The organism is Bradyrhizobium sp. 40, assembly GCF_023100925.1.
Lineage (GTDB): Bacteria > Pseudomonadota > Alphaproteobacteria > Rhizobiales > Xanthobacteraceae > Bradyrhizobium.
Window position 1 is genome coordinate 4,232,515 of sequence record NZ_CP064688.1, and the last position, 53,560, is coordinate 4,286,074.

A 53,560-nucleotide genomic window follows, 5' to 3' on the forward strand; every position below is an offset into this window, starting at 1 on the left:
GGACCGAGACCGGCAAGTTCTACGACTACAAGACCCGGACCTTGATGAGCTTCCGCTCCCCGGCCTGATTGACTTGACGGCCTCCCCGCGATTGACTGCCCGCGCTCAAGCGGCAGCAAGCTGCAGGCCAATAAAGGGAGGTTGCCATGGCGCCATGGCGAAATCGCGCAGGCTCCACGCATGCGCTCGCAAATGTCTCTCGCGTCCTCTCCGTCCTGATCGCGGCCGTCGCGTTTGCGCTTCCGGGCGCGGCGACCGCCGGCGATGTCCCGACCTTCGTGGTCGATGCGTCCTGGCCAAAGCCGTTGCCGAACAACTGGATCCTCGGCCAGGTCGGCGGCATCACTGTTGACTGGCAAGGCCACATCTGGGTGATCCATCGTCCCCGCTCGCTCACCGACGACGAGAAAGGCGCGAGCCTGACCCCGCCGCGCTCGAAATGCTGCGTCTCGGCGCCGCCCGTGCTCGAATTCGACAGCGACGGCAACCTGCTACGATCGTGGGGCGGCGCGGGCGAAGGCTATGAATGGGTCGGCCGCGAGCACGGCATCGAGGTCGACGAACGCGGCTTCGTCTGGGTCGGCGGCAATGCCGACAACGACAACGCCATCCTGAAATTCACGCTCGACGGCAAGTTCGTCGCCCAGATCGGCAAGATCGCGCCGAGCCTCGGCAGCAACGACACGACGCAGCTCGGCAAGCCCGCCGAGACCGCGATCGACAAGGCCGCCAATGAAATCTACGTCGCCGATGGCTACGGCAATCGCCGCGTCATCGTGTTCGACGCAACCACCCTCGCCTACAAGCGGCACTGGGGCGCCTACGGCAACAAGCCCGATGACACCAAGCAGGCGGCGTACGATCCCAAGGCGCCGGTGTCCCAGCAGTTCGGCAATCCCGTCCATTGCGTAAAACTCGCCAATGACGGTCTCGTCTACGTCTGCGACCGCATCAACAACCGCATCCAGGTGTTCAAGAAGGACGGCACCTTCGTGAAGGAGTTCTTCTTCGAGAAGAACACGCTCGGCAACGGCGCGGTGTGGGACATCGCGATCTGGCCCGATCCGAAGCAGACCTGGCTGCTCAGCGCCGACGGCGAAAACAACGAGATCAGGGTGATCAGGCGCGAGGACGGCAGCGTGGTCGGCAGCTTCGGCCACAACGGCCGCAATGCCGGACAATTCCACTGGGTGCATGCCATGGCGATCGACGCCAAGGGTAACGTCTATACCGCCGAGGTCGACACCGGAAAGCGCGTCCAGAAATTCAAGCTGACATCGGACGCGCTGAAATAGCGTCTCGACGCATTTTGCCCAAAAGTTAACGGAGGGATGACGCTGCGACGCAGCGTCATCCGGCTTTAGGCGCATTGCCGCCGGCCGTGGGACACGGTAGAGCCATCAGCCGGAACAAGGCTCCGTTCAAGAGAGCCGTCCGCATGTTTGACAATGGAGGAAATCTTTTATGACGACGACGTTCGCGCGCCGCTCTGCGGCCCTTCTGGCCTGTGCCGCCTTCGGTTTTGCCACATCCGCCTTCGCCCAGGACAAGACCGTCAAGATCGGCGTGCTCAACGACATGTCCAGCCTCTACGCCGACATCGGCGGCCCGAACTCCGTGGTCGCGATCAAGATGGCGGTCGAGGATTCCGGCCTGCTCAAGAAGGGCTGGAAGATCGACGTCATCAGCGGCGACCATCAGAACAAGCCGGACGTCGGCGTCAACATTGCCCGGCAATGGATCGACAACGACAAGATCGACGCGATTGCAGACACGCCGAATTCCGGTGTCGCCCTGGCGGTCAGCAATCTGGTCAAGGAAAAGAATGCGGTGCTGCTCAATTCCGGCGCGGCCTCGGCCGACCTGACCGGCAAGGCCTGCACGCCGAACACGGTCTCGTATACCTACGACACCTACATGTTGGCCAACGGCACCGGCAAAGCGCTGACCAAGGCCGGCGGCGACAGTTGGTTCTTCCTGACTGCAGATTATGCCTTCGGCCATGCGCTCGAACGCGACACCACCGCGGTCGTGACCGCGAACGGCGGCAAGGTGCTCGGCAGCGTCAAGCATCCGATCAATACCGCGGACTTCTCGTCCTTCCTGCTGCAGGCGCAATCGTCCAAGGCCAAGGTCGTGGGCCTTGCCAATGCCGGCGGCGACACCACGAACTCGATCAAGCAGGCCGCCGAGTTCGGCATTGTGCAGGGCGGGCAGAAGCTCGCGGCGCTGCTGCTGTTCATCAACGACGTGCATTCGCTGGGTCTGAAGACCGCGCAGGGCCTGACCTTCACCGAATCTTTCTACTGGGACATGAACGACCAGACCCGCGCCTGGTCGAAGCGCTTCTCGGCGCTGGCCAACAAGAATGCGATGCCCTCGATGACGCAGGCCGGCAATTACGCGATGGTGCTGCATTATCTCAAGGCGATGGACGCGCTCGGCAGCAATCCGCATGACGGCGCCAAGGTCGTCGCCAAGATGAAGGAGCTTCCGACCGACGATCCGCTGTTCGGCAAGGGCCCGCTGCGCGAGGACGGGCGTCGTCTCATCCCGGCCTATCTGTTCGAGGTGAAGAAGCCCGAAGAATCCAAGGGACCGTGGGATTACTACAAGCAGATCGCCACGATCGCGGCGGAAGACGCGGCCAAGCCGCTCAAGGACAGCGAGTGCCCGCTGGTGAAGAAGTAAACGAGGCTTTGTAGGGTGGGTTAGCCGAAGGCGTAACCCACCCTACGATTCTGATGTTGCCGCGCCCAGCGCCCGCACAGCAATCGCCACGCACGCCACCATCAGCACCGCCGCGAGCAGGAACGGCGCGCCGGGCAGCTGCCACGGCGCGCTGGCGCCGATGAAGTATGAAAACGTCAGCGTGAACAGGAACGGGCCGACGAGCTGCGACACGCTCTGCACGCTCGCGGTCGCGCCCTGCAACTGGCCCTGCTGATCAGGCGCGACCAGCCGCGTCATCAGCGATTGCATGGCAGCGCCCGAAATGCCCCACAGCGACATCACGGGAATGCCGATCCAGAACAGCGGCCCGGTCGGCGCCGCGCCGAAGATCACGAAGCCGATCGCGCCACAGCACAGGCCCATCAACAACGCATTGCGCTCGCCGAGCACACGCACGATCGGGCCGATCGCGAGCCCCTGCACCACCATGGCGCAGACGCCGACCATCGCCAGCGTCAATCCCACGGTCTTCGAATCCCAGCCGTAGCGATAGGTCGCGTAGAGCACGAAGGTCGAGGGCAGCACGACATGCGCGACCTGCGCGATGAAGTTGACGACTGACAACGCAGCGAGCACCGCGTTGGAACGCAGCAGGCGGAGCGCGCCGAGCGGATTGGCGCTCCTCCAGCGGAACGGTGCGCGCTTGTCCGGCGCCAGCGATTCCGGCAGGACGAAGAGCCCATAGAGCGCATTGGCAAAGCTCAGGGCGGCCGAGGCCCAGAACGGCAGGCGCGGATCGATATCGCCGAGCAGGCCGCCCAACGCCGGGCCCAGCACGAATCCGGCGCCGAACGCAGCGCCAATCCTGCCGAACACCGCAGCGCGCCGCTCCGGCGGCGTGATGTCTGCAATATAGGCAAAGGCGGTCGAGATGCTGGCCGAGGTGATGCCCGAGATGACGCGGCCGACGAACAACCAGACCAGCGACGGCGCCAGCGCCATCAGCACATAATCGGCCGCGAGCCCGAAATTCGACAGCAGCACCACCGGCCGCCGCCCGAAGCGATCCGACAGCGCGCCAAGCACCGGCGAGAACACGAACTGCATCAGCGCCCAGGCGGTGCCGAACAGCCCGAAGATGCGGGCCGCATGCGCCGTGTCGTTATCGACGAAGCTCTCGATCAGTTTCGGCAGGATCGGCATGATCACGCCGAGCGCGAGCATGTCGAGCAGGATCGTGACGAAGATGAAGGCGACCGCACCGCGCCGGACTGGCGCTGCGCCCTGCGCCATCGCCTCGCCGGCGTCGTTGCTCACGACGGCCGCTTGCGCTTGTGGGCGAACGGATTGGCCTTCTCGCGCAAGGTGATGCGCACCGGAGTGCCCGGCAGCTCGAAGGCCTCACGCAGCGAATTGGTGAGGTAGCGCAGATAGGACTGCGGCACCGCATCCGCACGCGAGCAGAACAGCACGAAGCTCGGCGGGCGGGCCTTGGTCTGCGTGATGTAGTTCAGCTTGAGTCGTCGTCCGGACACGGCCGGCGGCGGATTGGCCTGGACCGCCTCCTCGAACCAGCGGTTCAGCGCCGCGGTCGACACACGCCTGTTCCAAAGCGCATAGGCATCCTGGATCGCCTGCATCAATCGATCGATGCCCTCGCCCATCAAGCCGGAGACGGCGACGATCGGCACGCCCTTGATCTGCGGCAGCAAGTGATCGGCATCGCGGCGCAGGTTCGAGATCGCGCCGCCGCCCTTGCTCTCCATCAGGTCCCATTTGTTGACGGCGAGCACGACGGCGCGACCCTCGCGCTCGATCAGGTCGGCGATGCGAAGATCCTGCTCCTCGAAACGGTTCTGCGCGTCCATCATCATCACGACGACTTCGGCAAAGCGCACCGCGCGCAGTGCGTCGGCGACCGAGAGCTTTTCGAGCTTCTCCTCGATCCGGGAGCGCCGGCGCAGACCTGCGGTGTCGAACACGCGAAACTCGCGGCCCTTCCAGTTGATCTCGACCGCGATGGAATCGCGCGTGGTGCCGGCCTCCGGGCTCGTCAGCAGACGCTCCTCGCCGAGCAGATGATTGATCATCGTCGACTTGCCGGCGTTGGGCCGGCCGACGATCGCGACCCGGATCGGGCGCGTGGCGGCCTCTTCCTCCGTCAGCGGTTCGTCGTCTTCGAACTCATCCTCCTCCACCGGCTCCGGCATCAGCGGTCGCAGAGCGTCGTAGAGCTCACCCATGCCCTCGCCGTGCTCGGCCGAGATCTGGATGGGATCGCCGAGGCCGAGCGCGAAAGCCTCCATCGCGCCGGCATCGCCATGCTTGCCTTCGCTCTTGTTGGCGACGAGCAGCACCGGCTTGTTGGCCTTGCGGGCGAAATCGGCGAAGGCGCGATCGTTGGGCGTGAGGCCCATGCGGGCATCGATCACGAAGAACAGCGCGTCGGCCTGTGCGATCGCGGCCTCCGTCTGCTCCTGCATGCGGGCGGTCAGCGAGCCCTTGGCGCCTTCATCGAGGCCGGCGGTGTCGATGATCGTGAAGTCGAGATCGCCGAGCCTGGCCTCGCCCTCGCGGCGATCGCGGGTGACGCCCGGCAGATCATCGACAAGCGCGAGCTTCTGCCCGACCAAGCGGTTGAACAGCGTCGACTTGCCGACATTCGGCCGGCCGATAATGGCAATCTTAAAGGACATGGGTCATTCGTGCGCTGCCGGAGCCGCGCCTGTCAATGAAATGAAAAATTAGCGCGAGAAGCTGCCGCTCGGCATCGGTGCCGGGAAGGCGCCCTGCGTTTGCTGCTGGGTGGTCTGGGTCGGTTGCGCCTGCTGGACGGGCTGATCGGGCGGCGGCGCGGTGGTGCGCTTGCGCACGATCTTCTGCCTGGGCGGCGGAGTGGCCGCGGGCGGCGCGGCCTCGGGCTGGGCCTCGCCATCGACTTCGCCGGCGGGCGCCCCAGCCGGCGCGACGGCCGCACTGGCCGGCTGCCTGGTCTTTTTCGCCTTGGCACCCTTCGCCGGCTTCGGCTCGGGCGCAGGCTCGGTGGGCAGAGCCGCGACGGCGGGGCCGTTCGGATCGGGCTGTTGCTGCGCGCCCTTGTACATATCCTTGGGCACACCCTGCTCGAGGCCGGGCACGCCTTCCGGGAACACCGGCTTGCGGTCGCCCGGCAGCTTCTTCTTGGTATCGAGGAAGTCGAGCATGTCGCTCGGATCGAAGCTGGAGCAACCGCCCAGCACGCCCGTGAAGGCGATCAGGACGGCGGCTGCGATCAAGCGTGGCGTGCGGCGCATATCGGGATCTCGTCTCAGCTCTCGGCTCAGCTCTTCGCTACGGGCGGCAGCAGGGCCTGCAGCGCCTCGGCGCGTGAGCGCAGGCCGGGCGGCGTTTCGCCGTCCTCGGCAATCGCGTCCAGCCATTTGCGGGCCGCAGTCATGTCGTTGTTGCGCCAGGCCGACAGCGCCAGCATCTCGCGGGCGGTATGACGGAAGGTCGATTTGGGCGCGGTGGAGGCTTCCAGCCGCTGCTGCATGTCCGCATAGCCGGCGCTGTCGAGCAGGAGACCGGCCGCGCGGATCTTCGCCAGATCCTGCCACTCGCCGCCTACGCTGCGGTCGGCGGCGATGTCGTCATAGAGCTTGGCGCCCGCCTTGGGATCGCGGGCCGCCGCCTCGGCCGCAGCACGCAGCCGCGCCAGGGTGCGATAGCCCGATGGAGCCTTCGCTGCGAGCTCGGTGAAGGCCGCCTCGGCCTCCGCATGCTTGTCCTGCTCGGACAGCTCTGCAGCCTTCTCGAAGGCAGCACCGGCCTCGGCGGCTTTCTTGGCCTCCACATACTGGTAAGCGCGCCAGCCGCCCACGGCGGCGACGATCAGCACCATCAGGGCGATGAACAAAATCGAATACTTGTCCCACAGCTTCTTGAGCTGTTCGCGACGTACTTCCTCGTCGACTTCGTCAAATAATTCAGACACTTATGCTAATCCCATGCCCGTCCGGGTGCGCGCGCCAATGCGTTCGCGTCAGGAATCCCGTCCCCCACGTGGCGGCGGGGTACCCTAACGATATGGCGGTGGCAAGGCAAAGCGAGCCCGATCAAGGCGTTAACCACCCGAGACAGCCCGGAGAGATCATCTCCCGGGGTTAGGTTCCCAACAGCTCCCGCAGCTGCCGCTTCAGCACCTTGCCATTGGCATTGCGCGGCAGCGGCTCCGCGGTGATCACCATGGTCTCCGGGACCTTGTAGTCGGACAGCCGTTCCGCGCACCAGGCGCGCAAGGCTTCGCTGTCCACTGGTGCGCGCGTGACCACCACGGCGTGAACGCGTTCGCCCAGCACCGGGCAGGCCTTGGCGACGATCGCGCTCTCGACCACGGCGGGATGGCCGGCCAGCACGGATTCGACCTCGGCCGAATAGATCTTGAGGCCGCCGCGGTTGATCATGTCCTTCTGCCGGTCGAACACCCGGACAAATCCCTCCGCGTCAACCGAGCCGAGATCGCCGGAATGCCAGAACCCGCTGGTGAAGCTTTCGGCCGTGGCTTTTGGATTGTTCCAGTAGCCCTTGATCACGGAGGCACTCTGGATCCAGAGCTCGCCGATCTCCCCGGGCGGCAGCTCACGCCCGTCCGCGTCCATCGCCAGGATGCGCGCACCCGGACACGGCAGGCCGACGCTGTCGATATGGCTTGCGGTCAACCTGCCCGGCATGATCGTGGACGGCGACGTGGTCTCGGTCGCGCCATAGCAATTCGCCAGCTCGAGGCCGGGAATGATCGCCTTGAGCTTTTCGATGGTGGCAACCGGCATCGGTGCGCCGCCAAAGCCGCCGATGCGCCAGCTCGACAGATCGTAACTGGCGAAATCAGGCTGGAGCAGGCAGAGATTGTACATCGCCGGCACCATCACCGTGTAGGTGACGCGCTCGCGCGCGGCGAGCTTGAGATATTCGCCGGCCTTGAACTCCGGCATGATGATCAGCGCGCCACCGCAGCAGATCATCGTCGTGATGTTGGCGACGACGCCGGTGACGTGGCCGAGCGGCACTGCCGCAATCGAACGTTCGGCAGCCGTCAATTGCAGGCAGGACACGAAGATCATCGAGGAATGGACGATGTTGCAATGGGCCAGCATCGCGCCCTTCGGCTTGCCTGTCGTGCCGGAGGTGTAGAGGATCATCGCGGTGTCCTCCTCGCTGGTCTCGACCGGCGCCGCGGCCGGCGCGTTGTCTGCCAGCACCGCGAAACGCGACAAAGCCGGATCGTCGTCGACGGCGATGCGATGGACCAGTTCGGGCACATCCCGCGCGTCCGGCAGACGCGCCGCGAGCGCCGCCTCGTGGATCAGGATTTTGGCACCACAGTCGGCGAGCACATAGGCGATTTCCGGCTTCTGCTGGCGCGTGCTGAGCAGCACCGTGACGAGCCCTTCATGCGCGGCAGCAAACAGCAGCAGCGGGAATTCGACGCGGTTGCCGAGCAGGATCGCGACACGATCGCCGCGCTGCAATCCGAGCTTGCGAAATCCCGCCGCAATCCGCGCAGCCTGCTCGACGGCCTGCCGCCAGTTCAGCCGGACATGGCCTGAGATCAGCGCTTCGCCGTCGGGATTGCGGGCGCAGGCGTCCGCGATCATCGCCCACAGGCTCGACGGCCGATCGCAAAATGCCGGCACGATCCGATCGCCGAAGCGCGCCTCGAACCGCATTGGCGGGATCTGAGAATGCGACCAGTCCATCGAAATGCCTTGGCTTGTTGCTCTCGTTATCTTCCGCGCATGGCATGCGGTCCTGTCTTGTGCTGATCGGCTAGCCGCCCATCACGGGAACGCCGATGACGACAGGATGGAACGCAAACGCCAGCGCCAGATAAGCGACGATTCCAACCACGACCGCGATCAGATCGTTGGTGACGCCGCCGACCGGAATCGGCGGACCGCCACCATCGGTCCGACGCTTCAGCGTGATGCGATCATACACCGCCCAGCCCAGGAAGGAGCCGAACAGGATGATGGAGCCGAGATCGCCATTGGCCAAAAGATGCGCCGCCGCCCACAGCTTGATGCCGGCCAGCATCGGATGCTTCAGCGTCGCATAGATGCGGCCGCGCAAGTAGGATGCGACCACCAGGATGACCGCGGGCAACATCAGCGCGAGCGTGATGTGCTGCAGCGCCTTCGGCGGATACCAGACGTCGATCCAGCCGGTCGCGCGATAATGCGCGAAGCCCCAGATGATCAGTGCGAGCCCCGCGAGCGAGGCAAGCGAATAGAGGATCTTGTAGGTCCCCTCACCCAGTCTCGCGATGGCCTGCGCGCGCGCCTCGCGTTTCGTCGTGAACACATGCGCCGCGAAAAACAGCGCAAGCCCAAGGATCATAACCAGCAGACCCACGAGATTCTCCCCTCAACCAACGCCCCAGCCCATGGCGTATCATCGATTGGCGGCGGGTCGCAACTAATGCGCTACTTGTGGATCTCGCGATTGTCGACATACCGGATCGCGATCGGCCGCCCGGCGATGGCACCGCCAAGACCGCCGGTGAATTTCAGCGGCAGGCAGGCGTTCAACGATGAATTGATCGCATTGAGATAGGTGATTCTCGTCTCGGCGGGCACGCCCGCCGTCGCAAAGGTCAGGCGCGGCGGGCCGATCAGGCCGCCCGATTTGTTGAAGCTGAAACGCACGGCGATCTGCATGCCCGCGCGCGCATTGTCCGTTGGCGGCGACCAGCAGCTGCGCAGCTCGGCGAAGAGATCGCCGATCGTATCGAGATCGTGATCCGGCTTTTGGTATTTGGCGCGATCGGCCTCTGACGGCACGCTTTGGATCGTGAGCTGGAGGTTCTGGCCGTAGGGATAGTCGATCTCGGGAATACAGGGACCAGGCTCGAGCGGGCTGCAATAGGACGGCGTGCAGGGCCTGCCATCGAGCACGCTGCACGGCTCGTGCGAAAACGGAATTGGGTTGATTTGCCGGGGCCGCGCATCGGCGGCGATCGTCGAGATCGCCAGCAGGAGGAAAACAAGGATGCCGCGCCACATGAAGTGAACTCGCAAGGCCACATGGGTGAACGTGGCATTGCCGCCGGCAACGTCAAGCCTGCGGCTGTTCACATGCGCGCGTCCAAGGACGGTGTCGTCGCCCGGCTTGAACGGGCGACCCAGTACTCCGAGGCGTTTGTGATTGAGCCGAGAGGCTGCGGCGTACTGGATGGCCCGCTTTCGCGGGGCATGACAGCGGAAGGGGGGAGTGGCTGCAGAGCGACGGAGCTGCGCCCTACCCCTTCTTCTTGACGTCCTTGACGTTGGTGAACTCGATGCCCTCGGCCCGTTCCCTTGTGTAGCCGAGATAGAACTCGTTCCGCGCCAGATAGACGGGATCACCGTCGACATCGTCGGCGATGCTCGAGGTATTGGCAGCGATGAAGGTATCGAGCTTCTTGCGGTCCTCCGAGGAGACCCAGCGTGCAAGCTGGAACTCGCTGACCTCGAATTCGACCGGCAGCGAATATTCCGCATCCAGCCGGGCCTTGAGCACGTCGAGCTGCAGTGCGCCGACGACGCCAACCAACGCAGGCGCGCCGTCGCGGGGACGGAACACCTGCACCACGCCCTCTTCCGACATCTGCTGAAGCGCTTCCTTCAGCTTCTTCGCTTTCATCGCATCCGTAAGGCGCACGCGGCGAACGATTTCCGGCGCGAAGCTCGGCACGCCGACGAAGTTGAAATCCTCACCGTCGGTCAGCGTATCGCCGATGCGCAGCGTGCCGTGATTGGGAATGCCGACGACGTCGCCGGCATAGGCCTCGTCCGCAACCGAACGGTCCTGCGCGAAGAAAAATTGTGGGCTCGACAGCGGCATGCTCTTGCCGGTGCGCACGAGCTTCGCCTTCATGCCGCGGCTCAGCTTGCCGGAGCACAGCCGCGCGAAGGCGATGCGGTCGCGGTGGTTGGGATCCATATTGGCCTGGATCTTGAACACGAAGGCGCTCATGCGCGGGTCGGTGGCTTCGACCTTGCGCTGGTCGCTCTCCTGCGCGCGCGGCTCGGGCGCGAACTTGCCGAGCCCTTGCAGCAGGTCGCCGACGCCGAAATTGCGGAGCGCGCTGCCGAAATAAACCGGCGTCAGATGGCCCTCGCGAAACGCTTCGAGCTCGAACGGTTTTGAAGCCGCGGTGACGAGCTCGAGCTCGTCCTTGACCGCCGACACGTCGAGATTGGCGTTGAGCTTGGCGAGCTCGGCGATCTCGATCTGCTGCGCCGCGCCGGTCTTGGCGCCGCCGCCTTCGAGCAGACGCACGCCGCCATTGACGACGTCATAGGTGCCGAGGAACTCACGGCCGCGGCCGACAGGCCAGGTCATCGGCGTGGTATCGAGCGCCAGCGTCTTCTCGATCTCGTCCAGGAGCTCGAAGACGTCGCGACTCTCGCGGTCCATCTTGTTGATGAAGGTGATGATCGGGATGTCGCGAAGACGACAGACCTCGAACAGCTTTCGGGTGCGCGCCTCGATGCCCTTGGCGGCGTCGATCACCATGACGGCGGAATCGACCGCCGTGAGCGTGCGATAGGTGTCTTCCGAAAAGTCCTCGTGGCCCGGAGTGTCCAGCAGGTTGAACACCAGACCTTCGAACTCGAAGGTCATAACCGATGTCACGACCGAGATGCCGCGCTCGCGCTCGATCTTCATCCAGTCCGAACGCGTGTTGCGCCGCTCGCCCTTGGCCTTGACCTGGCCGGCCAGATTGATGGCGCCGCCGAACAGCAGCAGCTTTTCGGTCAGCGTGGTCTTGCCGGCGTCCGGATGCGAGATGATGGCAAAAGTCCGCCGCCGCGACACTTCAGCGGCAAGCGAGGAACGGGCCGTCGATTCGGCTGTGGTGGCGATGTCGGACATTGCGGCAGCGTTTGGCAGGGAAAATGAGCCTGATCAAGCCTCATCTGGTGATTGCGGAGCCTTCCGGCCAGCCCCATATCGGGCTTGAGTTGGGAGGGACGACCTTCCCTTTCCATCAGCACACCAGTCGCGGGGACGACCCTGCCTTGAATGGAGGGTCGTCATGGCCTGGAGCATCCTGTTCGTCGCCGGTCTGCTGGAGATCTCCTGGGCGATCGGCCTCAAATATACCGAGGGGTTCACCAAGCTCGTTCCGTCGGTTCTCACGCTCGGCGCCATGGCCGGCAGCATCATCCTGCTCGGGCTCGCCCTCAAATCGCTGCCGATTGGAACCGCTTATGCCGTCTGGACCGGTATCGGCGCGGTCGGTACCGCGACACTCGGGATCATCCTGTTCGGCGAGCCGGCCACCGCGTTCCGCCTCGCCAGCATCGGGCTGATCGTCGCCGGGATTGTCGGGCTGAAGCTGGTTACCTGACGAAGATCTTGACCGCCCACCAGGAGAGCGCGGCGACGATGGCCGAGGCCGGCATCGTGATCACCCAAGCATAGACGATCGAGCTGGCAACGTTCCAGCGCACCGCCGAGAGGCGCCGGGCGGCGCCGACACCGACGATGGCGCCGGTGATGGTGTGGGTGGTCGAGACGGGAACGCCGAGGAAGGTCGCCATGAACAGGGTCGCGGCACCGCCGGTCTCGGCGCAAAAGCCCTGCATCGGGGTCAGCTTGGTGATGCGCAGGCCCATGGTCCGAACGATGCGCCAGCCGCCCATCAGCGTCCCCATCGCCATTGCGGCCTGGCACGAAAGCACCACCCAGAAAGGGACGAAGAATTCGCCGCCGAGCTGGCCCTGCGAATAGAGCAGCACGGCGATGATGCCCATGGTCTTCTGCGCGTCGTTGCCGCCGTGGCCGAGCGAATAGAGCGAGGCGGAGGCGAATTGCAGGATGCGGAAGGCGCGATCCACGGCAAAGGGCGTGGAGCGCACGGAGGCCCAGGAGACGATCGCAACCAGCACCATCGCGAGCAGAAAGCCGACGAGCGGAGACAGCACGATGGCGATCACCGTCTTGGACAATCCGCTCCAGACCACCGCCGAAAGGCCCGCTTTGGCCACGCCGGCACCAAACAAGCCCCCGATCAATGCGTGCGACGAGGACGATGGGATGCCGAGCGCCCATGTCACCAGGTTCCAGACGATGGCGCCGACCAGCGCAGCGAAGATCACCTGGGCATCCACGATCGCGGGATCGATGATGCCGGTGCCGATGGTCTGGGCGACGTGCAGCCCGAACACCATGAAGGCGACGAAATTGAAGAAGGCGGCCCAGAACACCGCGTATTGCGGCCGCAGCACGCGGGTCGAGACGATGGTCGCGATCGAATTGGCGGCGTCGTGCAGGCCGTTCAGGAAGTCGAACAGCAGCGCGACGGCGATCAGTCCGACCAGGACGGGAAGACCCAACGCAACATCCACGGCGCGGTCCCCTGCCCTAAACTTGCTCGATGACGATGCTGTTGATCTCGTTCGCGACGTCGTCGAAGCGGTCGGCCACCTTCTCGAGATGGTCGTAGATCTCTGCGCCGACGATGAAATCCATCGCGTTGCCGTTGCGATGCTTGAGGAACAGTTCCTTCAGCCCGATATCATGGAGATCGTCGACGCGGCCTTCCAGCTTGCCCAGCTCTTCCGTGATCGCGGTCAGCATGGCCACGTTCTGGCCGATCTTCTGCATCAACGGCAGCGCACGGCCGACCAGATTGGCGCATTCGATCAGAAGCCCGCCGATCTCCCGCATGGGCGGCTCGAAGCTGCGGACCTCGAACAGCATCACGGCCTTGGCGGTCTGCTGCATCTGGTCGATGGCGTCGTCCATCGAGGTGATCAGGTTCTTGATGTCGCCGCGGTCGAACGGGGTGATGAAGGTACGGCGCACCGCCGTCAGCACCTCACGGGTGATGTTGTCGGCATCGTTCTCGAACTGGTTGACGCGCTGGCAATAGACCGGCGTCTCCTCGCCCCCGTTGAGCATGCTCTGGAGCGCGATCGAGCCCTGGATCACGGTCTGGGCGTGGCGGTCGAACAGGTCGAAGAACCGTTCTTCCTTGGGCAGGAAAGCGCGAAACAATCGCATCATGGGAGAGAGACTACCGGTTGGATAATGGCCTGGCCCGAGCGGGCCGTCATGAAACTGTCATAGACCATTTTCGATCCACGCGCGTGCCACCTCACGCCCGTGGAGCCGGATCATCCACCGCTTTCGCGCGTCAACACATCTTCCATTATATCAATGACTTACAGCGACCGCCGGAAGTAATGCGCGATTTCTCCGATGACGCCGCGGCGGAAGGTGAGCACGCAGATCACGAAGATCGAGCCCTGGATCACGGTCACCCACTGGCCGAACCCCGCCAGATATTGCTGCATGGCGATGATCACGAAGGCACCGACCACGGGACCGAACACGGTTCCGAGTCCGCCGACCAGCGTCATCAGCACGACTTCGCCCGACATCGACCAGTGCACGTCGGTGAGCGAGGCGTTCTGCGCCACGAAGACTTTCAACGCACCGGCAAAGCCGGCCAGCGTGCCCGACAGGACGAAAGCCAGGAACTTGTACTGATCGGTGCGGTAACCCAGCGAGATCGCGCGCGGCTCGTTCTCGCGGATCGCCTTGAGGACTTCGCCGAACGGCGAGTTGATGATGCGGAAGATCAGCAGGAAGCCGGCGAGGAAGCCTACCAGAACCACGTAGTAGAGCACGGTCGGCTTGGTCAGATCGAAGACGCCGAACATGCGTCCCTGCGGAATGCCCTGGATGCCGTCTTCACCATGTGTGAACGGGGCCTGGAGGTAGATGAAGTACAGAAGCTGCGACAGCGCCAGCGTGATCATCGAGAAATAGATGCCCTGGCGGCGGATCGAGATATAGCCCGTGATGAGCGAGAGCACGAAGGCACCGGCGACGCCGACGAGGATGCCGAGCTCCGGCGGCAACGCCCACACCTTCAGCGCATGCGCGCTGCAATAGCCGGCCGTGCCCAGGAACATCGCATGGCCGAAGGACAGCAAACCGCCATAGCCGATCAGCAGGTTGAAGGCGCAGGCGAGCAGCGCGAAGCACAGCGCCTGCATCACGAAGAACGGGTAGACCCCCGTGAATGGCACCGAAGCCAGCAGCAGCGCCATCACCACGAAGACGATCATCTCGTCGCGGATCGCGCGCGGGGTTACCGGCAGCGTGTCGTCCGTCAAGGCTGTCATGTCAGGCCGCCCTTCCCGTCAATCCCGTTGGCTTCACCAAGAGCACCAGCACCATCAGCACGAACACGACGGTGTTGGAGGCCTCGGGGTAGAAATATTTGGTCAGGCCCTCGATCACACCGAGCGCGAAGCCGGTGATGATGGAGCCCATGATCGATCCCATGCCGCCGATCACCACCACCGCGAACACCACGATGATGAGGTCGGCGCCCATCAGCGGTCGCACCTGGTTGATTGGCGCCGACAGCACGCCGGCGAGCGCGGCAAGGCCGACACCGAGGCCGTAGGTCAACGTGATCATGCGCGGAACGTTGACGCCGAAGGCGCGCACCAGCGTCGGGTTTTCGGTGGCGGCGCGCAAATAGGCGCCGAGCCGGGTCTTCTCGATCAGGAACCAGGTCGCGATGCAGACCACCAGCGAGAAGATGACGACCCAGCCGCGATAGACCGGCAGGAACATGAAGCCGAGATTCATGCCGCCCTTGAGCTGGTCCGGAATGGCGTAAGGCAGGCCGGAGGAGCCGAAATAGTTCTGGAACACGCCCTGCACGATCAGCGCAATGCCGAAGGTCAGAAGCAGGCCGTAGAGATGATCCAGCCCGGTCAGCCATTGCAGCATGGTCCGTTCCAGGATCATGCCGAAGATGCCGACAATGATCGGTGCAAACAGCAACGCCCACCAATAGTTGATGCCGCCGAGGTTCAGCAGGAAGTAGGCGACGAACGCGCCCATCATATAGAGCGCGCCATGGGCGAAATTGATGATGTTGAGCATGCCGAAGATCACGGCAAGCCCGAGACTGAGCAGCGCGTAGAACGAGCCGTTGATCAGTCCCACCAGTAGCTGAGCGTAAAGAGCCTGCATCGATCCCGCACCCGGTCCCTTCGGCGTTCCCTGAAAGTCGCCCGCAGGCCTGATGGCCTGCGGGCGGTTATCTTACTTCTTCAACAGAGCGCATTTGCTCTCGGACAGCGGCGTGAAGGCCTGGTCGCCCGGCACCGTGCCGACCAGCTTGTAGAAATCCCACGGTCCCTTGGACTCGGAGGGCTTCTTCACCTCGAACAGATAGGCATTGTGGATGGTGCGGCCGTTGGGCTGGATCTCGCCCTTGCCGAACAGATCGTCTTCCGTCGGCATCGACTTCATCTTCTCGACGACCTTGGCGCCGTCATGCGGGTTGCCGCCGAGCGCTTCGAGTGCCTTGAAATAGTGACGCACGCCCGCATAGACGCCGGCCTGCACCATGGTGGGCGGCGCGTTGTTCTTCATCTTGTCGGCGAAGCGCTTCGAGAACGCCCGGGTCTGGTCGTTCATGTCCCAGTAGAAGGTCTCGGTGAAGTTGAGGCCCTGTGCGGTCTCGAGCCCGATCGCCTTGACGTCGGTGAGGAACAGCAGCAGCGCCGCGAGCTTCTGGCCGCCCTTGACGATGCCGAACTCGGCCGCCTGCTTGATCGTGTTGGTGGTGTCGCCGCCGGCATTGGCAAGGCCGATGATCTTGGCCTTGGAGGCCTGCGCCTGCAGCAGGAAGGACGAGAAGTCCGGCGTGTTGAGCGGGTGCTTGACGCCGCCGACCACCTTGCCGCCATTTGCGGTAACGACAGCGGTGGTGTCGCGCTCCAGCGCCGCGCCGAAGGCGTAGTCCGCGGTCAGGAAGAACCAGGTGTCGCCGCCGGCCTTCACCAGCGCCTGGCCGGTGGTGTGAGCCAGCATGTAGGTGTCGTAGGTCCAGTGCACCGTGTTGGGCGAGCACTGCGCGTTGGTCAAATCCGAGGTCGCCGCGCCCGAGTTGATATAGACCCCGTTCTTTTCCTTGATGACGTTGTTGACCGCGAGCGCAACGCCGGAATTCGGCACGTCGACGATGACGTCGACCTTGTCGACGTCGAACCATTGCCGCGCGATCGCGGTGCCGATGTCGGGCTTGTTCTGGTGATCACCCGAGATGATGTCGATCTTCCAGCCCTTCGCAGCCAGACCGGAATCTTCAATGGCCATCTGCGCGGCGAGCGTCGAGCCCGGTCCGCCGAGGTCGGCATAGAGCCCGGACTGATCGGACAGCGCGCCGATCTTGACGGTCTTGTCCTGCGCGAAGGCTACGCCCGCGGTGGTCACGGCCAGTGCCGTGCCGAGCAGAAACGACGCAATCGACTTTGTCATCATGCTACTTCCCTATGAATCTTCTTGTTGGCCGTTCTAGACGCCGAGATAGGTGTGGAGCTTGTCCATGTTGGCGGCAAGCTCCGCATTGGAAAATCCGTCAATGATCTTGCCGTGCTCGACCACGTAATAGCGGTCGGCGACGGTGGATGCGAACCGGAAGTTCTGCTCGACCAGGAGGATCGTAAAACCCTCCTTCTTGAGCCGCGCAATGGTGTGGCCGATCTGCTGGATGATGACGGGCGCGAGACCCTCGGTCGGCTCGTCCAGCATCAGGAAGTTCGCGCCGGTGCGCAGGATGCGCGCGATCGCAAGCATCTGCTGCTCGCCGCCGGAGAGCTTGGTTCCCTGGCTGTTGAGCCGTTCCTTCAGGTTCGGAAACAGATCGAAGATCTGCTCGAGCGGCAATCCGCCGGGACGCACCACCGGCGGCAGCAGCAGGTTCTCCCGGACATCGAGGCTGGCGAAAATTCCACGCTCCTCCGGGCAGAACGCGATTCCCATCCGCGCGATCTTGTCCGAGGTCGTGCGGATGATGTCCTGGTTGTTGAACTTCACCGAGCCGGTGCGCTTGCCGATGATGCCCATGATCGACTTCAGCGTGGTGGTCTTGCCGGCGCCGTTGCGCCCGAGCAGGGTGACGACCTCGCCCGCGTTCACGTCGAAGTTGATCCCGTGCAGGATGTGAGACTCGCCGTACCATGCTTCCAGGTTGCGGACCTGGAGGAGGTTGCCGCCGCTCGCGGCCTTTGCGGGAGCTTCCGCCGTTGCAGTCTCAGCCATGACCGGCTCCCAGATAGGCTTCCTTGACGCGTTCGTCCTTGGTGAGCTCGCTGTAATGGCCCTGCGCGAGCACCTGTCCGCGCGTCAACACGGTGATGATGTCGGAGAGATTGGCCACGACGCTCAGATTATGCTCAACCATCAGGATGGTGTATTTCGCGGAGATGCGCTTGATCAGCGCCGCGATCTTATCGATGTCCTCGTGGCCCATGCCGGCCATCGGCTCGTCCAGCAGCATCATCTCGGGGTCGAGCGCGAGCGTGGTTGCGATCTCCAGTGCACGCTTGCGCCCGTAGGGCATCTCGACCGCGGGCGTATTGGAAAACTCGCTGAGGCCGACATCGTTCAACAGCTCGCGCGCGCGATCGTTGAACTGGTTGAGCACGGACTTGGAGCGCCAGAAATCGAAGGAGCTGCCGTGCTGGCGCTGAAGCGCGACGCGGACGTTTTCCAGCGCGGTGAGATGGGGAAATACCGCCGAAATCTGGAACGAGCGAACCAGTCCCAGGCGGGCCACATCGGCGGGCGCCATCGCGGTGATGTCCTGCCCCTTGTACAGGATTTTTCCGGCAGACGGTTTGAGGAACTTGGTCAAAAGATTGAAACACGTCGTCTTGCCGGCGCCGTTCGGGCCGATCAACGCGTGAATGCTCCCACGGCGAACCTTGAGCGCAACGTCGCGGACGGCGAAGAAGCCCGCGAACTCCTTGGTCAAGCCTTCCGTTTCGAGAATGAACTCATCGGCCAAACAGTTTTCCCCCTGCCCGCACAACGCGCGTGGCTATCCTTGTTGCTTCGGCTTTCCGGAGGCCTTGGAGCCACTCCCTGGAGCCCATCCGGAACGCCGCCTCCGGGCGCGGAATATGCCGGAGGTGACGGGGGTTAGGCAAGGCGGAAAGCTGAGCAGGTCAGGCCTCCGGCCGGGAGACTTATGCTCCCTTAGTCGGACGTGTTTTGATGTCGCGCCTGCCCGGCTTCCCGGTTCGCAAAGCGCCGGTCATCAAGCCGTCGTTAACGGTCTTTCGTTCCATGCGCCAGCCTTCATGGAAAATTTTCCCGCAGTGAGGATCATGCGCGGGTTTCAAGCGTCCGGAATTTCTTTTCGTCGGGAATATTGCCTTGGATTTTGCAAGCGCGGCTCCTTCCGTGGTCAAGTCGATCAGGCAGCGTGATCTCCTGAACACGTGGCTGCGGCTTTATGCGCGCCAGCAGACGGCTCCGGCGATCTGGGAGTACCAGCCTGCGCGGCTCGAGGAAGAGCTCTCCGATCTGATCTATTATACGGTGGACATGTCGACGCCGACGCCGCGTCTGACCATTCAGAGCGAAGGTACGCGCATCTCGCGGGCCTATGGACACACCGGCAAGGGCGCTCTGCTCGACGACTATATCGGGCCGCGTCTCGCGCCCCTGGTGATGCCGGTCTATCATGAATGCGTGGCGCGCGGGCTGCCTGTCTACAGCGTTGCCGACGTCGATGACATCTACGGCCGTATCGTCGCCTATGAGCGCCTGCTGCTGCCGTTCCAGACTGACGGCAAGGTCTGTCACATCATCGCGTCGCTCAAGACCTTCTGCGAGGACGGCGGCTTCGAGATCAAGAATCTGATGCGCGGAAATGACGCGCTGCCGCGCTCGAGATTGCGCACGGTGATCGATCGGGACCTGTTCCATCGCACCCCCGGCCGCATCGCGCCGGCCGAGTTGGTCGAGTTCGCGGACCAGCAGGGCTCCGGTGTTCCCACCGAGATCATCGAGCTGAACTAGCGGTCAGCGCGATTTGGCGGCGGCTTCCTTGGTCGTGACTTACTTGGTCGTGACTTCCTTGGCATAGACGTCCGGCTTGAAGCCGACCAGCAGCTTGCCGGCAACTTCAAGCACCGGCCGCTTGATCATCGATGGTTGCGCTAGCATCAACGCCAGCGCCTTTTTCTCCGAGAGGCCTTCCTTGTCGGCATCGGGCAGCTTCTTGAAGGTCGTTCCGGCGCGATTGAGCAGCGTCTCCCAACCGACCTTGTCGCTCCACTGCTTGAGCTTGTCCTTCTCCACCCCCGTCGCCTTGTAGTCGTGGAACGTGTAGGCGACGCCATGGGTGTCGAGCCAGGCGCGCGCCTTCTTCATGGTGTCGCAGTTCTTGATGCCGTAGATGATGTTGGGCAAGACAGTCCTCGCGCATGCGTCGCAGCGTAATGCTCCGGCGTTGTACGCAACTCCAGTTCGCACGACAATATTGCGAATGATGCCAGCTCTTCGGACGGACACTCCATGCACGTCACCCACGATCCAGCCGCGACCGCATCGCCGACCATCGACTTCGACACCTTCCTCGCGGTCGATATCCGCGTCGGCACCATCATCGATGCAAAGCCGTTCCCGGAGGCGCGCAAGCCGGCCTGGCGGCTGTGGATCGACTTCGGTCCCGCGATCGGCGTGCGCAAGAGCTCTGCGCAGATCACCGAAAACCATCCGCTTGAAACGCTGGTGGGCCAACAGGTGGCTGCGGTCGTGAATTTCCCGTCGCGCCAGATCGGCCCTGTTGTCTCGGAAGTGCTGACCCTCGGTTTCCCTGATGCCAGCGGCAAGGTCGTGCTGGTGCAGCCGAGCAAGCCCGTCCCGAACGGCGGACGGCTGTTCTAGCCCCGCGCGATCGAGGGCGGTCTTCAGGCCGCCGGCGACGCTCCTTAACGATTCGCTCCGCCTGTGTCCCGGTCCGGGTTGTCGGGGTTGACCGGGATCCAGTTTGGTAATAAAAATGACTGACTGATCGTTTTTTATATTGATTAACGTTCTTTGGTCTTTAGCCCGCAGAGCAACTAAAACGATCGAGCTGTCAGTTATTTATGGATGGCCGGATGCCCAAGATCAGCGACAAGCAACGTGAAGGCCGCCGGCAGCAGATTCTCGAAGCCGCCCTCGCCTGCTTCGCCGAGGACGGTTTTCACCAGACCGGGATGGCCGACATCGTCAAACGGTCGGGGCTGAGCCATGGTGCGGTCTATCTCTACTTCCAGAGCAAGGACGATCTGATCGAGGCACTCGCCGACGACCGGCACCGGCGCGAGGCCGTGCTCAACTCGGTCGCGCAAGGATCGGGCGATCCGATCGAAGGACTTCACGCGCTGGTCGGCGTCTATGCGCAATGGCTCACCGACCCCGCCGGCGAAGCGCGCCGCCGTGTCGGCATCCACGGCTGGGCCGAGGCTCTGCGCAACCGCCGCGTCCGCACCAGCATCGTAGAAGGCATCGACATGCCGCGCGCCCTGATTGTCGCGCTGGTCGAGCGCGGCCAGCATGACGGCCTCATCAAGCGCGATCTCGATGCGGAGGCGATCGCGCGCGTGCTGATCGCGATCTTCCAGGGCTTTGTGCTGCAAAAATGCTGGGGCCAGGATTTTGACATCGAGGCCTGCATGGCAGCCGTGACCGGCGTGATCGATGGATTTCGCACCACGAAGGCCGACGTCAAGCGACGGATCAAGAGCTGAGCGATGTCGTGGATCCATGACTTGCTCGCAGGCATTGGGGTCGGCCTCATCGGCGGACTGACATCGGGCTTCATGGGCACGAGTCCCGGAGGCGGTCTCGTGATCTTCAGCGTGCTGCTGCTCGGCGCCGAGCAACACGTCGCCCAGGGGACGTCGCTGATCACGCAGGTTCCACCGACCGGACTCGCGGACGTTCGCCGCTATTGGCAGAGCGGCAATCGCAGCCCGTTGCTATGGATCGTCTGGATCGGCATCGGCTTTCTCTTCGGCGGCGCCGGCGGCGGCTACGCTGCGGCGGCGGTCTCCGACTCGGTGTTGCAATGGACTTACGTCGTCTATCTCGTCGCGCTGATCGCTCTCCTGATCCTGCGTCGCGACCGCGAGGACAAAAGCAGCGAGACCGGCGACCGAGACAAGCTGCCCTGGCTGCCGTTGCTCCTCATCGGCATGCTTGCCGGATTTTCCTCCGGCTTCATGGGCATCGGCGGCGGGCTGGCGATCACCGTCGGGCTCGCGGCGGGCCTGCGGGTGCCGCAGCACCAGGCGCAGCTCGTCAGCCTCGTCTTCTCGGTCATCCCGACCAATATTCCGGCCGCCGGGATCTACTGGAGCAAGGGACTCATGGTCGGTTGGCCCGCCATCATCGGCATTCTTGCCGGCCTCTGGGTCGGCACTGATCTCGGTGCGCGCGCAGCCAATCGCGTCAGCAAATCGGTGCTGCGCCGGGTCATGATCGCCGTCATCCTGCTGATGGCGCTCTACATGACCCACAAGGCGCTAACCTGATCTTACGGCCGCTTCGGAATGTTGAGCCCGCGCTCGACCGCCGGACGCGCCAGCCCGCGTTCGAGCCAGGCGGCGACGGATTTGAACTGGCTGAACTCGACGAGATCGCCGGCGCCGTAGAAACCGATGAGATTGCGCACCCAGCCGAGCATGGAGATGTCGGCGATGGTGTAGTCGTCGTCCATGAACCATTGCCGACCGGCAAGATGCATCTCCATCACCCCGAGCAGCCGCTTGGCCTCGCCCACATAGCGCTCGAGCGGCCGCTTGTCCTCGAAGTCCTTGCCGGCGAATTTGTGGAAAAAGCCGACCTGGCCGAACATCGGCCCGATGCCGCCCATCTGGAAATGCAGCCACTGGATGGTTTGGTAACGGCGCGAGGCATCCTGCGGCAGCAGCTTGCCGGTCTTCTCCGCGAGGTATTGCAGGATCGCTCCGGATTCGAATAGCGGCAGCGGCCTGCCGCCGGGACCATCGGGATCGAGGATCGCCGGAATCTTGCCGTTCGGATTGAGCGAGAGGAACTCCGGCGTCTTCTGGTCGTCCTTGCCGAAATCGACGAGATGGACTTCGTAGGGAAGCCCGATCTCTTCCAGCATGATCGAGACCTTGACGCCGTTCGGCGTCGGCAGCGAATAGAGCTGGAGCAGCTCCGGGTGCTTGGCCGGCCAGCGCTTGGTGATGGGAAAGGCGGACAGATCGGACATCAGGACCCCGGCTTCGTTCATGAGATGCCGCCTAGTCTAGGCCAGCGGACGAACGACACAAGGTCGAGTGGTCAGATCATTTTCCCGCACAGGTCACAACGGCCGCAGCAAATGGTTGGTGGCGTGCATCACATCGCGCTGTGCGCGTTGCTCGATGAAGAGCTGGCCGGTGACGAGCAGTGCTCCGGTGAAGACGAGCGCAAGCATCGCGGTCGCGAATTGACTGGCATCCCTCATCGGACGAGCTTCTCCGTGTTCGGTTCGCACGAGGAACGCGGGCCGGCCATCGTCTGTTCCTGCAAGCTTCAAATAAATTGCAGCTTTTTCCCGATCCCTCGCACCCCGACGACCTCAATAATTGATCTCCATCCGCAAGCCCCGCGAATCGGTCTCCTCCCCGCCGAACCGCTGCGTGCTGTCACGCGCCGCGACCGCGCAGGCACAGGCGTCGATGAGATCGTCGCGGCCGATGCCGGTGCCATGTCGTTGAGACAGCCATGTCGGCAAGCGCACGAAGCCGCGCTGCTGCACGAGTGCGATGCGCTGCTCCCGGCCCTCTGCAGAGGTCTTCTTTGCAAGCCGGGCCCGCCCAGCGAGATTCCAGAAAATCAATTCCGGATGCGCTTCGCCGATCGTTGTCTGCCGCGTCGGCGTCATGATCTCGTCGGCGTCCCTGATCTTGTCCCTGATGTTCCAGAGCTGCGCTGACACGCCCCTGCCCTTGCCCTCGCACTCCCAGTAGTGACGGTTAGCTGCGGCCATGTCGGCAAATTTCCAGAGGTCGCGGCGTGCGCCGAGAAACACGGCAGGACCGACCAGCTCGCGCGCGCGCAAATCGCAGATGCGATATCCGTTCCATTTCAATCCGATCGGCATGTCGATCATCGCCCGGGCATGCGGCAGCGCAAGCAGCCGCACGAGACCCGGCGAATAATCGAACGCGTGATTGCCACGGTCGTCGATCCAGGCGGCGACCCAGCCGAAGCGAAATCCGTCAAGGCCGAGATAGTTTGGCAATTTCCTGATCCCTGACGGACATCCGCCCGCTCCTCTATCCCGGTTCCTCGCCCCGGTGCTGCTCGAACAGGCGTTGCGCCAGCAACCCGTGGCCGAGCGTGCCGCCGGCGCGAACCGCCGCCGCAATCAGCGCGGCTTCCGCGATTTCTTCGCGCGTTACACCGGCCTTCGCCGCCTGCGCCGTGTGCACATCGAGGCAATAGGCGCATTGCGTGGTGAGCGCGACCGCGAGCGAGATCAGTTCGCGATATTTTGGCGGAATCAATCCGTCCTTGCGCTCGACCGCGTGGTTGAAGGCAAGGAACGCGTTGGCCTCGACCGGCGCGAGCGCCACCAAGGCCGGGACGGATTTCAGATCGTCAGGGCTTTGATAACAGGTCATGGCTCACCTCGTCAGATATTCGCGCAGCAGGGCGCGGGCGCGATGCAGGCGTGCTTTCACGGCCTGCCGGGTCGCGCCGAGTGCGTCGGCGATTTCGTCGATGGTCATTTCCTTGACGTCGCGCATCAGCGCGACATCGCGGTAGTGCGGCGGCAGCGCCTCGAAGGCCGCCGCGACGTCGAGCCGCAAATCGGCTTCAGGACGCGACAGCAGCAGCGCCTCCGCCTCTCCGTCGTCGATCGCCGACGCGAGGCCTGCCTTACGGGCGAGCCGCAGGCATTCGCGGCGGACCACACTGAACAGCCAGGCCGAAAACGCCAGCCACGAGCGGATCGTGCCGACATGGCGATACAGGATCCATAGCGCCTCCTGCGTCGCATCCTCGGCATCCGCCGAGCTGCGACAGGTGGCGCGGGCATAGCGGCGGATGTTCGGCTGCGCCGTCTCGAGCAGAGACGCGATCGCCCGGGAATCGCCGAGGCGCGCGGCCTCGAACAGGTCCGGCGAGATCCCAGTGGCGCTCACGACACGCCTCCTCTTCCGATGCCGGCCATCGCGCACATCGGACAATAGCCGACGAGGCCGGTCAGTGCGAAGCCGGCGCCGCCGAGCGCAACCAGCCAGGCCGCGGCGCCGGTAAGGTACGCGAATGCCGCGACGGCCACCGCGACGCCCAGGGCGATCCGCACGGCCTGATGCAGGCCGCCGATGTTCTTCCTGTAAAATGCCATCACATCCTCCGAGACGAGCCGAAGCAAAATGCCTCGACCGTCAAGAGAGGGCGCGACGACCAGAAAGGATTCGCGGCAACATGCAGTTATTTTCGCGATCAGCCTCCGACGGCCTGATAGGCCAGACGCTTGAATTCGAAGAAGAACGGATTCCAGAAGCCCATGTAGCGCTGCGCCATCAGCACACCGGCGGTATTGGCCTGCGGGCAGATCCACCAATGGGTGCCGGCAAGGCCGCCCCACTGGAATTCGCCGGTCGAATTCGGAGGATCGAACGGCATCGGCGCGAAGGTGACGGCGCCGCCGAGGCCAAAGCCCTTGCCGGGGATCGGGCCGAGATTGGCGAAGCGGATGTTCTCGCCGGCGGGCAACTGGTTCGTCATCATCTGCCGCAGCGTCTCCGGCTTCAGCAGAGCATCCGAGCCCGGGAGCAGCGCCCGTATCAAAGCGAGCATGTCGGGCAAGGTCGAGACCAGTCCGCCGCCGCCCGACAGCCGCGGGAATTGCCGCCGATAGGCTTGCGGATAAGGCAGGTCGTCGGCCCGGGTGAGGCCGGGCTTCATGGGATCGAGCACATCCGTGCCGTTGTAGAGCGCGACCAGCCTGCCCTGCTGCGCGTCCGGCACGTGGAAGCCGGTATCGGTCATGCCGAGCGGCTCGAAGATGCGCGCCTTGAGCACGGCGTCGAGCGGCTTGCCGGAGACGACCTCCACGACACGCCCGAGCACGTCAGTCGCAACCGAATATTCCCAGGACGCGCCGGGATGAAAGGACAGCGGCAGGTCGGCGAGCTGGTCGATCATGTCGGTCAGCGGCGTCAACGGATTGAGAACGCGCGCCTCGTTATAGCCTTTGAACAGCACCGTACCGGGATCGAAGATGCCGTAGCTGAGGCCGGAGGTATGGGTCAAAAGCTGCCGGATCGTGATCGGGCTTTTCGCTGGCTCGACCTCGGCAAGGCTCAAAGCGCCCGGCTTGAGAACCTTGCGATTGCCGAGTTGCGGCAGGAATTTCTCGACAACGTCATCGAGCCCGATGCGGCCATCCTCGACCAACAGCATGATCGCGCAGGTGACGAAGATCTTGGTGTTGGAGAAGGCTCGAAATATGTGATCGGGCCGCAGCGCGGTGCCCTCCTCGCGATCGGCGAAACCGACGCATTGCTGATCGACGACCTCGCGGCCCCGCAGCACCGCCCAGGATGCACCCGGAATGATCTCCTGATCGACGTAACGCTGCATTGCCGTCCGCGTGGCGGAAAAATCAGGTGTTCTGGCGTCCATGTGTTTCCCCAATGATGGCAGGGATCGGTATAGCGTGAATTCGCCGGATATGAAGCCTGACCGGACGGCGCAGCTCATTCCTGCTTCATGAACGCGGTGACGTGCAGGCGGCGCCGAGTCCGCATCCCCTGCCGCTGGTACAGCGCGATGGCCGACGAGTTGCTCGAAAACACGTGCAAGAACGGAATTTCGCTGCGCGCCTCGATCTGGCGTGCGACAGCCGCCAGCAGCGCCTGCGCGTAGCCCCGCCCCCGATGATCAGGCTGGACGCAGACGGCCGTCATCTCGACGAAATTGCCCGGCTTCATGCGCTCGCCGGCCATCGCCACCAATTCGCCGCCGGCACGGATGCCGAGGAACGTCCCGAGTTCGTGGGTGCGCCGCGCGAATGGACCGGGCTTGGTCAGCTCCGTCAGCGCCATCATGGCGGGAACGTCGGCCGCCCCCAGCCGAACGATCTCGGCATCACGAAGCGGACTGTCGACCGGAGAGCCGATCATCTGCTCGCAGGGTCCGGCCAGCACGACTTTGAAACCTGCGGGAACGTCGACGGCGTCCGGTGTGAACAGCGCGGCGACCTGCGAGCCCGACAGGAGATCACGAAGCGCGGCGAAGCTCGCCTCGGACATGTCGACCATGTCGGCAAAGGGCGTCACGTCCACCGGATAGCGCAGCGCGCGAGGGCCACCTTCGGCCAGATGTTTGTGGCTGGTCGTCAGCGCGCTCCAGATCGGGCGATCCAGCAGCCGCTCATCATGATCGGACACCGGCCTAGTCCTTGTCGAAGCTGACGATGACGGCGGCATTGGCGATCAGGATCGGGTCGTTGCCCTGTTCCGGGGCCGACGGAATCTCCAGCCCGCCCTTCACCGCGTTGACGGTGACAGTGCCGTAAGGCAGTTCCTTCGCGACCGCGTCCTTGTCGACGCTTTCCGGATTCGGCACCGCGATCGTGACGTCCACGAACATGTCGTTCGCAGTCTTGTCGATCATCCGGAAGAAGCCGAGGCTCGAATGCCTGATGGCATCAGAGACGGCACGTTTCGCCGCCTTGGTGGCGTCCCTGCCATGGACGTCGACGCCCATCCCCATCTCGGTGATACAGCGAATGCGAGCCATGTTCTTATTCCTGTGACTGATTGAGTGGTGGGGAGTGTGGGGGATCGAACGGCACGATACAAGTAGGGTCGTTCCTCTCGTGTCCCGGATGCGGTGCGGCACGCCGTGGCGCTCCGAGGTTGCGGCATTGCAAGCCGCGGGCGCTGTGCTATCGCTCGGGCGATGACTCCCAAAACTTTCGAAACCCGCTGCCTGCGCCTGCCCGCCGTCACCAAGGTGGTGCAGTGGGAGGGCACCTCGGTGTTCAAGGTCGGCGGCAAGATGTTCGCACTCGGCGGCGGCTTTGCCGCGCGCTCCGGCGGCTACATGTTCAAGGTCTCGAACATGGCCTATGCCATGTTGATCGAGCACGGCCTTGCGCGGCCGGCACCGTATCTGGCGCGCGCTAAATGGGTGCAGCTCGTCGGCAACAACGCGCTGCCGGACGCCGAGCTCACGGCCTATCTGGCGCAGGCGCACGCGATGGTCGCGACGAAACTCACGCGGAAATCCCGCAAGGCACTGGGCCTGGATTGAAGCGCAGTTCGCTGGTGGAGCGAAAGCCTGCGCTGATTGACATCGATGATATGCCTGACTAAAGTCAGACATCATGCTCGAGCCTGTTTCACGCGTCCGCCGCTTCAATCGCGCCGTCACGTCCGCTGTCGGCGCGCTCGACACGTCATTCCTGGGACGCGGGCGGCCGCTGGGTGCGGCGCGCGTGCTCAACGCGATCGGGCACGGACGTTCGGACGTGGCCGAGATTCGCGACTATCTCGGCCTCGATTCCGGACTGATGAGCCGCCTGCTCCGCAGCCTCGAGGACGAAGGGCTGGTCGAGACCATTGCGCATGAAGATGATGCGCGCCGCCGCGTGGCGACGTTGACGCGTGCGGGCCGGCGCGAGTTCGCGGCCTATGAGGCGCTGTCGAACACGCAGGCCGAGGGCTTCCTCGCCCAGCACTCGCAATGCGAAGCGCTGCTGGCGGCGATGGATTTGATTGCTTGCGCATTGACGCGCGAGCGCGTCACGCTGGACGAGATGGACCCGCGGAGCGAACAGGCCCGTTATTGCCTCGGCGAATATTATGGCGAGCTCGGCCGCCGCTTCAAGCAGGGGTTTGACGTCTCGCTGTCGCGCGATCCTGACGCCAAGGATATGCGCCGCCCGCGCGGCACATTCATCGTCGCAATGTCGGACACGCTGCCGATCGGCTGCGTCGGGCTCAAGGGCACGGATCACGGCTATGCCGAGATCAAGCGTCTTTGGGTCGCACCGGCGGCGCGCGGATTGCGGCTCGGCAGGCGCCTGATGGACGCGACCGAGGATGCCGCGCGCGGGCTCGGCATCAAGCTGCTGCGGCTCGACACCAACAGCGCGCTGGCGGAGGCCGGCCAGCTCTACCGACGAAGCGGCTGGAGCGAGATCCCCCGCTTCAATGACGACCCCTACCCGGACCTGTTCTTCGAAAAACGTCTGTGAGCGCCGGCGCCTTTTCTCCCGCTGCCGCGTTATGGCCGGAGCCGCAGGAGCACGCCATGACCGGGTCCGACCTCGCCGACATCTACCGCGACTACATCGCCTGCCTGAACCGGCAGGATTGGCCCGCCCTCGGACAGTTCGTCCACGATGACGTCGCCCACAATGCGCGACCATTCGGATTGTCCGGCTATCGCGCCATGCTGGAGCAGGATTTTCGCTCAATCCCAGATCTGCATTTCAAGATCGAGCTGGTGGTCTGCGAGCCGCCCCACATCGCCTCCCGGCTGAAGTTCGATTGCACGCCGGCTGGAAAGTTTCTGGGGCTGGATGTGAACGGCAGGCGCGTGTCCTTCTGCGAACACGTGTTCTATCAATTTCGCGACGGAAAAATACGACACGTGTGGTCCATCATCGACAAGCCCGCGATCGAGGCGCAGCTCTAGCGCTGCGCCTCGACGAACCTGCTTACGCTGCTGCCGGCGCCAACTCCGCTTGCGGCTTCGGGAACGGCTTGAAATTCATCGCCATCAGGAAGGCGCCGAGGCCCATCGCCCAGGAGGCGATATAGAGCCAGGCGTAGCTCGAGAACGCATCGTAGATCAGGCCGCCGGCGAGCGGGCCCGTGGCCATGCCGAGACTGCCGGCCATGGCGGTGCCGCCGATCACCGTGCCCATCATCTTGAGCGGAAAATTTTCGCGGATCAGCACCGCGTAGAGCGGCATGGTGCCGGCATAGATGAAGCCGAAGACAGCCCCGACCGCGTAGAACGTCGCAAGCTGGTGCGCGAAGACATAGGCGAGTGCGCCGAAGGCCTGCAGCAGCAGGCCCGAGACGAGCACGCGCTTGGCGCCGAAGCGGTCACCCATCAGGCCGAAGGCGATGCGGCCGCCGAGGCCGGCAAAACCCTCGATGCTGTAGATCGTCACCGCCGCGACCAGCGGGATGCCGCAGCTCACCGCATAGGAGACGGTGTGAATGATCGGGCCGGAATGGGTGGCGCAGCAGAAGAAATTGGTCGCGAGCAGGATCAGGAATTGCGGCGAGCGCAGCGCCTCTCCCATCGACATCTCACCTTGCGTAGCCGTCTCGCCCACAGGCGCGGCCACGGCGTGCGCGAGGGCCGGCGGGCGGCGCACCAGGAACGAGACCGGGATCATGATGGCGCCGACCACCAGCGCCACGATCTGCATCGAGGTGCGCCAGTCATGGCCAGAGACGAGCCAGGCCGCGAGCGGCGCCATCGTCATCGGCGCCATGCCCATGCCGGCCGACACCAGCGAGACCGCAAGGCTGCGATGGGTGTCGAACCAGCCGGTCACGGTCGCCATCATCGGCGCGAAGATCGCGGCACAGGACGCCCCGACCAGAAGGCCGAAGACGAACTGAAACGCCAATAGCGAGGTGGCGTGGCTCGCCGCGAACAGGCTCACGGTTAGCACGCACGATCCGGTCAGCACCACCGGCCGCGGTCCAAACCGGTCCGTCAGCGTGCCCCAGACCATGCTGGTGCAGGCCATCGCCAGAAAGCCGATTGTCATCGCGCTGGAGATGCCGGTCACGGACCAGCCGGTATCCTTTGCGATCGGCTGCAGGAACACCGGCAGCGAAAACATGCCGCCGATGGCGACGCAGCCGAGCAAGCCGCCCGCGGCGACGATCACCCAGCGATAGGAGGAAGCGTTCATTTTGGTCTCCCGTCAGATCTGTCTGGGTGGAAGACGAATGGGAACATGGTGGGCCGACAGGCCGACGCAAGTTTTTGCGGCACGCTTTTGTGATCTGCCAAACAAAAAACGCGAAAACAACCCCATGCACAGTAGCCGGGCGCTTTGGGATCAAGGACTTACAGCGCAGCTCTTTGCAGTGCGAAGGAAGACCCGCCGTTTGACTCGTCGGGCAAAACACCTGCACCATGGCATCATCCCGCCGCTATTAATTCGTCCCCCGCGAACAGGCCTTCAAACAGCCACGCCGCGCCGCCACTCGCCGACTGTGAGCCAGACCGCCGAGACCAGGAAGTAGAGCGCACCGACTGCAGCATAGCCCGCGACGTTCGCGATCGAGGGAACCGCGGGCATCATGGCCTGAAAGATGAAGAAGCCGCCTGCGACAGCCGACTGGCCACCGCTGAGCACCATGGCCCATTGCGCGCCAAGACTCCGCCAGCGGCGAATGGCCGTCCCCAACTGCAGCAGTCCGGACACAATCGCCCATGCCCCGAAGATTCCGAGAATCCGGTTCATGCTCATCTGCAAGGTCACAAGCACCGCGACGGTGGTCGCCAGGCTGACCACAACGTTCAGAGCCTGCGTGCGGTTTTGAGCGAGTCCGCCGCTGCGAACAGCGTCCGCGAAGTTGGCTGCGGCGTCCCATGCGGGATAGAGGACGAGCAAGGCGCCGGCGATCACTGGAGAAGAAGCCGCGGCGGCAAACGCAGCAGCGACCCAGGCCACCGAGAACGCCGCTCGCACGAAGTAGTATTGCTTCAGCCATCGCTCGCGGTCGGTATGAACCGGATCCAATTGATATCGCGCCATCGCAGTCTCTCCATACCGACTAGTTGGTAGTTTTCTTACACGCAACGAAACCGTCTTCGACCAGCCCACTTGCTGGCTGTCGTCATCGTCTTGCTGATGTCTCTCAGTGCTTGTTGGACAGCCGGTCCAGCAGCGGGGTGGTAATCACACCGAACATCTTTGGATCGCCATAGGCACGCGCCGACAGCATGGCGCCGTGAATGGTCGCCATGAATCCTTCGGCCTCGACGCGGGCTGTGCCGGAGAGTTTGAGTTGCCCTTTTCGTTTGCCGCGCTCCATGACGGCCGTCAGCCAGGAAGCCAAGGAGCGGAAGTGCGCACGGACTTCGAGCGCAACCTGCTCCGGCAGGATCGGAAGCTCGCTGGCCAGCAGCGCGCACACGCAGAACGGCGCCGTCGCATCATTGATGCACGCCTTCCAGTACGCGACATAGTTTTCGAGCTGCTCGCGCGGATCAGGGACATTGCGCTCGAGCGCGGACAGTCCCGCCTCGGCTTCGGCGCGGTAGCGCGACACGAGGGTGCGGACCAGATCGACCTTGCTGGCGAAATGGTGGTGGATGCTCGGCTTGCGGATGCCGACCACCTCGGCCACGTCGGCGTAGCTGAAGCCGTTATAGCCGCCCGCGATGATCAAGCTGCGCGCGCACGCCAGGATGTCGTCGGCTGTCGAGGAAACGTTGGTCATGGTCCTAGCTACCTTCCAGTTGGTAGGGCGTCAAGAACGGGATGCTTCAACCATCCGTGAGTGCTAGGAGCCTGCATGACCATTCGCCCGATCGTCCGCTATCCCGACCGCCGCCTCACGTTGCCGGCCCGCCCCGTCACGGCATTCGACGCAACGCTCCGCGAGCTTGCAAATGATCTGCTCGAGACCATGCGCGCCGCGCCCGGCATCGGCATCACGGCGCCGCATATCGGCGTGCCCTTGCGCGTCGTCGTGCTCGAGCTCGACGCCAGGGAGGGTGCGCAGACCTATGTCAATCCGGAGATCGAGTGGGCCTCACCCGAGATGATCCTGCATCGCGAAGGCAGCGTCTCGATGCCCGGTGTCAACGACGAGGTGCAGCGCCACGCCCGCGTGCGGATCAGCTATCAGGATCTCGACGGCAACATGCACAGCGAGGAGTCGGACTCCTTGCGCGCCGTCTGCCACCAGCACGAGATCGACCAGCTCGACGGGATGTTCTGGATCCAGCGGCTGTCGCGGCTGAAGCGGGAGCGGCTGGTGAAGAAGTTCGAGAAGATGTCGCGCGGGTGAGCGGGCCGGCAAAGATCGGACTTGTGTGAAGTCGCGCCGCCTGTTCGATATGGAGAAGTCAAACCAGCCTGATATGATCAGACCGGTCGGCCCCGTCGGGAGGGACACGAATGACTCATTCAGGTCGTTGCGCCTGCGGCGCGGTTTGTTACACCATCGCGTCCGCGCCGATCCGCGGCTTCCAATGCCAGTGCAGCGACTGTCAGCGCGATACCGGCAGCGGCCACAGCTCCATCTTCGTGTTCGCGCGCAGCGCAGTCTCGGTGACAGGCGAGGTGCGCGAAATCGAGCGCACTGCCGACAGCGGCGCAGTCAAGCGCAAGGGGTTTTGTCCGAACTGCGGCTCGCCGATCTATAACAAGCCGGACGAGAAGCCGGAGTTTATCGGCATCTATGTCGGCACGCTTGACGATGCCAGCACGTTCAAACCGTCCGTCGTGCTGTTCTGCTCGCGCGGATATGCCTGGGATCACCTCGATCCCGAGATTCCCAAACTCCCGGAATGGCACCCGGGATCGCGCTGATTTTTTGCAGATTGGGAGACAGCCAATGGCGATGAGCTTCGAGCTATCGATGCTGGCCGCCGCAATCGTCTGGGGCTTCGTACAGCTTGTCGCCGCCGCGCAAGCCGCGAACCTGCAATACGGCCTGAGATGGGCTGCGAGCCCGCGCGACACCGAGATGCCGCCGCTCAAGCCCATCGCCGGCCGGCTCAACCGAAATTTCCGCAACTACATGGAGACGTTTCCGTTCTTTGCCGCCGCGATCCTCATCTCTCACGCCGCAGGCGCTCACAACGAGCTGACCTATTGGGGATCGATCGCCTATCTTGGCGGACGCATCGCCTACACCGCGCTTTACCTATCCGGCGTACCGCTCGTCCGCTCACTGTTCTGGAATATCGCCAGCTTTGGCATGCTTGCAGTCTTGGCAGCGCCTTTCGTGCCTCACTGAAGCGACGCCTTGGCGACTTTGCCTTTGCCGCGATGCCTTCACGCCCGCTTCCCGCTCCGCTTGTTCATTGGAGCATTGCGACGCTCGCGTTTGCCGCGCGCGATCTCCGTCGCCAGGGCGTCCAGCTTCGGCTCCCAGAAATTCCTGAACTGGCCGACCCATGCGTCGACCGCGCGAAGCCCCGCAGCATCGACCGAATAGAGCCGTCGTTGCGCCTCCGCCCGAACGGTCGCGAAGCCGCTCTCGCGCAGCACCTTGAGGTGCTGCGACACGGCGGCCTGCGTGATCCCGAACTCCGCTCCGATCGCCTCGACGACCTCACCGGACGCCATCTCGCCGGGCGCAAGCAGCTCGAGGATGCGACGGCGGACGGGATCGGCAAGGACATCGAAGATTTGCATCAGCTTCCTGTGCCCGGATGCGCAACGTCGGGCGGCGTCTCGCCGCGATAGAAAGCGATGGTGCGGTCCGACCGCTGCTTGGCGGAGGCAGGATCCACGCCGCTTGCGACGTGCGCCGCGCGCCAATACTCGCCGCTGCTCGTCATGAATTCCTTGCCCGCGGGAGAGCCCATCCATGCCTCGGCCGTCTCATGGTCGACCGATGCCCCGGTCGCAACATATCGCTCCAGCCCCGCAATGGCGAGATCCCAGCCGATGCCGACTGCCCCTGGACCGAACTGATTCCAATGATCCTCGATGATCGCGGTGTGCTCAAGCGTCAGCCGCGCCTGGCTTCGTTCTGCCGTCAGCTTGACATCGATCCAGCTCATCGCGCCGCCGAATTCCCACGTCGCCGCGAAATGGGTCGGCGGCGTACACGCCGTGATGGTGCCGCCGGCATTTCCCTTGAGCTGGTACTTTCCACCGAGCCGGAGATCTCCATCGACCGGCAAGAACCAGCGCGGAATGCGTTGTGGGCTGGTCACTGCGTCCCAGAGATCATCGACGCTGGTCTCGTATAGCCGCGTCAGCGTCACCGCACTGGCCGCTTTCCCGTCCCTCTCGAAATTCCTCACCGAGCGCGTAACCAGCCCCAATACCCTGACGACGTCGATCTCCATGGCGCTCCTCCTTGTCGTTGCGTGCCATGATGAATATCGGTCGAAGCTAATATAAGTCAATTCTTATATTCTGAGGAGATGCCGCTCAGATATTTGCCCGGCGGTTTCCCGAGCGCCTTCTTGAACATGGTGATGAAGGCCGCGACGGAGTCGTAGCCGAGATCGGCGGATACCTGCTGGACGCTGGCGCCGGACGTCAGCTCCCGCAAGGCGACGATCAGGTGCAATTGCTGGCGCCAGCGCCCGAAGCTCAAGCCCGTCTCCCTGACGACGAGACGCGCGAGGCTGCTCTCGCTCAGCGCGACGCGATCGGCCCATTCGGCCAGCGTTCTGCGGTCGGAAGGGTTTTTCGCCAGCGCTGCGGCAATCTTCTTCAAGCGCGGCTCGGGAGAGAGCGGCAGATGAAGCTGCTGAACCGGCATGCGGGGAAGCTCGCGCAGAAGGACGCTCGCCAGAAGGTCCCCCCTCGCCTCGTCATCCGCGATCTGATCGGACAATTCGACGATCACTTCACGCAGGAGCGGGGAGATCGAAAGCGTGCAGCAGCGATCCGGCAGGTCCACGAGATCAGGCTCGATATAGACGAAGAACAGCCGGGCATTTTCTGTCGCGAGGTTACTGTGCTGCAGGCCCCCGGGAATCCACACCGCGCAATGCGGCGGGACCATCCACAGGCCGGTGGGAACGCGACAGGTGACAGCGCCGCCCAGGGCAAAGACAAGTTGCCCCTTGCGGTGCCTGTGATCGGGCACCTCATCCTTGGTCCCGATCACGTCGACGCGCACCGCGATGACAGGTGCGGAGACATCATCCACATTGAGATCAGGCCATGGAAAACGGAGCGGCTGCCGCATGCTTGCCGGTTTTTAGCAATTGATTGGCGGAACATCTAAATCGAGCGGAGAGGAATGTCGATAGGGTGCCGCCTGAACCTGCCCGGGGGCGTCCGGGCGCCGCCCACGTGATCGAAAGAAACGGCCATGCATGGTTTCACGAGTACGACAGCGGCCGGGCTGGAACCCGTGGTCCGCATGCAAGCGGGGGCCGTGCGTGGCGGCCCGCGCGATGCAAGCGGCGTGATCGCGTTCAAAGGCATTCCCTACGCAGCACCGCCGGTCGGGCCTCTGCGTTGGTGCGCACCAAAGCCGCCGGCGCCCTGGGATGGCGTGCGCGATGCGCTTGTGTTCGGCGCGGGGTGTCTATCGGCGCTCGAAAATGACCAGCGGCCGGGGCCGCGCGACGAGGATTGCCTTTATCTCAACGTCTGGACCGCGGCGAAGCACGCGGACGAGACGCGGCCCGTAATGGTGTGGATTCACGGCGGCGGCTTTCAGTTCGGCTCCTCGGCGAATCCGGCAACCGATGGCGGCCGGCTAGCAGCGAAGGGTGTCGTCGTCGTCAGCTTCAACTACCGCCTCGGCATCCTCGGCTTCCTCGCCCATCCCGATCTCGATACAAAGGCGCCCTCGGGCAATTACGGCCTGCAGGATCAACTGGCGGCGCTGCGCTGGGTCAAGGCCAACATTGCCGGCTTTGGCGGCGACCCCGACAACGTCACCCTGTTCGGCGAATCCGCCGGCGCCATGGCCGTCGGCATCCTGATGGCCTCGCCGCTTGCACATGGACTGTTTCACAAGGCCATTGGGCAGAGCGGTGCGTTCTGGGACGGCAAGCACGGCCCACTCCAGGGCTTTGAAGAAGCCCGCGCGCGTGGTCTGGCTTATGCCCGGCAACAGCACAACGCGTCGATCGCAGCTTTGCGCAGCATGCCGGCCGATCGGTTGAATGCATCCGCGCCGTGGAGTTTCAGGACCAGCCCGGTCGTGACGGCCTTCTCGCCGAGCATCGATGGTCATGTTGTGCCTGATGTGCCCGCGCGGCGCTTCCTGCGCGGCGAACAGATGCACATCCCGCTACTGGCGGGCTGGAATGCGGCCGAGGAATTTCCTTTCCGTTCGCAGTCACTGCCCGATCAATCAGCGCAAGCCTTTGTCTCCGCGGGCGAGGCGATGTTCGGCAAGGAGCGCTTGGCCGATTTCCTGAAGGTCTATCCCGCGGCGACCGACGCGGAGGCCAGGACTTCCGCGGCGGCGCTTAACGGCGACTATGTAGTTGGCGAGCAATGCTGGCAGTGGCTGCGATTGCATTGGCGCGGGGGACGCGCGCCGGTTTACGGCTATCACTTCAGCTACACCTCGCGCTACACGCCGATCGCCTCGCACGTCACCGAAATTCCGTTCGTGTTCGGCACACTCACACCGCAACAGGTGATCGGCAGTTCGGCACCGCCGGCCGAAGAGGACCGCGCCCTGGCGCGGACCATGATGGCCTATTGGGTGAATTTCGCGGCGCATGGCGATCCCAACGGATCAGGCCTGCCACCCTGGCCGGCCTATGACGAGACGGACGTCGTGCAGATCCTGGGCACGCCGATCGAAGCCCGCCCCAATCCGCAAGCCGCCGGCTTCCGCTTTCTCGCCAGTTTCAGGCATGACGGCATTTTGCCGATGCGCTGGCGGGAGCTGCCGTAGGCGTACCTCACCCGCCCGCCATGAGCTCCTTCGCCAGCGCCATGTAGGCCGGCAGCGTCACGGGATCGTTGGCGGCGTTGCCCGCTGCGGGGTGCGAGGCGTAGCGCGCGATCACCATCTCGGCCTTGGGATCGATATAGATGCCCTGCCCGTGAACGCCGCGCGCCATATAGGCGCCGTGGGCATTGTGCGTGACCCACCATTGATTGCGATAGGAGGCACCGGGTAGCGTGGTGTAACCGGCGGGCTTGAATTTCTCGGGATCGCCGCCGCGCGCGATGTCTTCGACAACAGATGAAGGCACGATCTGCCGGCCATTGAAGCGGCCATGATTGCGCATGGTCTCGCCGAAGCGGGCGAGATCGCGCAAGGTGGTGGAGAGGCCGCCACCGCCGCTTTCGGTGCCGATGCGATCGACGTGGTAATGCGCGTCCTCCTCGGCGCCGATCGGCTGCCAGATGCGCTCGGAGAGCAGATCGGACAAGTTCATGCCGCTGACGCGCCGGATGATCCAGGCGAGCACGTCGGTGTTGACGGTCTTGTAGGCGAAGGCCTTGCCGTGCTCGCCCTGCTTCTTCTGCGCCATCAGAAATTCGAAGATGGTGGTCGGGCCGTCGTAATCCGGCGGAATCGGTGCCATGCCGTTCGCCCGCCGGAGGCCCCAGACGTGAGAGTTCTTGTCGGTATAGACCTCCGTGTATTCGAGCCCGGTGGTCATATCCATGACCTCGTGCACGCGCGCATCGCCGAAGGCGCTGGCCTTCAGCTCCGGCACATACTCCGTGACAGGCGCCTGCGGATCGATCTTGCCCTCGGCGACCAGAATGCCGGCGAGCACGCCCGTGAACGATTTCGTCACCGACATCGCGATATGCGGCTTGTGCGGCTTCAACGCGCCGAAATAGCGCTCATAGATCAGCCTGCCCCGATGCAGCACGGCGATGCCGTCGGTGTAGGTCTCCTCGAGCATCCTCGCGAACGTCATGGGCCGGCCGTCCATCGTGGTCGACGCGGAGGCGCCGATGTCATGGTCTTGGCGCGGCAGCACCGATGCAGGCTCCGCCCCGCGCCAGACGTTCACGGTCGGCACCAGCTGGCGAATGTTGCTCCATGCCCAGCGCAGCTCGGGGAAGCTGCGGAACGAGCCGTTCTGGAAGGAGATGGTGCGGTTTTCCGGTGGCGGGAAGCCCTTCATCCAGCCGAGTGTCTCGGAATCGGTTTCGGCGGCGGTTGCGGACGGCTGACTCGCGGCGGTGGCGGCGGACATGGGCATTGGGCTCCGGAAGCGAACGACGGGGTCTCGTATCATGGAGATACGTGGCGAACATCCAATGTTTGCGCCGAGGTGACCGTCGCCGCGCGCTTGGCACTGACCGTCTCCTGCGCTCCACCCATCGTCCGCGCCATCTGCGTCAAACGGCCCCGCAAAGGCGCGTTGAACAAAACACTTGCTAGGGGCTTCTATCTCCTCAACCCGCCAACTTTGATCGCAAGACGGAAAAAATCTCATGCAAGTTCGCAAGTTTGCAATTCCCGACGCAACGTTCGAGCGCTCGCCCGGACAGGATGGAGAGGTGTTCGCCGGTAATGTGATCGACCAACGCCACGGCGCGCCGATCACCATCGGCTACGGCCGCTACGCGCCCAACCAGAGCATCGACGAGAAGCTCGCCGTGGACGACGTCATGATCGTCCTCGAAGGGAAGCTCTCGGTGTCGAGCAACGCCGGCACTGTGACCGCCGGTCCGGGCGAGATCGTCCACATGCCCAAGGGCGAGCAGGTCACCATCCGTTCGCACGACCAAGGCGCCGTCACCGCTTATGTCACCTATCCGCACTGGCAGGAGGCGCGCGGGTGAGGCAGGCCTTCGCGCCCGCGCACCCCGCTATCAATTGGTTCGATCGACGGCGCAGAGTCCGGTCGATCGAGCCGGAGCGGGTTCGCCGTCAGGTCAGGCGCACGGACATGCCGCCGTCAACCGTCATGGGGCTGCCCGTCATAAACGAGGCCCGGTCGCTCAGGAGAAAAACCGCCGCCTGCGCGATCTCCTTGGGACTGGCCATCCGCTTCATCGGGTGAAGCCCGGCGATGAAATTCAGGGCGTCGGGATTTCCTTCGCCTGCCGCCGGGGTGATGGTTCCTCCAGGCAGAAGCGCGTTGACGCGGATGCCTTCGGCCGCATGCTCGGCGCCCAGTGATTGGGCCAGGCCGATCAGTCCTGCCTTTGAGGCTGCGTACGCCGCCATTCCCGGCAGGCCCCCGTTGCTGAAGCCAACGAAGGACGAGGTAAAAACGATCGAACCGCCGCCCTGCTTGCGCAGCGCCGGGATCTGCGCCTTTGCGCTGAGGAACGCCGAGGTGAGATTCACCGCAAGCACATCGGTCCAGTTTTCGACGCTCATCTCGGGGACTGGCGTCATGTCGCCGACAATGCCGGCATTGTTGAAGGCGCCGTCGAGCTTTCCGAAAGTCTTGACGGCGTGCTCGACAAGGCGGGCTGCATAGCCGGTGTCCCGAACATCGCCGGCGAGAAACGTCGCGCGCCCTCCGGCGCTCTTGATGCTTGCAACAACGGCCTGCAGCTCGGGGCCGCGACGCGCCCCGAGCACCACATCGGCGCCTTCGGACGCGAACAATGATGCTGCGGCAGCACCGATGCCGCTGCTGGCGCCGGTTATGATGATCGTCTTGTTTGCCAGTTCCACCGCGAGACTCTCCTGATGTCAAAAAGGAGCCGAACAAGACATCAGGCACCAGCGAGCTGCCACCCGTTTCCCGAGTTGAACGCGGGATCACATCGTGGCGGTATTGATCCGCGAATGGCGGCCTGCCGGTTTCCGTGATCGGAGTGACAGGCCGCCGTCAGCAGACGCTACTTCAGCGGCAAGAAAACGTCCGCGACCGTCTCGTGCTCCGGCACCTCCGGGAACAGGCTCAGCCGCTGGCAATAGATCGGGAAGTCGCGCGCTTCTTCGCCGCTGGCGGGAAGCCAGTCGCGATAAAGGAAGAGCGCGGCCGGCTCGAGATTGTCGGTGTAGCCGACGACGCGCAGCACCGCGCAACGTCCGCCGGGGATCTCGCCGGCCTTGATCTCTTCGCCGTTCGCCGCGATCGGCTGGTCGGTCCCGACGCAGAGGTCCGTGCTGTACTCGGCCGGCGAGGCAGGACGCCGCTCGGAGCGCCAGACCGTGAAGGTCGGACTTGTCCTGGGGTGCAGGTTCGCCGCCTTGCGCCACGCGATGAAGCGCTGGATCGTGGCGGGAAGCGTCGCCGGGTCGCCGCGATGCTCCATGATCGCCACCTCGGTGGGTTGCACATCGCGGATCGTCACGTCGTCAAAGGTAAAGGTCTTCTGCATGAGCTTGTTCCTCGCATTGTCGAGAGGCCCGAAGGCCGCAAGCCACGGCTCCCAGTCGGGAGACTTCCGGAACGACGACGGCGATTGCCCGAACCGTTGCCGGAAGGCGCGGGCGAAGGCATCCGGTGCATCGTAACCGGCATCCATCGCAATCTCCGTGACATCAAGGGCGTCCATGTAGGCCAGCTGATGCGAAGCGCGCTTCATGCGGGCCAGCTGGACATAGCGATGCACTGATAATCCGAAGGTTGCCGAGAACTGCCGGTGGAAATGAAATTTTGAGAAAGCCGCAACAGCACTCACCGTGTCCAGATCCAGATCATCGTCGAGATGCCGGTCGATATGATCAAGCACCCGTCGCATCCGGTCCTGATAGTTTTGCAGCGCCGCCTTCATCGTCCCTCCTCCGTGGCGGCTCCATCTAGTCGCTGACGGCCATGACACGCTCGACCGATCTTGCGGTTTGGCAGGCATCCCGTCCATCCTATTTTGAGCGTGATGGGTGCCTGCGCAAGGATCAAGACGGCGGCAACGGACGTGGCGAACTTCATCAGATCTGGCGGCCGTCAAAACGGAAAAAGGGAGCCCGCATGTCGCGGGCTCCCCTCTCGTATGTTCCGACATCATACCGCTGCTAGCGGTCAGCAGGCTCCAACGCCTTCTGCACCATCGCGGTGTCGACATATTGCGTCATGCTGGCGATCTTGCCGTCCTTCAGCAGATAGAGATGCGCGAACGTCGCGCGCATGGATGTGCCCGTCGCCTTGTAGGTGCCTGAGTAGACGCCGAAGGCGGCGACGCGGTCGCCGTCTTCGAGATAGGTGTGAACATCGGCGCGGTAGCCGGTCCATTCAGTGGCGAGACGCCGGAACACACCTGAGATGATCGCGTCGGGTCCGACATAGGTGCCCGCGTACGGAAATCCTTCCGCTTCGGTCCATGCGGCATCGGGAGCGAGAGCGGCCAAGAGATTGCGGCCGTTCTCTTCCGACGACGATCCCTCGTAGATGGCGCGGATCAGGTCGAGATTGCCAGCCATCTCACCCCCATTTCATCTCGCCGGTGGCGACCTTGGCGCCGATGTCGAGCGCAACGCCCATGCCGAGGCCGGGGAAGCGCGCCTCCATCGCCGCCTTGAGCGCCGCGGACTCCTTGACCTTCGCCAGCTCTTCGTCGAACGCCTTGAGGTAGGCGATGGTGTGCTCGACACCGGACAGATCGGTTTTTGCATCCACCGACAGATGGCCGGGCACGACGACCGCCGGCTTGCGCGCCGCGATCTTTTCGAGATTGGCGATCCAGGCGGCGCGCTGCTCCCTGGTTGGCGTGTCGGCGGTCCAGACATGGACGCCGGAGAAGATCAGCACGCCGCCGAACACCGCGTTGAGCGAGGGCACGAACAGATAGCGCCGGTTGACCAGGCCGTCCGCGCTGACGATCTCGATGGTCTCGCTGTCCACGCTGAGCGTCTTGCCGTCGAACGCTTCGGGGATGACCACATCGGCGAGCACCTGCGGGCCGTTCGCCTTGAGCTGCGGCCCCCAGACGGCAAGCTTCTTTTCGACGCTGGCGTTAATGGCCGCCAATGTTGCGGGCGCCGCGAGCACGCGGGCCTCCGGGAACGCCGCCTTGATGGCGCCGAGGCTGAAATAATAATCCGGGTCCGACTGGCTGATATAGATGGTGGTGAGCTTCTTGCCGGTGGCCTTGATGGCGTCAGCGACAGCCTTGCCATCGGACAATGTGAAGCCGCCATCGATCAGCACGGCTTCTCTCGGCCCGGACACCAGAACGGGAGCCCGGAAGAAGCCGTTCTGTCCGGCTGGAAAATGCTTCCAGGTGAGTCCGCCGGCGGCATGGCCGACGCCTGCGGGTGCGAAGACTGCTGCGGCGCCCGCGGCGAGAGTGGTTTTCATGATGGTTCTCCTTGTCAGCATGTTGGTCTCCTGGTGCTGGTCTGCAATTTCGAAATTCAAATGGGATGGTCTCGACTGTGTTGATCGCTGCGCTCACGCCGCCTTCAGTCCATCGATCAGGACGTCCAGGCTGCCGAACAGCGCGCTTGCCTGCACAAGGCGGCGATCATTGCCGGTGCCTACGATCAGGGCCGGGACGCCGTTGGCGCCGAGCCGGCGCATTTCGGCACGCGCTGCCTCGAGACGCGCGCGATACGCGGCGATCAATACGGTGTCGGGGCTCGCCAGGCGGGCGGCAACCTCCGGCAAATTCATCGCGCAGAGCACATCCGACAGAACGGACATGTCCGTGCTGTCGCGGCCCTCGACATAGCGGACGAGCTGGAAGGCCTTCAGCGCCGCGAACTCCCGATCAGGCGCCGTGAGCGCGACAGCCGTGAGCGCCAATGTGGCCGGGCCGGAGTCGAACAGGCGCGTGCGGTTGCCCAGCACATCGCGGCGATAGGCTTCGCTGAAGGGCTGGCCGCTCAAGCGCGAAATCCGCTGGTCGTTGGTCCAGGCATAGGCGGCAAAGCCGTCGTCCATCGGACGCGCGCCCTCGCCGGCGAACAGGCCTGTCGGCGCAAGTTCGACCGCAAAATCCGGTCGGGCGACGAACTGTTCGAGCAACGTGGAGGCGCCGTAGCACCAGCCGCAGAGCGGGTCGAACAGGTAGGTGATGGGAATGCGCGCGGACATGGCGATCTCCTTGAACCGCAATGTGGCACGCGCACATTGGTAGATAAATATCAACAAAACAGACATAATGTATGGCATTGGTTGACAATAAATCTGACCGGAGGAGCCTATGAACCTGAATCGCCTCGCCTATTTCGCAGCCGTCGTGGACACCGGATCCTTCACGCGGGCCGCCGAGCGGCTCGGCATCACCAAGGCCGTGGTCAGCCAGCAGGTGGCGCAGCTGGAGCGCGATCTCGGCACCAGCCTGCTCGTGCGCACGACGCGCCGGGTTCATCCGACCGAGGCGGGCCGGATGTTTCATGCGCGCTGCGCCATGATCCTGCGCGAGGCCGAGGATGCCTTCGACGAACTCGCCCAGGCAGCCGCCGCGCCGACCGGCACATTGCGGATCACGGCGCCGAACGACTACGGCACCGCCGTCGTCGTCGCCGTCGTCACCGCCTACGCGGCACGCTATCCCAACTGCCGGGTGGAGTTGACGCTCGAAGATCAGACGGTCGACCTCGCCTCAGGCCAGATCGACATGGCGATCCGGGTCGGCTGGCTGGTCGATTCCAGCCTGCAGGCGCGCAAGATCGGATCGTTCCGGCAATGTCTGGTCGGCGCTCCCGCGTTCACGGATCGGATCGCCGCCGCGCGCGATCCCGACGACCTCGTGACGCTCCCGTTCGTCGCCAACATGGCGCTGCGCGAGCCGCTGCTGTGGCAGTTCTCGCGCGGCGATCTCGATCGACGCGCCGTGCGCCTGCAGGCGAGCATCGCCATCGACACGACACCGGGCGTGCTCGCGGCCGTGCTCGCCGGCGGCGGTCTGTCGGTGCTGCCGGATTTCCTGGTGGCCGACGATCTCGCGGCCGGGCGCCTCATCCACATCCTGCCGCAATGGCAACTGCCATCCGGCGGCATCCACACGGTCTACCCTGCGGCTCGCTTCCGCCCGCCCAAGGTCACCGCGTTTGTGGAGATGCTGATCGCGGCTCAGCGACAGGGGAGTTCGGTCGGGGCGGATTAGGGCATGTACTCGCTAAGCGGCTAGCGGCGATAACCAGACCTCAGGTTACGAAAGCGCATCTGATGCGGCCTCCCTGCGGGTGAAGCAAGGTCCCACACCAGTTCGGTCTAAGCGGAAACTGCCTCGATGACCTGGAAGTGCGAGCCCGCGCGAGTTGTGCCGCGCATCTCAAATCCGGCCGTTCGGCATAGCTCGGAATATTCTTCGTAGCTCCGTTCCAGTGCACCGAGCATGACAAGCATATTCAGGTCACTGAATTTCGAGATTGGCCCCTCGTTCGGCGGCTCCACCACACGTTCGACAAGGAGCAATCTGGCATCAGCGGTCATCGCGCGGCGGCAGGTCTTCAGGATAGAAATCGCCTCCTTATCGTCCCAATCGTGGATGATCGCCCGCATCACGTAGGCGTCGGCCCCCTCCGGGATCGTTTCAAAGAAACTGCCTCCAACGATTTCGCATCTGTCGGCGACATCATGTTGGGTCAGAACTTCAGCCGCCTTGCCAACCACGTGCGGCTGATCGAACAGCGTTCCGCGCAGGCCCTTGTTTGCGCCGAGAATTCCCGCCAACAGTTGACCTTGGCCACCCCCGATATCCGCGACGTGACGAAAACGGCTAAAATCGTAGGCGGCGATTATGGCCTCGATGGCGCCACGAGAATTGGCCGTCATGGCTCGGTTGAAGATCGCGTTCTCATCTGGACGGGTGCTGCGATACTCCCATACGCTCTGACCGTTGAGATGCCGAAAGGCATTCTCCCCAGTGCGGACGCTGTGTTCAAGATTGCCCCAGGCCTGCCAGGCATAAGGTCGGCCGACATATGCGGCCCAGCCGTCGAGTGGCGTCGGCGAGTCAGAACGAAGACACTCGCCGATCGGAGTGAGCGAGAACATCTTGTTCTCGGCCTCATGGAAAACACCGGCTGAAGCCAGCGCCCGCAAGAGCCGATAAAGTGTCCTGGGATGCGATCCGCTGAGCCGAGCAAGTTCGTTGCTGCTTAGTGGCCCGTGACTGAGGTGGTCGGCTATGCCAAGCCGGGCCGCTACGTGAATGGCCTGCGAAATCTGATAGCCGTTAATCAGCCGCGTAAGGTCCGAGAAAGCATTCGCGGTCATGATTTCATCTCCTCGCGCGGCCACGCGCACAGTGAAGATCCATCGAGCGCGGGCACTCGTGCAAACCGATGATATCGCAGAAATTGCGGTACGCACGCTGTATCGCAACGAAGGCCTTCAGATTCGACGCGGCTTAGGGGCCACAAGCCGCCGATCACGCTCAAGGTGGGTGAATCCCGCTTTGCTTTGGCGAGCCGAGCCAAGCCGGTGACCCACCCCGCCTCAGTCGCGCGCCACCGACAGCCCTGCCAGCAGCGGCGCATACGCGGCGAGCCGGCGGGATACGAACTCCGTGAAGAGCCGCACGCGCTTGGTCTTGCGTGTCTCGCCCTGTGTGAGGAGCCAGACCGTTCCGTACATGTGCAACTCGCTGCCCGGCACCCTCGCCAGCAGCGGGTCGGCATCGCCGACGAAGCACGGCAGCGTCGTGATGCCGAGCCCTTGCCGGACCGCAACGATCTGCGCCCCGGCGTCCGTGACCCTGAATGGAACGCCCGTGATGCGAACCTCACCGGCGCTGGCCCAGTCCGGGATGCCGTGCATGCTGATGACGATCCAGCGGACGGGATCAGGCGCGCCGGCACGCCACGCGGCCAGTCGATCCCTGGACATGTAGACGCCGCCGAACAGCTCCGGTCCCTTCATGCCGTGAAGATTTTGCGGCAGGGTTTTGCGGTCGTAGACGACGCGGATCGCGACGTCGGCCTCCCGGTTGGTCAGATTTGCCAGCTCGCCGAACGACAGGATATCCATCTCGATGTCGGGATGCAGACGCGCGAAATCGGCGAAATCAGGCATGAGCAAATGTGTCGCCATCGGCGGCGCCAGCGTCACCCGCAGACGCCCGCGCACGCTCTGGTCGCGCCCGAACACGCGCGTCTCGAGCTGGTGCGACGACGCTTCCATTTGGTCGGCAAATTCGAGGACCTCCTCGCCCGCAGCCGTCAGCCGGTAGCCCGAAGGCAGCTTTTCGAACATCTGGACCCCGAGGCGTTCCTCGAGCTGGGCGATGCGTCGCAGCACGGTCGCGTGGTTCACGCCGAGGTGCTCGGCGGCCGCCCGCACCGAGCCTCCCCGCGCGACGGCTAGAAAATAGCGAACATCGTCCCAGTCGATCATGGTGCAATCCCGCACCGCGCGGTGCGCCTTCCAAGTCCAATCGAATGCCTCGTACCGCAGTATGGGCGGTCATCATAGCCCCGTTCCGGCAGGCGCAGCCCCTTCCCAACGGCCCGACGTCGATCGTCGCCGCTGGCGTCAGTCGTCCGGCCGGATCGATTTCGCACCACCGATGTGCGCGTTTCCGCACTGAACGCCTGCCGCCGCCGGACCTATCTCGCGGGTCTCGGGGGCAGATGCTGTCCCGACACCACGACAGGAGAAATCATGGGAAAGCTTGACGGCAAGGTTGCGGTCATCACGGGTGGATCGAGCGGCATGGCGCTGGCGAGCGCCAGGCGGTTCGTTGAAGAAGGCGCTTATGTTTTCGTCACGGGCCGGAGGCAGGAGGCGCTCGACGACGCCGTCAAGTTGATTGGCCGGAACGTGACGGGCGTGCGCGGCGACGCGGCCAATCTCGACGACCTCGACCGCCTGTTCGAAACGGTCAAGCGGGACAAGGGCAGGATCGACGTCCTGTACGCGAGCGCCGGCATGGGCGAAGCCGTCCCACTGGGCGAGATCACCGAGCAGCATTTCGATGCAACCTTCGGCCTGAATACGCGCGGCACGCTGTTTACTGTGCAGAAGGCGTTGCCGCTGTTTCGCGATGGCGGATCGATCTTCATGACGGGGTCCGTTGCGTCGGTGAAAGGTTTTCCTGGTTACGGCGTGTATGCGGCGAGCAAGGCGGCGCTGCGCTCATTTGCACGCACGTGGCTCAACGAACTGAAGGGCAGGAATATCCGGGTGAACGTGCTGAGCCCGGGGCCGATCGCCACACCGATGCAGGATCAGGTTCTCACCGAGGAAGCGAAGCGGATGTTCGAATCCCTGATCCCCAGGGGAACGATGGGTCGTCCTGAGGAAATCGCGGCGGTCGCGCTGTTTCTTGCTTCAGACGATTCGAGCTTCGTGAATGGGGTGGAGTTGTCGGTCGACGGCGGCTTCTCGGCCATCTGAACGGCCCGGAAATCAATATCAACACGGATTGGAGAAATATTATGAGCTACGCAATCATAGGATTCGGCAAGATCGGCCAGGCCCTCGCCCATGCCTTCGCCCGTAAAAGCATCGCCGTAACGGTCGCGAGCCGCCGGCCGCCCGAGGCGTTGGCGCCGCAGGCCCGGGCGATTGGACCCACGGTCGTCGCCAAGTCGCTGCGGGAAGCACTGGAGGCCGACACGATCATCCTGGCGGTCCCATTCGGGGAGCATCGCGAGGTTGCGAAGGCCCTGCCGAGCTGGAAAGGCAAGACGATCATCGACGCGACGAACGGGTTTGGAGAAGAGCTGGATGGTCTTCTGTCCTCCGCTGTCGTCGCGAAGGCGTTCACCGGCGCCAAGCTCGTGAAAGGTTTCAATCACCTGGGTGCGGCCACTCTGGCCACCGATCCGGTCGTCGAGGGCGGCCACCGCGTCGTCTTTCTCTCGAGCGACGACGACGACGCGATTGCTCCCGTGGCGGCGCTGGCCAAACAACTCGGGTTCGCACCCGTCAAGCTGGGAAAGCTCAACGAGGGTGGCGCGCTGGTGCACGCACGCGGCCGGGTTTGGGGCCCGCTCATCTTCCAGGATTTGTTCAGGAAGGAGCAGTAATCGGCGTATCGGCGCCGTTTCAGGAGCGGAGCGACGCCCGGCGAAGCGGGCGGATTACGCCTTGCGGCTAATCCGCCCTGCGCACTGGCCGTGACGACCGCAGGCGTGCCCTCTACCGCCGCATCGACAACCGCGGAGAACCTGGCCTTGGCATCGCGAATTCAATTTCGCGTATGGGCAAGCCTGGATTTTTATAGCTTCACACCGACGCTCGTCAGAAAGCTTCCCATACGGTTGTCAACCTCGGCCTTCGTCTCCGCCCACGCCGGGAACGACCGAAGAAGATTGTCGTGCCAGGCGATCAAGTTCGGATAGTCCTTGAACGGAAACTTTGCACGATCGACCTGGGAGAAAGGCGCCGCAATATCGATATCAGCAAAGGTCAACGCATCGCCAACCATGAACTTGCGGCCTTCAAGATGCTGGTCGAGGACCTTCGCTGCGGCGCGGATCTTACGCTCCGCGAACGCGATGAGGGACTCGTCCTTCGGCAAGCCAATGATCGTCTTGGCGACGCGCTCGTCGAAGAGAGTGGTCGTGAAGGTGCGCCACTGTTCGCCGGACCAGAACATCCACTGAAGCACCTGGAATTGCTCCTCCGGCGTGGTTCCGACCAGCGGCGAGTTCACCTTGCTGGCGAGATACAGATTGATCGCTGACGCTTCCCAGACAATGGTGTCCCCATCCTCCAGAACCGGAGTGAGACCGTTGGGATTGAGACGTGATTTGAACGCGTCGGTTTGGCTCTCGCCTTTGAAAAGGTCGACGCTCACGCGATCGAGTTCAATGCCCATGATCTTCGCAGCCGTGGTCACGCGACGCAAGCTGCCCGAGCCCGCATCACCATAGATCTTGATTGCCATAACTCTTCCTTTCAGCACGGCCCCTCAGCGGGCGGCCGACTGCCGAGTCGCATATTCGTTTTGCAAATGAAATTGACGCCTATAGAATGGTATCTATTCTTGAGAGGAATGGATTGAGGATTGCATGCGTGGCCCGGCGTGTCCGGAAAACATGTGACGGATAAGCTGGACGCGATGCGGATGTTCGTGCGCGTCGTCGAAAGCGGAAGCTTTTCGCAGGCGGCGCGTGACCTCAACGTCAGCCAGCCGACCGTCAGCAAACAGCTCGCTGCGCTCGAAGCGCGGCTCGGGACGCAACTCCTCGCGAGAAATTCCCGTGCCCTTGCCGTGACGCCGGCAGGACAGGACTATTACGAGGCCACCGTCCGTATCCTTCAGGATATCGACTCGCTCCAAGAGAGAGTCCTTGAGGGGCAGTCCGCCCCTTCAGGGCTGGTCCGCGTGACCCTCTCGCCGGCCTTCGGGAGGATGTTCGTTATTCCCCGGCTATCGGATTTCAGGAACCGTTTCCCGGACGTCGCGATTGAGATGGAAGTCTCCGGGCGACACGTTGACCTCATCGAGGAGGGGATAGACGTCGCGATCCGTATCGGTCGGCTTTCGGATTCAGCACTCGTCACCCGGCGCATCGGCGACATGCGGATGATAACCGTGGCCTCCGCCAGCTATCTTGCCCAACACGGCACGCCGCAAACGCTAGACGAACTGCGCAACCACCAGCGCATCAGCTATGTCTACCAGGGCGATATCATTGGGTGGGGTTTCCACGTCGACGGCCGGCAGGTCACGGTGGACGGTGGCGGAGCGTTCCGCACAAATGACGCCGAGCATGTCCGCGGCGCGGTCCTCGCGGGCCTCGGCATCGCCCATCACGCGAGTTGGTTGTTCACGGATGTGCTGGCGTCGGGCGAGGTCGTACGCATTCTGGCCCAGCATGCGCCGCCGCCCTTTCCGATCAACGCAGTCACCGCTGCCGGACGGCGCATGCCTTCCCGCGTGCGGCAATTCATCGATTTCCTCGCTGCGATTTGCGCCGAGGAGCCGGAATTGAGGGTCGGCGAAGGCTAAAGCCGCAGGGATTGGACGGCGTGACCGGACAGTGCACTAAAGTTGAGTCCGGTTTTGCGCACTGTCACCATAACCGAGCCGGATCACTTTTTGGTCGTGCCCTCAGATGGCAGCTGTGCCGACCCGCCGATTTTCGTCGAGACCACGTAGACGTCGACGCCGCTCATCGAGCATTCCTCGCTTGATGCCTGGCTTTTCGTGATGACCTCGGTTGTCTTGCCATCCTTGGTGTGAAACGTGATGTCGTAAACCTGCTGGTAGAGGTCCTTGCCGATCTTTTCGGATGCGAGACGAACGGCCTTGGTCTGCGCCTCGATCACTGATGGGATATCAATCAGGCCGGCGTTCTTGAGGTGCACGAGGGCCATGTTGGTGGGCCAACTCGCGCAGTCCGGAGACTTCGCCAGAGCCACCGCAGCCGGCATGACAAATATTGCGGCCATCACCACTTTCAACGCGGCGCGCATCAATGCACCACCTTGATGGTGGTCGCCACTTTCCCAGATCTGCTTGCGCCTTTGATGGGCAGGACGGCAACGTACATGCCGTCGCGGTCGCCGCGCTTGTAAAGCTTCTCGCCAGGCTTGAGCTTCTGAAGTCCCGTATCGGTCAACAAGGTATTCTCCGTTGGGTTCGCCGCCAGATTCCATCATGGCACATGATGGTACAGAACCGACTGCAACGGAGCCCCTAAAAACGTGCCCTCGCATCAGTAAAGCTATGGCCAGCAGCACCACGAAAAAATATTGATGGTGCTTTTGCTGCTCCGCCTACTCTGGCGGAACCTCCAACAAGTCGCACATTACCAACCGCACCCACGCGTGCACCCGAACAACCTCCTTCTTATCGGTCGCCGTATGCGTCGAGATGCTTGTGCGGTTGTAGACCGATCGCGTGATGCCGCCCAGAATGTCCTCGATCCCTTGCACGGCGCTCTCCGGCGCCGCCATAGCCCCGTGCGGAGTGTCGCGCTTCTTAAGGATGTACCGTACCTTCTGCTTCATCGTCGGACGGTGCGCATCCTTTTCCAACTTGAACCCCGACTCCTTCGTGATCGCCTCGTCAGGCGCTAGCACATCGAGTGTTTCGCGTAGAGCTTCGCGCAGGTCCGTTGCCGGACCTCTCCACGACTCTCGCTTGTCCGCACCTAAGTCCACTAAAGCTTGAGAGTACGCCGCCGCAGCAGCGGGGCAGACGTCCCGTAACGTCTCAATAATAAGCTGATCGGTTGCCGTACGCCTGCCGGCCGATCTTGCAGCAGCCGAGGTAAGAGCTGCACCCTCCAGTTTTACGAGCAGTTGCTTCGCCAATGTCAGGCGATCCACCACCTTCGTTCGGCTCGGCTTGCCTCGCGCTGCCGAGTGCAACTCCTTAAATATCCCATCGGCGGCAAGCGCGTCCTCGGAATCGGCAAACGTCGACCGCGTGTCGAAGTAGGCAGCGCACAATGTCCGTATCTTCTCACAGTCCAAGCCGGCCTGAATTTGCGCTCCCGGACCGCTCTTCAGCGATCGCCTGAGTTCGTCCGTCTTCTTGAGCAACGCCTCGATAGTGCCGGCCATCAACTCTTGCCTTTACCTGGAAGTTGATGTGCAACGAGGTTGTGACCGACACGTGTGAGTTTGTACGCGCCTCGAGCCGCGCTCTCGAAGTAGCCCGCGCCTCGGCAGTCAATTAATAATTGCTCTAGCTTGGTCGGCAATGCGAACCTGCCCTGCTTAAAGTACTTCTCGATGTCTTCGATCGTGATGACCTCCTTGCGCTCGTCGCCCGTGGCGATCTCGGCGAGGTAGTACGCAACCACGCACGCCATCTGGCGTGCCGACGAAGGATTTTTCAGCTCTTTAAAGGTCTTGATGTCCATCCCCGAGTATTCGTTCTCGGCTGCACGAGGCGGCGGGGGCGCTGCGCGCTCTTCCTGGGGTGGCTCCTGCCGCTTGCCAGCAACTTCGCCCGGTCCCGAGATGTTCAGATGTGCATAGACCGCTCTTAGGATCGTTTGCTGGTCAGCCGCCTTAAAAGCTCCAAGCGCAGTAATGACTTGGTCAATAGCCTGACCAAGCGTCAGCTTCACGTGTTCATCACCAGACGCATCAGTCATCTCGGGTCTCCGAATTCTCGCAGAACTTTGCCATCAACATGGGTAGAGAGCGGCGATGCCATGCCTATGCTAGGCGCTAACGGCAAGTCGCATGCTATTTGCGATATGGCGCATTTGAACGCCGAAATCTGATGCCCGCATGCCCATAACCGAGTGAATCAGCAAGGTAAGTAAGAACACGCTCACTCTCCATTGCGGGCGCGCACGGTCCGATCACAATCTCTTCGATCGGCATAAGCTTTTCATTTTGCGCACTCGTCATGTCGAGCACGCGATACGGGACAAGACGATTGGCCGAAGCCCTATACCGAACTTCGCCCTGCAGCGCTATGATCCGCCACTCTTGCTCTTCGTGGAAAGCTGGGTGCTTACATTCGAACGCGACCTCATGGAGGAATTCGCTAATTCTCAGCTGCAGCCAACTATCGAAACTCATTTCTGGCCAACCAAATGTTTGAAGCCGATTTGCGAAAGGAGCGAGAGCTGAAGCAAAATCCGAAAAATACTTCGTGACGATTCTTTCCTCTACCGACCCGCCATAGATCATGCGCTTAGGGCTTGCCTCACGATCTTCCTTCAGAACTCGAAACCTGCTGGGATCGAAACCTATCGCAAAGCCCATGCCGTCCGCCGCATATGCTCGCCACTGACTGAGCACATCTCCGTCTTCCGAGAAGCAAGCTACGTACACGCCCAGACCAATCAGCCCGCGACGAAAGGTTGCCGCCGTCGCGGAAATCTTCTGGAATTGTTCAATAAGAAATTCGGATCCTTTGGTGCGTTTCGCGGCAAGGTGACCAACCACGTTCTTGAACAACGAAGCGAGCTCGTCCGCATCGTTGAGGTAGTTTGTATCAGTAGCCCAAACTTGCCGGTTCTGAAGAATGCCGAGAAGCGCATTCGCGTCGCAGTAGTGATAGATGAGAGTTGGAAGTGCCCGACGCTCCTCTAGCCCCTTAAGCCCTCGATCATAAGCGGCGTGAACTCCTGTCACGAGCTCCTTTGGCGGTCGCACCTGCCGACCGGCGCTCCGCCCCCCTACTCCCACTCGATCGTCCCAGGCGGCTTGCTCGTCACGTCGTACACCACCCTATTCACGCCCTTCACCTCGTTGATGATACGCGTGGCGGTCTCGCCGAGGAACTTCATGTCGAACTGATAGAAGTCCGCGGTCATGCCGTCGGTGGAGGTCACGGCGCGCAAGCCCACGACGAAGTCATAGGTGCGGCCGTCGCCCATGACGCCGACGGTCTTCACAGGAAGCAGCACCGCAAAAGCCTGCCAGATGTCGTCGTAGAGGCCGTGCTTGCGGATCTGGTCGATGTAGACGGCGTCGGCCTTGCGCAGGATGTCGAGCTTCTCCTTCGTAATGTCGCCGGGGCAGCGGATGGCGAGGCCGGGGCCCGGGAACGGGTGGCGGCCGACGAAGATTTCGGGGAGGCCGAGCTCGCGGCCTAGCTTGCGGACCTCGTCCTTGAACAGCTCGCGCAGGGGCTCGACCAGCTTCATGTTCATGCGCTCAGGAAGACCGCCGA

At 63.4% G+C, this 53,560-nt stretch carries 65 protein-coding genes and 1 pseudogene (2 of these 66 running past the window's edge); 20 read left to right on the forward strand and 46 right to left on the reverse strand.

Annotated features, from left to right (window positions below):
• The 3 genes from IVB40_RS20645 to IVB40_RS20655 form a co-directional block, all read left to right on the forward strand.
• Positions 1 to 68 carry the 3' portion of an SDR family NAD(P)-dependent oxidoreductase gene (locus IVB40_RS20645; protein WP_247816135.1) on the forward strand. 673 nt of this gene lie to the left of the window's left edge, so only the last 68 of its 741 coding nucleotides appear in the window; the start codon falls outside the window, past its left edge; its stop codon occupies positions 66 to 68.
• 78 nt (positions 69 to 146) lie between these two features.
• Positions 147 to 1,295: a hypothetical protein gene (locus IVB40_RS20650; protein ID WP_247816136.1), complete on the forward strand. Its 1,149-nt coding sequence runs from the start codon at positions 147 to 149 to the stop codon at positions 1,293 to 1,295.
• A 169-nt stretch (positions 1,296 to 1,464) separates the two neighbouring features.
• Complete coding sequence (locus tag IVB40_RS20655) at positions 1,465 to 2,691, forward strand: ABC transporter substrate-binding protein (RefSeq protein ID WP_027569643.1); 1,227 nt, start codon at positions 1,465 to 1,467, stop codon at positions 2,689 to 2,691.
• Positions 2,692 to 2,733: 42 nt separating this feature from the next.
• Here the strand turns inward: IVB40_RS20655 and IVB40_RS20660 are convergent, their stop codons facing one another.
• The 8 genes from IVB40_RS20660 to IVB40_RS20695 form a co-directional block, all read right to left on the reverse strand.
• On the reverse strand, positions 2,734 to 3,990 hold the full coding sequence (locus IVB40_RS20660; RefSeq protein WP_247286444.1) for a TCR/Tet family MFS transporter: 1,257 nt from the start codon (positions 3,988 to 3,990) through the stop codon (positions 2,734 to 2,736).
• Positions 3,987 to 5,369 carry a ribosome biogenesis GTPase Der gene (der, locus tag IVB40_RS20665; RefSeq protein WP_027569641.1) on the reverse strand — a complete coding sequence of 461 codons (1,383 nt, stop codon included), beginning with the start codon at positions 5,367 to 5,369 and terminating at the stop codon, positions 3,987 to 3,989. The genes IVB40_RS20660 and der overlap by 4 nt, the downstream gene beginning before the upstream one ends.
• 48 nt (positions 5,370 to 5,417) lie before the next feature.
• Entirely contained in the window at positions 5,418 to 5,966 is a 549-nt protein-coding gene (locus tag IVB40_RS20670; protein WP_247360563.1) for a hypothetical protein, read from the reverse strand.
• Between the two features lie 26 nt (positions 5,967 to 5,992).
• Positions 5,993 to 6,646 carry a tetratricopeptide repeat protein gene (locus tag IVB40_RS20675; RefSeq protein ID WP_247360562.1) on the reverse strand — a complete coding sequence of 218 codons (654 nt, stop codon included), beginning with the start codon at positions 6,644 to 6,646 and terminating at the stop codon, positions 5,993 to 5,995.
• Between the two features lie 169 nt (positions 6,647 to 6,815).
• The gene (locus IVB40_RS20680; RefSeq protein WP_247816137.1) at positions 6,816 to 8,408 is read right to left on the reverse strand and encodes a class I adenylate-forming enzyme family protein; all 1,593 of its coding nucleotides are present in this window, start codon (positions 8,406 to 8,408) and stop codon (positions 6,816 to 6,818) included.
• 70 nt (positions 8,409 to 8,478) lie between these two features.
• A complete protein-coding gene (locus IVB40_RS20685; RefSeq protein WP_247360560.1) occupies positions 8,479 to 9,063 on the reverse strand; it encodes an NnrU family protein in 585 nt (194 codons plus the stop codon).
• A gap of 71 nt (positions 9,064 to 9,134) precedes the next feature.
• A complete protein-coding gene (locus IVB40_RS20690; RefSeq protein WP_247360698.1) occupies positions 9,135 to 9,713 on the reverse strand; it encodes a hypothetical protein in 579 nt (192 codons plus the stop codon).
• A gap of 235 nt (positions 9,714 to 9,948) precedes the next feature.
• Positions 9,949 to 11,568 carry a peptide chain release factor 3 gene (locus IVB40_RS20695; protein ID WP_247360559.1) on the reverse strand — a complete coding sequence of 540 codons (1,620 nt, stop codon included), beginning with the start codon at positions 11,566 to 11,568 and terminating at the stop codon, positions 9,949 to 9,951.
• Between the two features lie 163 nt (positions 11,569 to 11,731).
• On the opposite strand from IVB40_RS20695, the gene sugE reads away from it, so the two are divergent.
• The gene (gene sugE / locus IVB40_RS20700) at positions 11,732 to 12,046 is read left to right on the forward strand and encodes a quaternary ammonium compound efflux SMR transporter SugE (protein WP_027569634.1); all 315 of its coding nucleotides are present in this window, start codon (positions 11,732 to 11,734) and stop codon (positions 12,044 to 12,046) included.
• On the opposite strand, the gene IVB40_RS20705 is transcribed toward sugE, so the two are convergent.
• The 7 genes from IVB40_RS20705 to IVB40_RS20735 form a co-directional block, all read right to left on the reverse strand.
• Positions 12,039 to 13,046 carry an inorganic phosphate transporter gene (locus tag IVB40_RS20705; RefSeq protein ID WP_027569633.1) on the reverse strand — a complete coding sequence of 336 codons (1,008 nt, stop codon included), beginning with the start codon at positions 13,044 to 13,046 and terminating at the stop codon, positions 12,039 to 12,041. The two genes, sugE and IVB40_RS20705, sit on opposite strands and share 8 nt — an antisense overlap.
• 16 nt (positions 13,047 to 13,062) lie before the next feature.
• Complete coding sequence (locus tag IVB40_RS20710; RefSeq protein ID WP_027517485.1) at positions 13,063 to 13,707, reverse strand: DUF47 domain-containing protein; 645 nt, start codon at positions 13,705 to 13,707, stop codon at positions 13,063 to 13,065.
• A 158-nt stretch (positions 13,708 to 13,865) separates the two neighbouring features.
• The gene (locus IVB40_RS20715) at positions 13,866 to 14,834 is read right to left on the reverse strand and encodes a branched-chain amino acid ABC transporter permease (protein WP_007592084.1); all 969 of its coding nucleotides are present in this window, start codon (positions 14,832 to 14,834) and stop codon (positions 13,866 to 13,868) included.
• 1 nt (position 14,835) lies between these two features.
• Positions 14,836 to 15,699 (reverse strand): branched-chain amino acid ABC transporter permease, encoded by an 864-nt coding sequence (locus IVB40_RS20720; RefSeq protein ID WP_027569632.1) that lies wholly within the window; start codon positions 15,697 to 15,699, stop codon positions 14,836 to 14,838.
• Positions 15,700 to 15,771: 72 nt separating this feature from the next.
• Positions 15,772 to 16,995, reverse strand: coding sequence for an ABC transporter substrate-binding protein (locus tag IVB40_RS20725; protein WP_027569631.1), 1,224 nt, complete (start codon positions 16,993 to 16,995; stop codon positions 15,772 to 15,774).
• 33 nt (positions 16,996 to 17,028) lie between these two features.
• On the reverse strand, positions 17,029 to 17,775 hold the full coding sequence (locus IVB40_RS20730; protein WP_007609233.1) for an ABC transporter ATP-binding protein: 747 nt from the start codon (positions 17,773 to 17,775) through the stop codon (positions 17,029 to 17,031).
• Positions 17,768 to 18,523, reverse strand: a complete 756-nt coding sequence (locus tag IVB40_RS20735; RefSeq protein WP_018459153.1) for an ABC transporter ATP-binding protein — start codon at positions 18,521 to 18,523, stop codon at positions 17,768 to 17,770. Before IVB40_RS20735 ends, IVB40_RS20730 begins: the two co-directional genes overlap by 8 nt.
• Positions 18,524 to 18,894: 371 nt before the next feature.
• Here IVB40_RS20735 and IVB40_RS20740 point away from each other — a divergent pair, with 371 nt between their 5' ends.
• On the forward strand, positions 18,895 to 19,542 hold the full coding sequence (locus IVB40_RS20740) for a hypothetical protein (RefSeq protein ID WP_247816138.1): 648 nt from the start codon (positions 18,895 to 18,897) through the stop codon (positions 19,540 to 19,542).
• Positions 19,543 to 19,581: 39 nt separating this feature from the next.
• On the opposite strand, the gene IVB40_RS20745 is transcribed toward IVB40_RS20740, so the two are convergent.
• Positions 19,582 to 19,935: an ArsC family reductase gene (locus tag IVB40_RS20745; protein WP_247360557.1), complete on the reverse strand. Its 354-nt coding sequence runs from the start codon at positions 19,933 to 19,935 to the stop codon at positions 19,582 to 19,584.
• A 105-nt stretch (positions 19,936 to 20,040) separates the two neighbouring features.
• Here IVB40_RS20745 and IVB40_RS20750 point away from each other — a divergent pair, with 105 nt between their 5' ends.
• The 3 genes from IVB40_RS20750 to IVB40_RS20760 all read left to right on the forward strand — a co-directional run bounded on the left by IVB40_RS20750 (position 20,041) and on the right by IVB40_RS20760 (position 22,046).
• On the forward strand, positions 20,041 to 20,412 hold the full coding sequence (locus IVB40_RS20750) for a tRNA-binding protein (protein WP_247816139.1): 372 nt from the start codon (positions 20,041 to 20,043) through the stop codon (positions 20,410 to 20,412).
• Positions 20,413 to 20,627: 215 nt separating this feature from the next.
• Positions 20,628 to 21,260 (forward strand): TetR/AcrR family transcriptional regulator, encoded by a 633-nt coding sequence (locus IVB40_RS20755; protein WP_247816140.1) that lies wholly within the window; start codon positions 20,628 to 20,630, stop codon positions 21,258 to 21,260.
• 3 nt (positions 21,261 to 21,263) lie between these two features.
• Positions 21,264 to 22,046 (forward strand): sulfite exporter TauE/SafE family protein, encoded by a 783-nt coding sequence (locus IVB40_RS20760; RefSeq protein ID WP_247816141.1) that lies wholly within the window; start codon positions 21,264 to 21,266, stop codon positions 22,044 to 22,046.
• 2 nt (positions 22,047 to 22,048) lie between these two features.
• On the opposite strand, the gene IVB40_RS20765 is transcribed toward IVB40_RS20760, so the two are convergent.
• The 9 genes from IVB40_RS20765 to IVB40_RS20805 all read right to left on the reverse strand — a co-directional run bounded on the left by IVB40_RS20765 (position 22,049) and on the right by IVB40_RS20805 (position 27,285).
• Complete coding sequence (locus tag IVB40_RS20765; protein ID WP_247434831.1) at positions 22,049 to 22,753, reverse strand: glutathione S-transferase N-terminal domain-containing protein; 705 nt, start codon at positions 22,751 to 22,753, stop codon at positions 22,049 to 22,051.
• A gap of 93 nt (positions 22,754 to 22,846) precedes the next feature.
• Entirely contained in the window at positions 22,847 to 22,990 is a 144-nt protein-coding gene (locus IVB40_RS20770; protein WP_007609210.1) for a hypothetical protein, read from the reverse strand.
• Between the two features lie 114 nt (positions 22,991 to 23,104).
• Entirely contained in the window at positions 23,105 to 23,770 is a 666-nt protein-coding gene (locus IVB40_RS20775; RefSeq protein WP_247816142.1) for a DUF429 domain-containing protein, read from the reverse strand.
• Positions 23,771 to 23,804: 34 nt separating this feature from the next.
• The gene (locus tag IVB40_RS20780; RefSeq protein WP_247816143.1) at positions 23,805 to 24,152 is read right to left on the reverse strand and encodes a carboxymuconolactone decarboxylase family protein; all 348 of its coding nucleotides are present in this window, start codon (positions 24,150 to 24,152) and stop codon (positions 23,805 to 23,807) included.
• Positions 24,153 to 24,155: 3 nt separating this feature from the next.
• Positions 24,156 to 24,677 carry a sigma-70 family RNA polymerase sigma factor gene (locus IVB40_RS20785; protein WP_247816144.1) on the reverse strand — a complete coding sequence of 174 codons (522 nt, stop codon included), beginning with the start codon at positions 24,675 to 24,677 and terminating at the stop codon, positions 24,156 to 24,158.
• Positions 24,674 to 24,883 (reverse strand): DUF2892 domain-containing protein, encoded by a 210-nt coding sequence (locus IVB40_RS20790; protein WP_247816145.1) that lies wholly within the window; start codon positions 24,881 to 24,883, stop codon positions 24,674 to 24,676. Before IVB40_RS20790 ends, IVB40_RS20785 begins: the two co-directional genes overlap by 4 nt.
• A gap of 98 nt (positions 24,884 to 24,981) precedes the next feature.
• Entirely contained in the window at positions 24,982 to 26,166 is a 1,185-nt protein-coding gene (locus IVB40_RS20795) for a serine hydrolase domain-containing protein (protein WP_247816146.1), read from the reverse strand.
• A 74-nt stretch (positions 26,167 to 26,240) separates the two neighbouring features.
• Positions 26,241 to 26,933 (reverse strand): GNAT family N-acetyltransferase, encoded by a 693-nt coding sequence (locus IVB40_RS20800; RefSeq protein WP_247816147.1) that lies wholly within the window; start codon positions 26,931 to 26,933, stop codon positions 26,241 to 26,243.
• 4 nt (positions 26,934 to 26,937) lie between these two features.
• Positions 26,938 to 27,285, reverse strand: a complete 348-nt coding sequence (locus tag IVB40_RS20805; protein ID WP_247408350.1) for a Lin0512 family protein — start codon at positions 27,283 to 27,285, stop codon at positions 26,938 to 26,940.
• Positions 27,286 to 27,447: 162 nt separating this feature from the next.
• On the opposite strand from IVB40_RS20805, the gene IVB40_RS20810 reads away from it, so the two are divergent.
• From IVB40_RS20810 to IVB40_RS20820, 3 genes are all read left to right on the forward strand, one after another.
• Positions 27,448 to 27,801: an MmcQ/YjbR family DNA-binding protein gene (locus tag IVB40_RS20810; protein ID WP_247286471.1), complete on the forward strand. Its 354-nt coding sequence runs from the start codon at positions 27,448 to 27,450 to the stop codon at positions 27,799 to 27,801.
• Between the two features lie 73 nt (positions 27,802 to 27,874).
• Positions 27,875 to 28,747, forward strand: coding sequence for a bifunctional helix-turn-helix transcriptional regulator/GNAT family N-acetyltransferase (locus IVB40_RS20815; RefSeq protein ID WP_247816148.1), 873 nt, complete (start codon positions 27,875 to 27,877; stop codon positions 28,745 to 28,747).
• Between the two features lie 56 nt (positions 28,748 to 28,803).
• The gene (locus tag IVB40_RS20820) at positions 28,804 to 29,190 is read left to right on the forward strand and encodes an ester cyclase (RefSeq protein ID WP_247819568.1); all 387 of its coding nucleotides are present in this window, start codon (positions 28,804 to 28,806) and stop codon (positions 29,188 to 29,190) included.
• A gap of 22 nt (positions 29,191 to 29,212) precedes the next feature.
• On the opposite strand, the gene IVB40_RS20825 is transcribed toward IVB40_RS20820, so the two are convergent.
• The 3 genes from IVB40_RS20825 to IVB40_RS20835 form a co-directional block, all read right to left on the reverse strand.
• Complete coding sequence (locus IVB40_RS20825) at positions 29,213 to 30,433, reverse strand: MFS transporter (RefSeq protein ID WP_247286474.1); 1,221 nt, start codon at positions 30,431 to 30,433, stop codon at positions 29,213 to 29,215.
• A 273-nt stretch (positions 30,434 to 30,706) separates the two neighbouring features.
• Positions 30,707 to 31,285: a DUF308 domain-containing protein gene (locus IVB40_RS20830; RefSeq protein WP_247816149.1), complete on the reverse strand. Its 579-nt coding sequence runs from the start codon at positions 31,283 to 31,285 to the stop codon at positions 30,707 to 30,709.
• A 103-nt stretch (positions 31,286 to 31,388) separates the two neighbouring features.
• Positions 31,389 to 31,973 (reverse strand): TetR/AcrR family transcriptional regulator, encoded by a 585-nt coding sequence (locus tag IVB40_RS20835; RefSeq protein WP_247816150.1) that lies wholly within the window; start codon positions 31,971 to 31,973, stop codon positions 31,389 to 31,391.
• A gap of 75 nt (positions 31,974 to 32,048) precedes the next feature.
• Between IVB40_RS20835 and IVB40_RS20840 the strand changes: the two genes are divergently transcribed.
• The 3 genes from IVB40_RS20840 to IVB40_RS20850 all read left to right on the forward strand — a co-directional run bounded on the left by IVB40_RS20840 (position 32,049) and on the right by IVB40_RS20850 (position 33,500).
• Complete coding sequence (locus tag IVB40_RS20840; protein ID WP_247408340.1) at positions 32,049 to 32,546, forward strand: peptide deformylase; 498 nt, start codon at positions 32,049 to 32,051, stop codon at positions 32,544 to 32,546.
• Positions 32,547 to 32,656: 110 nt separating this feature from the next.
• The gene (locus IVB40_RS20845; RefSeq protein WP_247360539.1) at positions 32,657 to 33,070 is read left to right on the forward strand and encodes a GFA family protein; all 414 of its coding nucleotides are present in this window, start codon (positions 32,657 to 32,659) and stop codon (positions 33,068 to 33,070) included.
• Positions 33,071 to 33,095: 25 nt separating this feature from the next.
• The gene (locus IVB40_RS20850) at positions 33,096 to 33,500 is read left to right on the forward strand and encodes an MAPEG family protein (protein ID WP_247434018.1); all 405 of its coding nucleotides are present in this window, start codon (positions 33,096 to 33,098) and stop codon (positions 33,498 to 33,500) included.
• 38 nt (positions 33,501 to 33,538) lie between these two features.
• On the opposite strand, the gene IVB40_RS20855 is transcribed toward IVB40_RS20850, so the two are convergent.
• The 3 genes from IVB40_RS20855 to IVB40_RS20865 are packed head-to-tail and all read right to left on the reverse strand — an operon-like array spanning position 33,539 to position 35,417.
• Positions 33,539 to 33,901: a metalloregulator ArsR/SmtB family transcription factor gene (locus IVB40_RS20855; RefSeq protein WP_027569605.1), complete on the reverse strand. Its 363-nt coding sequence runs from the start codon at positions 33,899 to 33,901 to the stop codon at positions 33,539 to 33,541.
• Entirely contained in the window at positions 33,901 to 34,563 is a 663-nt protein-coding gene (locus IVB40_RS20860; protein WP_247434013.1) for an SRPBCC family protein, read from the reverse strand. The genes IVB40_RS20855 and IVB40_RS20860 overlap by 1 nt, the downstream gene beginning before the upstream one ends.
• Positions 34,564 to 34,619: 56 nt before the next feature.
• Positions 34,620 to 35,417, reverse strand: a complete 798-nt coding sequence (locus IVB40_RS20865; RefSeq protein WP_247434010.1) for a helix-turn-helix transcriptional regulator — start codon at positions 35,415 to 35,417, stop codon at positions 34,620 to 34,622.
• 126 nt (positions 35,418 to 35,543) lie between these two features.
• Here IVB40_RS20865 and IVB40_RS20870 point away from each other — a divergent pair, with 126 nt between their 5' ends.
• Complete coding sequence (locus tag IVB40_RS20870; protein ID WP_247816151.1) at positions 35,544 to 37,094, forward strand: carboxylesterase family protein; 1,551 nt, start codon at positions 35,544 to 35,546, stop codon at positions 37,092 to 37,094.
• A gap of 7 nt (positions 37,095 to 37,101) precedes the next feature.
• On the opposite strand, the gene IVB40_RS20875 is transcribed toward IVB40_RS20870, so the two are convergent.
• Positions 37,102 to 38,361: a serine hydrolase gene (locus IVB40_RS20875; protein ID WP_247360533.1), complete on the reverse strand. Its 1,260-nt coding sequence runs from the start codon at positions 38,359 to 38,361 to the stop codon at positions 37,102 to 37,104.
• Between the two features lie 241 nt (positions 38,362 to 38,602).
• Here IVB40_RS20875 and IVB40_RS20880 point away from each other — a divergent pair, with 241 nt between their 5' ends.
• Complete coding sequence (locus tag IVB40_RS20880; protein WP_247286491.1) at positions 38,603 to 38,953, forward strand: AraC family ligand binding domain-containing protein; 351 nt, start codon at positions 38,603 to 38,605, stop codon at positions 38,951 to 38,953.
• Positions 38,954 to 39,041: 88 nt separating this feature from the next.
• Here IVB40_RS20880 and IVB40_RS20885 read toward each other — a convergent pair whose 3' ends face one another.
• The 5 genes from IVB40_RS20885 to IVB40_RS20905 form a co-directional block, all read right to left on the reverse strand.
• A complete protein-coding gene (locus IVB40_RS20885) occupies positions 39,042 to 39,800 on the reverse strand; it encodes an SDR family oxidoreductase (protein WP_247816152.1) in 759 nt (252 codons plus the stop codon).
• A 167-nt stretch (positions 39,801 to 39,967) separates the two neighbouring features.
• Complete coding sequence (locus IVB40_RS20890) at positions 39,968 to 40,849, reverse strand: AraC family transcriptional regulator (protein WP_247816153.1); 882 nt, start codon at positions 40,847 to 40,849, stop codon at positions 39,968 to 39,970.
• 238 nt (positions 40,850 to 41,087) lie between these two features.
• The gene (locus IVB40_RS20895; RefSeq protein ID WP_247816154.1) at positions 41,088 to 41,492 is read right to left on the reverse strand and encodes a nuclear transport factor 2 family protein; all 405 of its coding nucleotides are present in this window, start codon (positions 41,490 to 41,492) and stop codon (positions 41,088 to 41,090) included.
• Between the two features lies 1 nt (position 41,493).
• Complete coding sequence (locus IVB40_RS20900) at positions 41,494 to 42,390, reverse strand: MBL fold metallo-hydrolase (protein WP_247816155.1); 897 nt, start codon at positions 42,388 to 42,390, stop codon at positions 41,494 to 41,496.
• Between the two features lie 72 nt (positions 42,391 to 42,462).
• The gene (locus IVB40_RS20905; protein ID WP_247816156.1) at positions 42,463 to 43,107 is read right to left on the reverse strand and encodes a DsbA family protein; all 645 of its coding nucleotides are present in this window, start codon (positions 43,105 to 43,107) and stop codon (positions 42,463 to 42,465) included.
• 109 nt (positions 43,108 to 43,216) lie between these two features.
• Here IVB40_RS20905 and IVB40_RS20910 point away from each other — a divergent pair, with 109 nt between their 5' ends.
• Positions 43,217 to 44,122: a LysR family transcriptional regulator gene (locus IVB40_RS20910; RefSeq protein ID WP_247816157.1), complete on the forward strand. Its 906-nt coding sequence runs from the start codon at positions 43,217 to 43,219 to the stop codon at positions 44,120 to 44,122.
• 107 nt (positions 44,123 to 44,229) lie between these two features.
• Here the strand turns inward: IVB40_RS20910 and IVB40_RS20915 are convergent, their stop codons facing one another.
• Both IVB40_RS20915 and IVB40_RS20920 read right to left on the reverse strand, forming a co-directional pair.
• The gene (locus IVB40_RS20915) at positions 44,230 to 45,237 is read right to left on the reverse strand and encodes an acetylserotonin O-methyltransferase (RefSeq protein ID WP_247816158.1); all 1,008 of its coding nucleotides are present in this window, start codon (positions 45,235 to 45,237) and stop codon (positions 44,230 to 44,232) included.
• A 222-nt stretch (positions 45,238 to 45,459) separates the two neighbouring features.
• Positions 45,460 to 46,356 (reverse strand): LysR family transcriptional regulator, encoded by an 897-nt coding sequence (locus IVB40_RS20920; RefSeq protein WP_247816159.1) that lies wholly within the window; start codon positions 46,354 to 46,356, stop codon positions 45,460 to 45,462.
• A gap of 267 nt (positions 46,357 to 46,623) precedes the next feature.
• On the opposite strand from IVB40_RS20920, the gene IVB40_RS20925 reads away from it, so the two are divergent.
• Together IVB40_RS20925 and IVB40_RS20930 are read left to right on the forward strand one after the other, a co-directional pair.
• On the forward strand, positions 46,624 to 47,358 hold the full coding sequence (locus IVB40_RS20925) for an SDR family oxidoreductase (protein WP_247286501.1): 735 nt from the start codon (positions 46,624 to 46,626) through the stop codon (positions 47,356 to 47,358).
• Between the two features lie 41 nt (positions 47,359 to 47,399).
• Positions 47,400 to 47,993: an NAD(P)-binding domain-containing protein gene (locus tag IVB40_RS20930; RefSeq protein WP_247286502.1), complete on the forward strand. Its 594-nt coding sequence runs from the start codon at positions 47,400 to 47,402 to the stop codon at positions 47,991 to 47,993.
• A 191-nt stretch (positions 47,994 to 48,184) separates the two neighbouring features.
• Here the strand turns inward: IVB40_RS20930 and IVB40_RS20935 are convergent, their stop codons facing one another.
• The gene (locus IVB40_RS20935) at positions 48,185 to 48,856 is read right to left on the reverse strand and encodes a glutathione S-transferase family protein (RefSeq protein ID WP_247816160.1); all 672 of its coding nucleotides are present in this window, start codon (positions 48,854 to 48,856) and stop codon (positions 48,185 to 48,187) included.
• A 153-nt stretch (positions 48,857 to 49,009) separates the two neighbouring features.
• Here IVB40_RS20935 and IVB40_RS20940 point away from each other — a divergent pair, with 153 nt between their 5' ends.
• Positions 49,010 to 49,924, forward strand: coding sequence for a LysR family transcriptional regulator (locus tag IVB40_RS20940; protein ID WP_247816161.1), 915 nt, complete (start codon positions 49,010 to 49,012; stop codon positions 49,922 to 49,924).
• Between the two features lie 83 nt (positions 49,925 to 50,007).
• Here the strand turns inward: IVB40_RS20940 and IVB40_RS20945 are convergent, their stop codons facing one another.
• The 6 genes and pseudogenes from IVB40_RS20945 to guaA all read right to left on the reverse strand — a co-directional run.
• Entirely contained in the window at positions 50,008 to 50,391 is a 384-nt protein-coding gene (locus IVB40_RS20945) for a hypothetical protein (protein ID WP_247819569.1), read from the reverse strand.
• A 56-nt stretch (positions 50,392 to 50,447) separates the two neighbouring features.
• Positions 50,448 to 50,540, reverse strand: a pseudogene (locus IVB40_RS20950) (integrase); the annotation flags it as partial.
• Between the two features lie 154 nt (positions 50,541 to 50,694).
• Positions 50,695 to 51,486 (reverse strand): hypothetical protein, encoded by a 792-nt coding sequence (locus IVB40_RS20955; RefSeq protein WP_247816162.1) that lies wholly within the window; start codon positions 51,484 to 51,486, stop codon positions 50,695 to 50,697.
• Positions 51,486 to 52,025 carry a hypothetical protein gene (locus tag IVB40_RS20960; RefSeq protein WP_247816163.1) on the reverse strand — a complete coding sequence of 180 codons (540 nt, stop codon included), beginning with the start codon at positions 52,023 to 52,025 and terminating at the stop codon, positions 51,486 to 51,488. Before IVB40_RS20960 ends, IVB40_RS20955 begins: the two co-directional genes overlap by 1 nt.
• A 94-nt stretch (positions 52,026 to 52,119) precedes the next feature.
• On the reverse strand, positions 52,120 to 53,019 hold the full coding sequence (locus IVB40_RS20965) for a DUF2971 domain-containing protein (protein ID WP_247816164.1): 900 nt from the start codon (positions 53,017 to 53,019) through the stop codon (positions 52,120 to 52,122).
• A 44-nt stretch (positions 53,020 to 53,063) separates the two neighbouring features.
• Positions 53,064 to 53,560: the 3' portion of a glutamine-hydrolyzing GMP synthase gene (gene guaA / locus IVB40_RS20970; RefSeq protein ID WP_275992663.1), read on the reverse strand. 1,174 nt of this gene lie beyond the right edge of the window; 497 of the gene's 1,671 nt are visible here — the last part of the coding sequence; its start codon lies beyond the right edge, outside the window — the gene reads right to left on this strand; the stop codon is at positions 53,064 to 53,066.

Bases quoted from the DNA above. Each gene is read 5' to 3' on its own strand.
- IVB40_RS20650 (WP_247816136.1), top strand. From the start codon at position 147: ATGGCGCCATGGCGAAATCGCGCAGGCTCCACGCATGCGCTCGCAAAT.
- IVB40_RS20655 (WP_027569643.1), top strand. From the start codon at position 1,465: ATGACGACGACGTTCGCGCGCCGCTCTGCGGCCCTTCTGGCCTGTGCC.
- der (WP_027569641.1), bottom strand. From the start codon at position 5,369: ATGTCCTTTAAGATTGCCATTATCGGCCGGCCGAATGTCGGCAAGTCG.
- IVB40_RS20670 (WP_247360563.1), bottom strand. From the start codon at position 5,966: ATGCGCCGCACGCCACGCTTGATCGCAGCCGCCGTCCTGATCGCCTTC.
- IVB40_RS20680 (WP_247816137.1), bottom strand. From the start codon at position 8,408: ATGGACTGGTCGCATTCTCAGATCCCGCCAATGCGGTTCGAGGCGCGC.
- IVB40_RS20690 (WP_247360698.1), bottom strand. From the start codon at position 9,713: ATGTGGCGCGGCATCCTTGTTTTCCTCCTGCTGGCGATCTCGACGATC.
- IVB40_RS20695 (WP_247360559.1), bottom strand. From the start codon at position 11,568: ATGTCCGACATCGCCACCACAGCCGAATCGACGGCCCGTTCCTCGCTT.
- sugE (WP_027569634.1), top strand. From the start codon at position 11,732: ATGGCCTGGAGCATCCTGTTCGTCGCCGGTCTGCTGGAGATCTCCTGG.
- IVB40_RS20710 (WP_027517485.1), bottom strand. From the start codon at position 13,707: ATGATGCGATTGTTTCGCGCTTTCCTGCCCAAGGAAGAACGGTTCTTC.
- IVB40_RS20715 (WP_007592084.1), bottom strand. From the start codon at position 14,834: ATGACAGCCTTGACGGACGACACGCTGCCGGTAACCCCGCGCGCGATC.
- IVB40_RS20720 (WP_027569632.1), bottom strand. From the start codon at position 15,699: ATGCAGGCTCTTTACGCTCAGCTACTGGTGGGACTGATCAACGGCTCG.
- IVB40_RS20725 (WP_027569631.1), bottom strand. From the start codon at position 16,995: ATGATGACAAAGTCGATTGCGTCGTTTCTGCTCGGCACGGCACTGGCC.
- IVB40_RS20730 (WP_007609233.1), bottom strand. From the start codon at position 17,775: ATGGCTGAGACTGCAACGGCGGAAGCTCCCGCAAAGGCCGCGAGCGGC.
- IVB40_RS20750 (WP_247816139.1), top strand. From the start codon at position 20,041: ATGCACGTCACCCACGATCCAGCCGCGACCGCATCGCCGACCATCGAC.
- IVB40_RS20755 (WP_247816140.1), top strand. From the start codon at position 20,628: ATGCCCAAGATCAGCGACAAGCAACGTGAAGGCCGCCGGCAGCAGATT.
- IVB40_RS20760 (WP_247816141.1), top strand. From the start codon at position 21,264: ATGTCGTGGATCCATGACTTGCTCGCAGGCATTGGGGTCGGCCTCATC.
- IVB40_RS20765 (WP_247434831.1), bottom strand. From the start codon at position 22,753: ATGTCCGATCTGTCCGCCTTTCCCATCACCAAGCGCTGGCCGGCCAAG.
- IVB40_RS20770 (WP_007609210.1), bottom strand. From the start codon at position 22,990: ATGAGGGATGCCAGTCAATTCGCGACCGCGATGCTTGCGCTCGTCTTC.
- IVB40_RS20780 (WP_247816143.1), bottom strand. From the start codon at position 24,152: ATGACCTGTTATCAAAGCCCTGACGATCTGAAATCCGTCCCGGCCTTG.
- IVB40_RS20790 (WP_247816145.1), bottom strand. From the start codon at position 24,883: ATGGCATTTTACAGGAAGAACATCGGCGGCCTGCATCAGGCCGTGCGG.
- IVB40_RS20795 (WP_247816146.1), bottom strand. From the start codon at position 26,166: ATGGACGCCAGAACACCTGATTTTTCCGCCACGCGGACGGCAATGCAG.
- IVB40_RS20805 (WP_247408350.1), bottom strand. From the start codon at position 27,285: ATGGCTCGCATTCGCTGTATCACCGAGATGGGGATGGGCGTCGACGTC.
- IVB40_RS20810 (WP_247286471.1), top strand. From the start codon at position 27,448: ATGACTCCCAAAACTTTCGAAACCCGCTGCCTGCGCCTGCCCGCCGTC.
- IVB40_RS20815 (WP_247816148.1), top strand. From the start codon at position 27,875: ATGCTCGAGCCTGTTTCACGCGTCCGCCGCTTCAATCGCGCCGTCACG.
- IVB40_RS20820 (WP_247819568.1), top strand. From the start codon at position 28,804: ATGACCGGGTCCGACCTCGCCGACATCTACCGCGACTACATCGCCTGC.
- IVB40_RS20825 (WP_247286474.1), bottom strand. From the start codon at position 30,433: ATGAACGCTTCCTCCTATCGCTGGGTGATCGTCGCCGCGGGCGGCTTG.
- IVB40_RS20830 (WP_247816149.1), bottom strand. From the start codon at position 31,285: ATGGCGCGATATCAATTGGATCCGGTTCATACCGACCGCGAGCGATGG.
- IVB40_RS20835 (WP_247816150.1), bottom strand. From the start codon at position 31,973: ATGACCAACGTTTCCTCGACAGCCGACGACATCCTGGCGTGCGCGCGC.
- IVB40_RS20840 (WP_247408340.1), top strand. From the start codon at position 32,049: ATGACCATTCGCCCGATCGTCCGCTATCCCGACCGCCGCCTCACGTTG.
- IVB40_RS20845 (WP_247360539.1), top strand. From the start codon at position 32,657: ATGACTCATTCAGGTCGTTGCGCCTGCGGCGCGGTTTGTTACACCATC.
- IVB40_RS20850 (WP_247434018.1), top strand. From the start codon at position 33,096: ATGGCGATGAGCTTCGAGCTATCGATGCTGGCCGCCGCAATCGTCTGG.
- IVB40_RS20855 (WP_027569605.1), bottom strand. From the start codon at position 33,901: ATGCAAATCTTCGATGTCCTTGCCGATCCCGTCCGCCGTCGCATCCTC.
- IVB40_RS20860 (WP_247434013.1), bottom strand. From the start codon at position 34,563: ATGGAGATCGACGTCGTCAGGGTATTGGGGCTGGTTACGCGCTCGGTG.
- IVB40_RS20865 (WP_247434010.1), bottom strand. From the start codon at position 35,417: ATGCGGCAGCCGCTCCGTTTTCCATGGCCTGATCTCAATGTGGATGAT.
- IVB40_RS20870 (WP_247816151.1), top strand. From the start codon at position 35,544: ATGCATGGTTTCACGAGTACGACAGCGGCCGGGCTGGAACCCGTGGTC.
- IVB40_RS20875 (WP_247360533.1), bottom strand. From the start codon at position 38,361: ATGTCCGCCGCCACCGCCGCGAGTCAGCCGTCCGCAACCGCCGCCGAA.
- IVB40_RS20880 (WP_247286491.1), top strand. From the start codon at position 38,603: ATGCAAGTTCGCAAGTTTGCAATTCCCGACGCAACGTTCGAGCGCTCG.
- IVB40_RS20890 (WP_247816153.1), bottom strand. From the start codon at position 40,849: ATGAAGGCGGCGCTGCAAAACTATCAGGACCGGATGCGACGGGTGCTT.
- IVB40_RS20895 (WP_247816154.1), bottom strand. From the start codon at position 41,492: ATGGCTGGCAATCTCGACCTGATCCGCGCCATCTACGAGGGATCGTCG.
- IVB40_RS20900 (WP_247816155.1), bottom strand. From the start codon at position 42,390: ATGCTGACAAGGAGAACCATCATGAAAACCACTCTCGCCGCGGGCGCC.
- IVB40_RS20905 (WP_247816156.1), bottom strand. From the start codon at position 43,107: ATGTCCGCGCGCATTCCCATCACCTACCTGTTCGACCCGCTCTGCGGC.
- IVB40_RS20910 (WP_247816157.1), top strand. From the start codon at position 43,217: ATGAACCTGAATCGCCTCGCCTATTTCGCAGCCGTCGTGGACACCGGA.
- IVB40_RS20915 (WP_247816158.1), bottom strand. From the start codon at position 45,237: ATGACCGCGAATGCTTTCTCGGACCTTACGCGGCTGATTAACGGCTAT.
- IVB40_RS20920 (WP_247816159.1), bottom strand. From the start codon at position 46,356: ATGATCGACTGGGACGATGTTCGCTATTTTCTAGCCGTCGCGCGGGGA.
- IVB40_RS20925 (WP_247286501.1), top strand. From the start codon at position 46,624: ATGGGAAAGCTTGACGGCAAGGTTGCGGTCATCACGGGTGGATCGAGC.
- IVB40_RS20930 (WP_247286502.1), top strand. From the start codon at position 47,400: ATGAGCTACGCAATCATAGGATTCGGCAAGATCGGCCAGGCCCTCGCC.
- IVB40_RS20935 (WP_247816160.1), bottom strand. From the start codon at position 48,856: ATGGCAATCAAGATCTATGGTGATGCGGGCTCGGGCAGCTTGCGTCGC.
- IVB40_RS20945 (WP_247819569.1), bottom strand. From the start codon at position 50,391: ATGCGCGCCGCGTTGAAAGTGGTGATGGCCGCAATATTTGTCATGCCG.
- IVB40_RS20955 (WP_247816162.1), bottom strand. From the start codon at position 51,486: ATGGCCGGCACTATCGAGGCGTTGCTCAAGAAGACGGACGAACTCAGG.
- IVB40_RS20960 (WP_247816163.1), bottom strand. From the start codon at position 52,025: ATGACTGATGCGTCTGGTGATGAACACGTGAAGCTGACGCTTGGTCAG.